Source organism: Nocardia sp. NPDC050718, assembly GCF_040654235.1.
Lineage (GTDB): Bacteria > Actinomycetota > Actinomycetes > Mycobacteriales > Mycobacteriaceae > Nocardia.
In genome coordinates this window covers 1-57,671 of sequence record NZ_JBFAHQ010000007.1, presented here as the reverse complement: position 1 = coordinate 57,671, position 57,671 = coordinate 1, and the positions used below count along the sequence as shown (strand labels likewise).

The 57,671-nt window shown below is 71.1% G+C and carries 47 protein-coding genes (1 of these 47 running past the window's edge); 24 read left to right on the top strand and 23 right to left on the bottom strand.

The window, feature by feature from the left end:
* Positions 1-516: the 5' portion of a UTP--glucose-1-phosphate uridylyltransferase gene (locus AB0H54_RS27570; protein ID WP_355284362.1), read on the bottom strand. Its footprint begins 360 nt before the window's first position; 516 of the gene's 876 nt are visible here — the first part of the coding sequence; its start codon is at positions 514-516; the stop codon falls past the left edge of the window.
* A 95-nt stretch (positions 517-611) separates the two neighbouring features.
* Between AB0H54_RS27570 and AB0H54_RS27565 the strand changes: the two genes are divergently transcribed.
* The 3 genes from AB0H54_RS27565 (at position 612) to AB0H54_RS27555 (ending at position 5,986) form a co-directional block, all read left to right on the top strand.
* Positions 612-2,006, top strand: a complete 1,395-nt coding sequence (locus AB0H54_RS27565) for a DNA polymerase IV (RefSeq protein ID WP_357349176.1) — start codon at positions 612-614, stop codon at positions 2,004-2,006.
* Between the two features lie 127 nt (positions 2,007-2,133).
* Positions 2,134-2,631: a hypothetical protein gene (locus tag AB0H54_RS27560; protein ID WP_357349174.1), complete on the top strand. Its 498-nt coding sequence runs from the start codon at positions 2,134-2,136 to the stop codon at positions 2,629-2,631.
* A 118-nt stretch (positions 2,632-2,749) separates the two neighbouring features.
* Positions 2,750-5,986, top strand: a complete 3,237-nt coding sequence (locus AB0H54_RS27555; RefSeq protein WP_357349172.1) for an arabinosyltransferase domain-containing protein — start codon at positions 2,750-2,752, stop codon at positions 5,984-5,986.
* Between the two features lie 135 nt (positions 5,987-6,121).
* Here the strand turns inward: AB0H54_RS27555 and AB0H54_RS27550 are convergent, their stop codons facing one another.
* A complete protein-coding gene (locus AB0H54_RS27550) occupies positions 6,122-7,051 on the bottom strand; it encodes an ADP-ribosylglycohydrolase family protein (RefSeq protein WP_357349170.1) in 930 nt (309 codons plus the stop codon).
* Positions 7,052-7,167: 116 nt separating this feature from the next.
* Positions 7,168-8,091, bottom strand: a complete 924-nt coding sequence (rarD, locus tag AB0H54_RS27545) for an EamA family transporter RarD (protein ID WP_357349168.1) — start codon at positions 8,089-8,091, stop codon at positions 7,168-7,170.
* 35 nt (positions 8,092-8,126) lie between these two features.
* Here rarD and AB0H54_RS27540 point away from each other — a divergent pair, with 35 nt between their 5' ends.
* Positions 8,127-10,550, top strand: a complete 2,424-nt coding sequence (locus AB0H54_RS27540) for an HAD-IC family P-type ATPase (protein ID WP_357349166.1) — start codon at positions 8,127-8,129, stop codon at positions 10,548-10,550.
* An 80-nt stretch (positions 10,551-10,630) separates the two neighbouring features.
* Positions 10,631-11,449 (top strand): PhzF family phenazine biosynthesis protein, encoded by an 819-nt coding sequence (locus tag AB0H54_RS27535; RefSeq protein WP_357349164.1) that lies wholly within the window; start codon positions 10,631-10,633, stop codon positions 11,447-11,449.
* 81 nt (positions 11,450-11,530) lie between these two features.
* On the opposite strand, the gene AB0H54_RS27530 is transcribed toward AB0H54_RS27535, so the two are convergent.
* Positions 11,531-13,615, bottom strand: coding sequence for an MMPL family transporter (locus tag AB0H54_RS27530; protein WP_357349162.1), 2,085 nt, complete (start codon positions 13,613-13,615; stop codon positions 11,531-11,533).
* A gap of 111 nt (positions 13,616-13,726) precedes the next feature.
* On the opposite strand from AB0H54_RS27530, the gene AB0H54_RS27525 reads away from it, so the two are divergent.
* The 3 genes from AB0H54_RS27525 (at position 13,727) to AB0H54_RS27515 (ending at position 16,350) form a co-directional block, all read left to right on the top strand.
* Positions 13,727-14,884 carry a histidine kinase gene (locus AB0H54_RS27525; protein WP_357349160.1) on the top strand — a complete coding sequence of 386 codons (1,158 nt, stop codon included), beginning with the start codon at positions 13,727-13,729 and terminating at the stop codon, positions 14,882-14,884.
* Complete coding sequence (locus AB0H54_RS27520) at positions 14,881-15,540, top strand: response regulator transcription factor (RefSeq protein WP_357349158.1); 660 nt, start codon at positions 14,881-14,883, stop codon at positions 15,538-15,540. The genes AB0H54_RS27525 and AB0H54_RS27520 overlap by 4 nt, the downstream gene beginning before the upstream one ends.
* A 168-nt stretch (positions 15,541-15,708) precedes the next feature.
* Positions 15,709-16,350, top strand: coding sequence for a hypothetical protein (locus tag AB0H54_RS27515; RefSeq protein WP_357349156.1), 642 nt, complete (start codon positions 15,709-15,711; stop codon positions 16,348-16,350).
* A gap of 54 nt (positions 16,351-16,404) precedes the next feature.
* On the opposite strand, the gene AB0H54_RS27510 is transcribed toward AB0H54_RS27515, so the two are convergent.
* The 3 genes from AB0H54_RS27510 to lspA are packed head-to-tail and all read right to left on the bottom strand — an operon-like array spanning position 16,405 to position 18,669.
* Entirely contained in the window at positions 16,405-17,136 is a 732-nt protein-coding gene (locus tag AB0H54_RS27510; RefSeq protein WP_357349154.1) for a hypothetical protein, read from the bottom strand.
* A complete protein-coding gene (locus tag AB0H54_RS27505; RefSeq protein ID WP_357349152.1) occupies positions 17,129-18,055 on the bottom strand; it encodes an RluA family pseudouridine synthase in 927 nt (308 codons plus the stop codon). The genes AB0H54_RS27510 and AB0H54_RS27505 overlap by 8 nt, the downstream gene beginning before the upstream one ends.
* A complete protein-coding gene (gene lspA / locus AB0H54_RS27500) occupies positions 18,052-18,669 on the bottom strand; it encodes a signal peptidase II (protein WP_357349150.1) in 618 nt (205 codons plus the stop codon). The genes AB0H54_RS27505 and lspA overlap by 4 nt, the downstream gene beginning before the upstream one ends.
* 148 nt (positions 18,670-18,817) lie before the next feature.
* On the opposite strand from lspA, the gene AB0H54_RS27495 reads away from it, so the two are divergent.
* Both AB0H54_RS27495 and AB0H54_RS27490 read left to right on the top strand, forming a co-directional pair.
* A complete protein-coding gene (locus AB0H54_RS27495; protein ID WP_355284324.1) occupies positions 18,818-19,708 on the top strand; it encodes a hypothetical protein in 891 nt (296 codons plus the stop codon).
* Positions 19,705-20,409 (top strand): hypothetical protein, encoded by a 705-nt coding sequence (locus tag AB0H54_RS27490; RefSeq protein WP_357349148.1) that lies wholly within the window; start codon positions 19,705-19,707, stop codon positions 20,407-20,409. The genes AB0H54_RS27495 and AB0H54_RS27490 overlap by 4 nt, the downstream gene beginning before the upstream one ends.
* Positions 20,410-20,415: 6 nt before the next feature.
* On the opposite strand, the gene AB0H54_RS27485 is transcribed toward AB0H54_RS27490, so the two are convergent.
* Entirely contained in the window at positions 20,416-21,276 is an 861-nt protein-coding gene (locus AB0H54_RS27485) for a TIGR03619 family F420-dependent LLM class oxidoreductase (protein ID WP_357349146.1), read from the bottom strand.
* A gap of 154 nt (positions 21,277-21,430) precedes the next feature.
* Here AB0H54_RS27485 and AB0H54_RS27480 point away from each other — a divergent pair, with 154 nt between their 5' ends.
* Positions 21,431-21,901: a VOC family protein gene (locus tag AB0H54_RS27480; protein WP_357349144.1), complete on the top strand. Its 471-nt coding sequence runs from the start codon at positions 21,431-21,433 to the stop codon at positions 21,899-21,901.
* Between the two features lie 8 nt (positions 21,902-21,909).
* On the opposite strand, the gene AB0H54_RS27475 is transcribed toward AB0H54_RS27480, so the two are convergent.
* A complete protein-coding gene (locus AB0H54_RS27475; RefSeq protein ID WP_355284308.1) occupies positions 21,910-22,329 on the bottom strand; it encodes a Rieske (2Fe-2S) protein in 420 nt (139 codons plus the stop codon).
* Positions 22,330-22,505: 176 nt separating this feature from the next.
* On the opposite strand from AB0H54_RS27475, the gene AB0H54_RS27470 reads away from it, so the two are divergent.
* Positions 22,506-23,480 carry an NAD(P)-dependent alcohol dehydrogenase gene (locus AB0H54_RS27470; protein WP_357349142.1) on the top strand — a complete coding sequence of 325 codons (975 nt, stop codon included), beginning with the start codon at positions 22,506-22,508 and terminating at the stop codon, positions 23,478-23,480.
* 6 nt (positions 23,481-23,486) lie between these two features.
* Here the strand turns inward: AB0H54_RS27470 and AB0H54_RS27465 are convergent, their stop codons facing one another.
* The 8 genes from AB0H54_RS27465 to AB0H54_RS27430 form a co-directional block, all read right to left on the bottom strand.
* Entirely contained in the window at positions 23,487-24,107 is a 621-nt protein-coding gene (locus AB0H54_RS27465) for an LON peptidase substrate-binding domain-containing protein (RefSeq protein WP_357349458.1), read from the bottom strand.
* Between the two features lie 79 nt (positions 24,108-24,186).
* Entirely contained in the window at positions 24,187-26,130 is a 1,944-nt protein-coding gene (gene acs, locus AB0H54_RS27460) for an acetate--CoA ligase (protein ID WP_357349140.1), read from the bottom strand.
* 76 nt (positions 26,131-26,206) lie between these two features.
* Entirely contained in the window at positions 26,207-27,841 is a 1,635-nt protein-coding gene (locus tag AB0H54_RS27455; protein WP_357349138.1) for a cation acetate symporter, read from the bottom strand.
* Entirely contained in the window at positions 27,838-28,194 is a 357-nt protein-coding gene (locus AB0H54_RS27450; protein WP_355284299.1) for a DUF485 domain-containing protein, read from the bottom strand. The genes AB0H54_RS27455 and AB0H54_RS27450 overlap by 4 nt, the downstream gene beginning before the upstream one ends.
* Positions 28,195-28,345: 151 nt before the next feature.
* Positions 28,346-30,100, bottom strand: a complete 1,755-nt coding sequence (locus AB0H54_RS27445; RefSeq protein ID WP_357349136.1) for a cation acetate symporter — start codon at positions 30,098-30,100, stop codon at positions 28,346-28,348.
* Between the two features lie 26 nt (positions 30,101-30,126).
* A complete protein-coding gene (locus AB0H54_RS27440; RefSeq protein ID WP_357349134.1) occupies positions 30,127-30,492 on the bottom strand; it encodes a hypothetical protein in 366 nt (121 codons plus the stop codon).
* Positions 30,489-31,286, bottom strand: coding sequence for a LytTR family DNA-binding domain-containing protein (locus AB0H54_RS27435; protein ID WP_357349132.1), 798 nt, complete (start codon positions 31,284-31,286; stop codon positions 30,489-30,491). Before AB0H54_RS27435 ends, AB0H54_RS27440 begins: the two co-directional genes overlap by 4 nt.
* Before the next feature lie 103 nt (positions 31,287-31,389).
* Positions 31,390-32,556: a histidine kinase gene (locus tag AB0H54_RS27430; protein ID WP_357349456.1), complete on the bottom strand. Its 1,167-nt coding sequence runs from the start codon at positions 32,554-32,556 to the stop codon at positions 31,390-31,392.
* A 316-nt stretch (positions 32,557-32,872) separates the two neighbouring features.
* Between AB0H54_RS27430 and dnaE the strand changes: the two genes are divergently transcribed.
* The 4 genes from dnaE to AB0H54_RS27410 all read left to right on the top strand — a co-directional run bounded on the left by dnaE (position 32,873) and on the right by AB0H54_RS27410 (position 41,705).
* Entirely contained in the window at positions 32,873-36,436 is a 3,564-nt protein-coding gene (dnaE, locus tag AB0H54_RS27425; protein WP_355284287.1) for a DNA polymerase III subunit alpha, read from the top strand.
* A gap of 150 nt (positions 36,437-36,586) precedes the next feature.
* Complete coding sequence (locus AB0H54_RS27420) at positions 36,587-38,440, top strand: hypothetical protein (protein ID WP_357349130.1); 1,854 nt, start codon at positions 36,587-36,589, stop codon at positions 38,438-38,440.
* Between the two features lie 186 nt (positions 38,441-38,626).
* The gene (gene treZ, locus AB0H54_RS27415) at positions 38,627-40,378 is read left to right on the top strand and encodes a malto-oligosyltrehalose trehalohydrolase (RefSeq protein WP_357349128.1); all 1,752 of its coding nucleotides are present in this window, start codon (positions 38,627-38,629) and stop codon (positions 40,376-40,378) included.
* A gap of 76 nt (positions 40,379-40,454) precedes the next feature.
* The gene (locus AB0H54_RS27410) at positions 40,455-41,705 is read left to right on the top strand and encodes a serine hydrolase domain-containing protein (RefSeq protein ID WP_357349126.1); all 1,251 of its coding nucleotides are present in this window, start codon (positions 40,455-40,457) and stop codon (positions 41,703-41,705) included.
* 22 nt (positions 41,706-41,727) lie between these two features.
* Here the strand turns inward: AB0H54_RS27410 and ilvA are convergent, their stop codons facing one another.
* Together ilvA and AB0H54_RS27400 are read right to left on the bottom strand one after the other, a co-directional pair.
* Positions 41,728-43,080, bottom strand: a complete 1,353-nt coding sequence (gene ilvA / locus AB0H54_RS27405; protein WP_355284277.1) for a threonine ammonia-lyase IlvA — start codon at positions 43,078-43,080, stop codon at positions 41,728-41,730.
* 90 nt (positions 43,081-43,170) lie between these two features.
* The gene (locus AB0H54_RS27400; protein WP_357349124.1) at positions 43,171-43,605 is read right to left on the bottom strand and encodes a nitroreductase family deazaflavin-dependent oxidoreductase; all 435 of its coding nucleotides are present in this window, start codon (positions 43,603-43,605) and stop codon (positions 43,171-43,173) included.
* Between the two features lie 96 nt (positions 43,606-43,701).
* Here AB0H54_RS27400 and AB0H54_RS27395 point away from each other — a divergent pair, with 96 nt between their 5' ends.
* Positions 43,702-43,917: a hypothetical protein gene (locus AB0H54_RS27395; protein WP_357349122.1), complete on the top strand. Its 216-nt coding sequence runs from the start codon at positions 43,702-43,704 to the stop codon at positions 43,915-43,917.
* Here AB0H54_RS27395 and AB0H54_RS27390 read toward each other — a convergent pair.
* Positions 43,906-46,575, bottom strand: coding sequence for an AAA family ATPase (locus tag AB0H54_RS27390; RefSeq protein WP_357349120.1), 2,670 nt, complete (start codon positions 46,573-46,575; stop codon positions 43,906-43,908). The two genes, AB0H54_RS27395 and AB0H54_RS27390, sit on opposite strands and share 12 nt — an antisense overlap.
* Positions 46,576-46,734: 159 nt before the next feature.
* Between AB0H54_RS27390 and AB0H54_RS27385 the strand changes: the two genes are divergently transcribed.
* From AB0H54_RS27385 to AB0H54_RS27375, 3 genes are all read left to right on the top strand, one after another.
* Positions 46,735-47,091: a nuclear transport factor 2 family protein gene (locus AB0H54_RS27385; RefSeq protein ID WP_355284269.1), complete on the top strand. Its 357-nt coding sequence runs from the start codon at positions 46,735-46,737 to the stop codon at positions 47,089-47,091.
* Between the two features lie 29 nt (positions 47,092-47,120).
* Positions 47,121-47,546, top strand: coding sequence for a hypothetical protein (locus tag AB0H54_RS27380; RefSeq protein ID WP_357349118.1), 426 nt, complete (start codon positions 47,121-47,123; stop codon positions 47,544-47,546).
* Positions 47,547-47,616: 70 nt separating this feature from the next.
* Positions 47,617-48,423 (top strand): methyltransferase domain-containing protein, encoded by an 807-nt coding sequence (locus tag AB0H54_RS27375; RefSeq protein ID WP_357349116.1) that lies wholly within the window; start codon positions 47,617-47,619, stop codon positions 48,421-48,423.
* Positions 48,424-48,429: 6 nt separating this feature from the next.
* Here the strand turns inward: AB0H54_RS27375 and treY are convergent, their stop codons facing one another.
* The 3 genes from treY to AB0H54_RS27360 are packed head-to-tail and all read right to left on the bottom strand — an operon-like array spanning position 48,430 to position 53,585.
* Complete coding sequence (treY, locus tag AB0H54_RS27370; RefSeq protein ID WP_355284929.1) at positions 48,430-50,850, bottom strand: malto-oligosyltrehalose synthase; 2,421 nt, start codon at positions 50,848-50,850, stop codon at positions 48,430-48,432.
* Between the two features lie 8 nt (positions 50,851-50,858).
* Complete coding sequence (glgX, locus tag AB0H54_RS27365) at positions 50,859-52,979, bottom strand: glycogen debranching protein GlgX (protein ID WP_357349114.1); 2,121 nt, start codon at positions 52,977-52,979, stop codon at positions 50,859-50,861.
* A gap of 57 nt (positions 52,980-53,036) precedes the next feature.
* Positions 53,037-53,585, bottom strand: a complete 549-nt coding sequence (locus AB0H54_RS27360) for a cupin domain-containing protein (RefSeq protein ID WP_357349112.1) — start codon at positions 53,583-53,585, stop codon at positions 53,037-53,039.
* Between the two features lie 29 nt (positions 53,586-53,614).
* On the opposite strand from AB0H54_RS27360, the gene AB0H54_RS27355 reads away from it, so the two are divergent.
* From AB0H54_RS27355 to bioD, 4 genes are all read left to right on the top strand, one after another.
* Positions 53,615-54,064: a MarR family winged helix-turn-helix transcriptional regulator gene (locus AB0H54_RS27355; RefSeq protein ID WP_357349110.1), complete on the top strand. Its 450-nt coding sequence runs from the start codon at positions 53,615-53,617 to the stop codon at positions 54,062-54,064.
* A 70-nt stretch (positions 54,065-54,134) separates the two neighbouring features.
* Positions 54,135-55,412 carry an adenosylmethionine--8-amino-7-oxononanoate transaminase gene (locus AB0H54_RS27350; protein WP_357349108.1) on the top strand — a complete coding sequence of 426 codons (1,278 nt, stop codon included), beginning with the start codon at positions 54,135-54,137 and terminating at the stop codon, positions 55,410-55,412.
* Positions 55,409-56,614 (top strand): 8-amino-7-oxononanoate synthase, encoded by a 1,206-nt coding sequence (locus tag AB0H54_RS27345; protein ID WP_357349106.1) that lies wholly within the window; start codon positions 55,409-55,411, stop codon positions 56,612-56,614. Before AB0H54_RS27350 ends, AB0H54_RS27345 begins: the two co-directional genes overlap by 4 nt.
* The gene (gene bioD / locus AB0H54_RS27340; protein ID WP_357349104.1) at positions 56,611-57,279 is read left to right on the top strand and encodes a dethiobiotin synthase; all 669 of its coding nucleotides are present in this window, start codon (positions 56,611-56,613) and stop codon (positions 57,277-57,279) included. The genes AB0H54_RS27345 and bioD overlap by 4 nt, the downstream gene beginning before the upstream one ends.
* Positions 57,280-57,671 lie beyond the last annotated feature (392 nt).

Below are 57,671 nucleotides of genomic sequence, written 5' to 3'. Positions count from 1 at the left end.
GTAGCGCTGCGACTCGCCTGGTGCCATCGGCAGCAGGGCCAGCACGGGGCAGCCGGTGGACTCGTAGGCGGTGATGAGCTGCTGGGCGCGCGGGACCTCGGCGACGAAGACGTCGTCGGGCCACAGCACCAGCATCGGCTCGTCGCCGAGGTGCCGGGCGGCGTTGAGCACCGGGGTGCCGTTGCCGTACGGGCCGTGCTGGTCGAGGTAGGTGATGTGACCGGCGCGCGAGAGCTCACCGACTTCCTCGACCGCGTCGGCGTAGGCGGACTTGCCGTCGGCGCGCAGCTGCGCGACCAGCGCCGGGTTGGGGCGGAAGTGGTCCTGGATCAGCGACTTGCCGCTGCTCACGACGATGGTGATATCGGTGATCCCGGAGGAGACCAGTTCACGGACGGTGTGCTCGATGACCGGCTTGTCGCCGACCGGCAGCATCTCCTTCGGCGTCGCCTTGGTCAGCGGAAGGAGCCGGGAGCCGATTCCCGCAGCCGGAATGACAGCCTTGCGGATCTTCATCCACCGATCATCACATATCCGACTGGGTGATCGCTGTGCCACGGCTGTCGACCTGCTGTCGGAAATATGTCGGCGGCGCCGCGTAGATTGCGGGCGTGCGCACCGATGCCGACACCGCCGGCGTCCCGGCCAGGGCAGATGCGGCGGTCACCGCCCGCCGCTGGGTGCTGCACATCGATATGGACGCGTTCTTCGCCTCGGTCGAACAGCTCACCCGCCCGACGCTGCGCGGCAGGCCGGTGCTCGTCGGCGGCGCGGGGCAGCGCGGGGTGGTCGCCGGGGCCAGCTACGAGGCGCGGGTCTTCGGCGCGCGCTCGGCGATGCCGATGCATCAGGCCCGGCGGTTGATCGGGGCGTCGGCCGTGGTGGTGCCGCCCCGCGGCGCGGTGTACTCGGTGCTCAGCGCCGCGGTGTTCGACACGCTGCGCGGCCGGATCCCGGTGCTGGAGACGCTGTCGTTCGACGAGGCGTTCGCCGAGCCCGCCGAACTGGCCGGCGCGAGCGTCACCGAGGTCGAGCAGTACTGCGCGATGCTGCGCGCCCTGGTCACCGCGCGGACCGGACTCACCGCCTCGATCGGCGCGGGCACCGGCAAGCAGCTGGCCAAGATCGGCTCCGGCCTGGCCAAACCCGACGGCATGCGGGTGATCTCGCCCGCCGAACAGGGCGGACTGTTGGCCGGGCTGCCGGTGCGCAAGCTGTGGGGGATCGGTCCGGTGGCCGAGGGCAGGTTGCGCAGTCTCGGCATCGAGACGGTCGGCGCCTTCGCCGCGCTGCCGGAATCGGAGGCCGCCTCGATCCTGGGCGGCAGTGTCGGCGCGGCCCTGCACCGGCTCGCCCGCGGCGTCGACGACCGCCCGGTCGCCGAGCGCGCCGAGGCCAAGCAGATCAGCGCCGAGAACACCTACGAGCGCGACATCGTCACCCTGCCCGATCTGCGCGCCGCCGTCACCGCCATGGCGGCGGCCGCGCACCGCAGGCTCGAGCGCGACGGCCGCGCCGCCCGGACCGTGGTGCTCAAGCTCAAGAAGTCCGATATGAGCATCGTGACCAGGTCGTTCACCCTGCCCTACGCCACCGCCGACCTGACCACCCTGGCCGCGGCCGCACAGCGCTCGGCGATCGACCCGGCCGAACTCGGCCCGATCCGGCTCGTCGGCGTCGGCTACGGCGGATTGTCGCTGGTGCGTCAGGAATCGCTGTTCCCGGAACTGGATCAGGCGGTGCCGGAGGATCTGGGCGCCGATCCGGTCACCGAGCCGTCACCGGTACCGGAGCCCGAGGAGGCGCGGAATCCGCCTGCGGGACAGTGGTTTCCGGGGATGGATGTGCGCCATCCCGACTTCGGGCACGGCTGGGTGCAGGGCGCGGGCTACGGCGTGGTGACGGTGCGGTTCGAGACCAGTTCGACCGGCCCCGGCCCGGCGCGGACCTTCGCCGCCGACGACGAGAACCTCGTCAGGGCCGACCCGCTCGACAGCCTCGCGTGAGCGCGCGGGCGGGGCCGAACTCCGGTCTGCGCCTGCGCAAGTTGCCCGTCGGTCCGCACGCCGAGCGATCTCCGGTAGCCTCGGCAACCGCGATGGAACCCTCCCACCGAACGCAAAGGACGAGCAGTTGAAGCTTCGTACGACCGGACGTGTCGCGATCGCCGGACTGGCCGTTGTCGCCGCACTTGGCCTGAGCGCGTGCAGCGACGACAAGGGTGACAAGCCCGCCGCCAAGACCACCACCAGCGTGAAGACCTCGGCCTCGGCCGCCGCGAACCTGCCCGCGGTGCCGACCGTGGAGCAGCTGAACGCGCAGCTGAACACCGCGCTCGACCCCTCGGTGCCCAACGAGGAGAAGCTGGACTTCGTGCAGGGCGGCTCGGCCGACCCGGAGCTGCCGAACCGCTTGGCCCAGGCGGCCAAGGACGCCAATGTGCAGGTGCAGGTCACCGAGGTGACCTCGTTCGGTGACAGCGTGAACGCGAAGGCGAACTTCACGGTCAACGGTCAGACCAATGTGGTCGATGTGCCGTTCGTCGCCGAGGACGGCAAGTGGAAGGTCCAGAAGGCCTGGGCGTGCACCATGCTGACCAACCTGGGTCAGCAGTCGGTCGCCTGCGTCTGACCGCCCGCCGCGAACCCCGGCCCCGACCTCGTCGCGGCCGGGGTTCGCGCGTTCGGCGATCGCGAGTGACCAGCACGTGTTTCGCGGGCCGTCGGCGGCGCAGCTACTATCGGGCCCCGTGGTAGAGACGATCGTGCGGCAGGGGCATCCGCCCGAGGATGTTTCGGACTCCGCGCGACGGGCCGGGCCCGACCGCTGGGTCCGCGTCGTCGCGATCGTGGCCGCGCTGGTCGGCGTCCTCAGCGCGATCGCCATCCCGTTCCTGCCGGTCCGCGTCGACACCGCCACGGTGTCCTGGCCGCAGCGCGGCGCGACCACCTCGATCGAATCCCCGCTGGTCGCCTACGCGCCCGCCGAGCTGACGGCGACCGTGCCGTGCGCGGCGTTGAGCTCGCTCGCCGAGACCGGCGGCGTCGCGGTGTCGACGATCCCGCACCAGTCGGCCGACATGGAGAAGTACGGCTTCGTCGTCAAGGTCGTCGCCGACACGCCCGAGCGCGCGGGTCGCGTCGACGTGGTGTCCCGCTCGACGCTGCTGTGGACGGTGCCGCTGGCCGAGGTCCTCGGTAGTGGCTGCGCGCTCTCGGTCGCCCTCACGCCGCAGGAAGCCGCCGTCACCACGACGGGTCTCGGGGCGTCCGGCGCGGTGGTGCCGAACGATCTGCGTCCCCAGGTGGTCGGCGTCTTCAGCGAGCTGACCGGCGCGCCGCCCGCCGGCCTGGATGTTCGGGTGGTGGCCGACTCGCGCTACACCACCTCGCCGACCTGGCTCAAGCTCGGTGTGATCGCGCTGTGCCTGCTCGCGACCGCGCTCTCGCTGTTCGCGCTGCACCGCCTGGACGCGCTCGACGGGCGCTCGGCCCGCCGATTCCTGCCGCAGCGCTGGTGGCGGCTGCGGCCGGTGGACTGGCTGGTGTTCGCGGTGCTGGTCGTCTGGCATTTCATCGGCGCCAACACCTCCGACGACGGCTACATCCTCGGCATGGCCAGGGGCGCTCGCTCCTCGGGCACCATGTCGAACTACTACCGCTGGTTCAGCGTCGACGAGGGGCCGTTCTACACGCCCTACACCGACATCATCGGCTGGATCACCCATATTTCGGCCGTCAGCCCGCTGGTGCGGCTGCCCGCGCTCGGCGCGGGCCTGCTGACCTGGTGGTTGATCAGCCGTGAGGTGCTGCCCCGGCTCGGGACGGCGGTGCGCCGTCAGCGGGTCGCGACCTGGACCGCGGCACTGGTGTTCCTGGCCTTCTGGCTGCCCTACAACAACGGCCTGCGCGCGGAGTTCGTCGTCGCGCTGGGTGTGCTGGTCACCTGGGTCTCGGTCGAGCGGGCCATCGCGACCCGGCGGCTGCTGCCGTTCGCGGTCGCGGTGATCGTCGCGGCGTTCACCCTCACCGGCGCGCCGTCGGGCCTGATCTGCCTGGGCGCGCTGGTGGCCGGTGCCCGCGTCGTCACCGCGGTGATCGTGCGGCGGGCGAAGACGGTGGGCTACCTGGCGCAGCTGCTGCCGATCCTGGCCGCGGGCACGCTGGTGCTGACCGTCGTGTTCGCCGACCGGACCCTGGCCGGTGTGCGCGAGATGTTCGAGGTGCACGGCAAGATCGGGCCGGGGGAGTCCTGGTTCTTCGAGTTCCTGCGCTACCAGTACCTGCTCCAGCTCAATGCCGACGGCTGGCTGACCCGCCGCTTCGGTGTCTTCGCCATGCTGCTCGGGCTGATCGTCTGCGCGGCCACCATGCTGCGCCGCGGCGGGCACATCCCCGGCACGGCGGTCGGCCCGACCCGCAGGCTGCTGGGCATCACCCTCGCCGCCATGGTGCTGATGATGTTCTCGCCGACCAAGTGGACCCACCAGTTCGGCGTGTTCGCCGGTCTGGCCACCTGCGTCGCCGCGGTGACCGCGGTGGCGGTGAGCCCGGCCGTGCTGCGGCCGCTGCGCAACCGCGCGCTGTTCGCCGCCGCGGTGTTCTTCGCGCTCTCGATGACCTTCGTCGGCGCCAACGGCTACTGGTACGTCTCGTCGTGGGGCATCCCGTGGTGGGACAAGCCGCCGAGTATCGCGGGCTACGGCATCTCGACCGCCTTCGTCGGCCTGACCGTGCTATGCCTGGCGATCGCGGCGTGGTTCCACATCCATCCGAGCCCGGCCACCCGGTCGGGGCGGCTGGCGCGGGTGCCGGTGCTGGCGGTGGTCGCCGCGATGATGGTGCTGTTCGAGGTGGCCTCGTTCGCGAAGGCGACCCTTGCGCAGTACCCGGCGTACTCGCTGGCCGGCTCGAATCTCGAGGCCGCCTTCGGCGGTGGCTGCGGCATGGCCGACGAGGTGCTCGTCGAGACCGACCCGAACGCGTCGATGCTGGCGCCGCTGACCGGCGACGTGGCGAGCGCCATGGCCGGTGACTCGACCGGGTTCCGCCCCGACGGCGTGGCGCCGGTCCTGACCTCCGACGAGGTGGAATCGACCACGGGTCAGGCGAATTCGGTCTCCGACGATCCCGACAAGCTGCGGGACGCGTCGACCTCGGCCGGTTCGGAGTCCCGGCAGGGTTCGCTGGCGCTGCCGTTCGGCCTCGACCCCGCGACCACGCCCGTGCTCGGCAGCTACCGCGCGGGCGCGCAGGAGCCCGCCGCGCTGACCACCGGCTGGTTCCGCCTGCCCGAGGGTCCGCGTGGCCCGATCCTCGCGGTGTCGGTGGCGGGCCGGATCCGCTCGGTGGACGCGGACGGCATCGTGCACCCCGGCCAGGAATTGGCCGTGGAGTACGGCACCGCGGCCGCCGACGGCACCGTCACGGTGACCGGGCAGGTGGCGCCCATCGACATCGGTCCCGCGCCCATGTGGCGTAACCTGCGTGTCCCGCTGGACCAGCTGCCCGCCGACACGAGCGTGGTGCGATTGGTCGCCCAGGACAAGGACCTGGGCCCGGACCAGTGGCTGGCGCTCACCCCGCCGCGTATGCCGCGCACCACCACGCTCAACGCCCTCGTCGGCAGCGAGACACCGGTGCTGCTGGATTGGGCGGTGGGCCTGCACTTCCCATGCCAGAACCACCTCCCGACCTACAACGGCATCGCCCAGCTGCCCACCTACCGCATCCTGCCCGACCGCAACGGCGCCACCATCACCAACCTGTGGCAGGGCCACGACGGTGGCGGTCCGCTCGGCTGGACCCAGCTGCTGTTCACCGCCCGCACCCTGCCGACCTACCTGAACAACGACTGGGATCGGGACTGGGGTTCGATCGAGCAGTACCTGCCCCTGGACACCACCGCGGTGCCCGCGCGCCCGCAGGTGGACTCCGAGAACCGCTGGGGGACCTGGACTCCCGGCCCGATCATCACCGCCTGGTAGTCGGGTAACCCGGCGCGGAGGTGTACCCGCGCCGGGAGATCGGCGGTGTCGGGGCGGGTGATCTGTCGTCCGCTCGGAGCGGCAGCGTCGATGTCGGCATGGCCGACCCGTGGGAGGTTGCGCCGTGCGGTCCCGTCAGCGGGAGTGAGCGGCGATGCGCTGTGCCAGGTCCGGGAGATCGGCGCCGGTCAGTCCGGGATAGCCGTGCAGTAGTGCCCGCCAGCGCGCGGGCACCGCGGACGCTCCCCAGCGGGCGCCGAGCAGCCCACCCGCGATGGCGGCGGTGGTGTCGGTGTCGTTGCCCGCGCGCACGCAGGCTTCCAGCGCGCGGGGCAGGTGCTCGGGCGTCGACCGGTCGGTGCTGGTGATCGCCCACCAGGCCGTCTGCAGGGCGTGCACCACCCAGCCGTTGTTCGGGAAGTCGGCGGGGGTGCCCTTCTCGGCTTCGTCGAGGCGTTCGTTCCAGTACGCGGCTTGTGGTGAGCCACAGACATATTCGCGCACACCGTCGAAATCGGCGTGCAGCACCGCGTGCCGCACGGCGTAGGTCCAGATCTTGCACGCCTCGATGGCGTGCTCGTCGAAGTGCGTCAGCATCCCGATCCGGCCCGCCGCCGCGACACAGGCTGCGGGATCGTCGAGATAGGCGAGCGCGACCGGCGCGGTCCGCATGAGCGAGCCGTTGCCGCCGGTGCGACCCGACAGCGACATCGCCACCGCCTGCATGCTCAGCGCCGACGAAGGCCGGGCCGACAACACATTCCGCGTCTGGTTCCCGATATCGGGCGGCACGCTGTCGTACCAGGCGACGAACCCCGCGGCGACCGCGTCCAGGTCGATCCCGGGCCCGTTCACCGCCGCCAGCACGATCGCCAGCGCCATCGAGGTGTCGTCGGTCCACTCACCCGGTGCCCAGTGGAACGGCCCGCCGCCGACCATGTCGATCACCGCCCCCGGACCCGGCACGGTGAACTCGTAGCCCGCGCCCAGCGCGTCCCCCGCGGCCCCGCCGACGAGCACCCCCGCGACCCGATCAGAGAACCCCGCATCATGCACCGAACCCACCCCTCTCGGGCGCCCGCTCGCCGTTTGTCCAGCTGTCGACCCTACCGGTCGGATTGTGAGACACACCAAGCTTTCGCCCCCCGGCGCGCCCGTGTCGCGCGGCGGATTCGGCCCGGTCAGGGCGTGGTGACCTCGTCGGCGGGCGCGGGGACCGCGCTCGCGCGGCGCGTCCGTCGCGCGCGGCGCAGGGCGTCGGTGGTGAAGACGGCCAGCGCGGCCCAGATGAGGGCGAATCCGGCCCACCGGGAGGCGGGCATCGGCTCGTGCATGACGGCCACGCCCCAGGCCATCTGGAGGGCCGGCGTGAGGTACTGGAGGATGCCCATGGTCGACAGCGGGACCCGCTGGGCGGCGACCGCGAACAGCAGCAGCGGGATCAGGGTGACCGGTCCGGTGGCCAGCATCAGACCGAAATGGGCGGGGGTGGAGGTGAATTCGGTGCGGCCGGTGGCCATCAGCGCGATCAGGAAAGCCACCGCGAACGGCACCGCGACGATGCCCTCGGCGGCGATGCCGCGCAGCGCGTCGAGCGGGATCACCTTCTTGACCAGACCGTAGGTGGCGAACGAACAGGCCAGCACCAGCGCGATCACCGGCGGCCTGCCGTAGTCGACGGTGAGCACCACCACGGCCAGCGCGCCGAGTCCCAGCGCCACCCATTGCGCGCGGGCCAGCCGCTCCCGGAACAGCACGACGCCGAACGCCACGGTGACGAGCGGATTGATGAAGTACCCCAGCGCGCACTCCACGACATGCCCGGAATTCACGCCGTACACATAGGTGCCCCAATTGATCGCGATGGCCGCCGAGGCCGCCGCCGCCAGCCGCCAGGTCCGCGCGTCGATCCCGCGCATCGCCCGCAGTCGCCCGGTCAGCGCCAGCACGATCAGCACAACGACCAGCGTCCAGATGATGCGCTGGGCCACCACCTCGGCCGCCGACGCGAACGCCAGCAACCCGAAGAACGCGGGGAACAGACCCCAGATCAGATAGGCGCCGGTACCGAAGACGACACCGGGCGGGGAGGGGCTGCGCTGCATTCATCCCATGTTACGGCTGACGTAGCCTGACGAGCATGTCCATTTCCGTGCAGGAGCCCGCGGCGACCGGGCTCACCGCAGCACAGGTCGAGGAACGACGCCGCGACGGGCGAACCAACGATGTCCCGGCCAGAGCGAGCCGGTCCGTGCGCGAGATCGTGCGCGCGAACGTCTTCACCCGGATCAATGCCATTCTCGGTGTGCTGTTCCTGCTGGTGCTGTCCACCGGCTCGATCATCGACGGCATGTTCGGCCTGCTCATCGTGGCCAACAGCGCGGTCGGCATCATCCAGGAGATCCGGGCCAAACGGACGCTGGATCAGCTGGCGATCGTCAGCCAGGCCAAGCCGACGGTGCGCCGCGACGGCGTCGCCGAGCAGGTCGCGCCGGGCGAGGTGGTGCTCGACGACCTGATCGAGCTGGGCCCGGGCGACCAGATCGTCGTCGACGGCGAGGTCGAGGAGGCCGCCGCGCTCGAGGTCGACGAATCGCTGCTCACCGGTGAGGCCGACCCGATCGACAAGGGCGTCGGCGCCCCGGTGATGTCGGGCAGCTTCGTGGTGTCGGGGTCGGGCGCCTACCGCGCGACCAAGGTCGGCAAGGACGCCTACGCGGCCAAGCTGGCCGAGGAGGCCAGCAAGTTCACCCTGGTGCACTCGGAGCTGCGCTCCGGCATCGACAAGATCCTCAAGTTCATCACCTACCTGCTGATCCCGGCCGGGGCGCTGAGCATCTACAACCAGCTGGTCTCGAGCAAGGAGTCCTGGCGGCCCGCCGTCACCGGCATGGTCGCGGCGCTGGTGCCGATGGTGCCCGAGGGTCTGGTCCTGATGACCTCCATCGCGTTCGCGGTGGGCGTGGTGCGTCTGGGCAAACGCAACTGCCTGGTGCAGGAACTGCCCGCGATCGAGGGCCTGGCCCGCGTCGACGTGGTGTGCGCCGACAAGACCGGCACCCTCACCGAGAACGGCATGCGGCTGTCGCAGATCGAACCGCTCGGCGCCTTCGACGAGGACCAGGTGCGGCAGGTGCTGGCTGCCCTCGCCGGCGACGACCCGCGCCCGAACGCGAGCGTGCAGGCCATCGCCGAAGCTTTCCCGGAGTCACCGGACTGGTCGCAGACCGCCATCGCCCCGTTCTCCTCGGCCAAGAAGTGGAGCGGCATCTCCTATGGCGCCCACGGTGATTGGCTGCTCGGCGCGCCCGACGTGCTGCTCGACCCCAGCTCCGCCGACGCCGAGCGGGCCGAACACCTCGGCTCCTCGGGCCTGCGCGTGCTGCTGCTGGCCCGCTCCGACCGCCCGGTCGACGCCGACGACGCGCCCGGCCGGGTCGAGCCCGCCGCGCTCGTCGTGCTCGAACAGCGGGTCCGCCCCGACGCCAAGGGCACGCTGGAATACTTCGCGAGCCAGCACGTCTCGATCAAGGTGATCTCCGGCGACAACGCCGTCTCGGTCGGCGCGGTGGCCTCCTCGCTGGACCTGCCCGGCGGCGATCACGCCGTCGACGCGCGGTCGCTGCCCGAGGACCGCGACGCGCTCGCCGACGTCCTCGAGCGCGACACCACCTTCGGCCGCGTGCGCCCGGATCAGAAGCGCGCCATGGTCGGCGCGCTGCAGTCGCGCGGGCACACCGTCGCCATGACCGGCGACGGCGTCAACGACGTGCTCGCGCTCAAGGACGCCGATATCGGCGTCGCGATGGGCGCGGGCAGCCCGGCGACGCGCGCGGTGGCCCAGATCGTGTTGCTGGACAACAAGTTCGCCACGCTGCCGTATGTGGTGGGCGAGGGCCGCCGGGTGATCGGCAATATCGAGCGGGTCTCGAATCTGTTCCTCACCAAGACTGTGTACTCGGTGCTGCTGGCGTTCCTGGTCGGCCTGGCCGGGGTCGGTTCGCAGATCTTCGGCTACGACCCGATCGGTTATCCGTTCCTGCCGCGCCACGTCACCATCGCGGCCTGGTTCACCATCGGCATCCCGGCGTTCATCCTGTCACTGGCGCCGAACAACGAGCGGGCCCGCACCGGGTTCGTCGGCCGGGTCATGCGCCTGGCGGTGCCCTCGGGTGTGGTGATCGGCGTGGCGACGTTCGTGGCCTACCTCATCGCCTACGCCGGGCCGGAAGCCACGGAGACGCAGAAGATCCAGGCGGGCACCACCGCGCTGATCACCCTGATCATGATCGCGGTGTGGGTGCTGGCGCTCGTCGCCCGGCCGTACACCTGGTGGAAGGTGGTGCTGATCGCGGTGTCGGTGCTCGCCTACATCGCGCTGTTCACGATTCCGTTCACCCGGGAGTTCTTCAAGCTCGACCCGTCGAACCCCCGGCTGACGCTGGCCGCGTTCGTCTGCGGCGCGGTGGGCATCGTGCTGGTGGAGCTGGCGTGGTGGGTGCAGGCGCGACTGTCCGGCAACGCGGGCAAGTTCGCGCCCGCGGTGGGTGCCCAGGGCGCCTGAGACCGCGCTGACCAGGCCGGGTTTGCCTCGAGAACCCTTGCGCCGGACGCACATTCGGTGTTGGAGTACCTTTGCGCACTATGGAGGTATTGCTGCACCAGATCGACGCGTTCACCGACGCACCGTTCTCGGGCAACCCGGCCGCGGTCATGCCGCTGCCCCGCTGGCTGCCGGACGCGCTGCTGCAACAGCTGGCCGAGGAGAACAACCTCGCCGAGACCGCGTTCTACACCTCCGAGTTACCCCCGGACGCCGGCGGCCCGCCCGGCGAATGGCCCGCGTTCCACCTGCGCTGGTTCACCCCGGCGGTCGAGGTGGACATGTGCGGGCACGCGACGTTGGCCTCGGCCACCCAGATCATCGAGGACCTGCACCCCGAGCACGATCGGGTCAGCTTCTACACCCGCTCGGGCTGGCTGCACGTCGACCGCACCGATGACGACGAGTACGTCCTGGATCTGCCCGCGCTCGCCTCGGTGCGGGTCGACCCCGACCCGGCCCTGGTCGCCGCGCTCGGCGTCACCCCGGTTCGCGCCTACACCGGCCAGGACGAGGTGATCGTCCTGGCCTCCGAGGACGAAGTCCGCTCCGCCGCACCGAATCTCGGCGCCTTTCCGGCCCTGGCCCGCGGCGCGATCATCACCGCGCCCGGCACCGCCACCGATGTCGTCTCGCGCCTGTTCGCCCCCGGTGTCGGCATCCCGGAGGACCCCGTCACCGGTTCGGCGCACGCCCAGCTGGTCCCGCTGTGGAGCCGCGAGCTCGGCCGCACGACGCTGACCGCCCGTCAGCTCTCCCGGCGCGGCGGCACGCTGCGCGCCGAACTCGCCGACGACCGGGTACTGCTGCTCGGACGCTGCCGCCGCTACCTCGACGGTGTGGTCACCCTGCCCGACTGAGCCGGGGCGCACGCCGCATCCCACGCACACGAGCGGCGCCCCTCCGGTCGGGACGGGCGCCGTCGTACCGCGCTGGTGGCGCTAGGTGACCCGGGACAGGCTGTCCGCCACCGACTCCCGGCGATCCTCCCGGACGACCGATCGGGTCGGCCTGCCCATCGGCCACCACACCCGATCACCCGCGAGGAAGGTCAGCGCCGGGACCAGCACCGTGCGCACGAGCAGCGTGTCGAGCAGGACGCCGAACGCGACCGTGAAGCCCAGCTGCGCCAGCGAGACCACCGGCAGCGTGGTGAGGACGGCGAAGGTGGCGGCCAGCACGATGCCCGCCGAGGTGATGACCCCGCCGGTGACGCTGAGGCTGCGCAGCATGCCCGCCTTGGTTCCCCCTTCCGCCGCTTCCTCGCGCGCCCGGCTGACCAGGAAGATGTTGTAGTCGACGCCGAGGGCGACCAGGAACAGGAACGCCATCAGCACCAATCCGGAATCCAGCCCCTGGAATCCGAAGACGTGCTCGAACACGAACACGCTCGCCCCCAGCGCCGCCGCGAAGGACGCCACCACGGTGAGCACCAACCCGATCGGCGCGACCAGCGCGCGCAGCAGCACCGCGAGCACCACCGTGACCACCAGCAGTACGAGCGGGATGACGACCCTGCGGTCGTGCGCCGAGGCCTCGGCGGTGTCCAGGTTCGCCGCGCTCGGCCCGCCGACGACGGTGCCGGGCGCGGTCGTGGCGAGGGCACCGCGCAGCCGGTCGATGGTCGCGGTCTCGGCCGGGGTGCCGGCGAGATCGCGCGGGAGCGCGGTGATTTCGCTGATCCCGGCGCCGCTGCGCCCGTCCTCGACCTCGGCGATGCCGGGATCGGCGCGGACCGCCGCCACGACCGCGTCCCGTGATCCGGTGGGGCTCACGATGGTCAGCGGGGTGCCCGCGCGGGCTGGGAAGTGGTCGGCGATCACCCGCAGACCGGTCACCGACTCGGGCGCGTTCACGAATTGGTCGGCGCGAGACAGCGAGTCGGTGTTGCCGAGCAGGCCCAGACTCAGCCCGCCCAGCACCGCCAGGGCGGCGAGCGCGCTGATCGCGGGCTTGTCGGCGATGACGGTCCCGATCCGGACCCACAGCCCCGAGGCGGTCGGCGCGGCGGTGCCCGGTCGCGGAATGCGCGGCCAGAAGATCCACCGCCCGCACACCACCAGGATGGCCGGGAACAGCGTCACCATCACCACGACCGTGCAGACGATGCCCGCCGCCCCGACCGGCCCCATGCCCGCCGCGCTGTTCATGTCCGCCGCCAGCAGGCACAGCAGGCCCAGGCTCACCGTGGCCGCCGACGCGGCGATCGCGGGGACGGTGCGCCGCAACGCCGCGACCATGGCCGCCCCGACCTCGGCCGTGGTGCGCAGCTCTTCGCGATACCGGGCGACGATCAGCAGCGCGTAATCGGTGCCGACGCCGAACACCAGGATGGTCAGCACCGCCGCGCTCTGGTCGTTGACGGTGATGCCGAACGCGCGCGTCAGCCCGTACACCGCCGCCATCGCGGCCACATTCGCCACCGCCACCGAGACCAGCGGGAGCAGCCACAGCAGCGGACTGCGGTAGGTCAGCAGCAGGATCACCGTGACGACGAGCACGGTGACGATCAGCAACCGCTCGTCGATCCCGTCGAACGCGCCCTCGAAATCGCCGTCGAGCGCACCGGGCCCGGTCACCGAAACCTCCAATCCCGCAGGATGTTCGGCAACCGCCGAGCGCAGATCGGCGAGGTACTCGGCGGGTTCGCCGTGGCTCGCCGCGACCAGGAGCGGATACATCACCGCCGCACCGTCCTCGGCGGCCACGGGCTGCTCGGGACCCGCGGTGCTGCCGTATTCCGCACGGAGCGCGGCGTAGTGGCCGGTCGCCGCCTGCCGGTCGGCCGCGGTGAGCCCGCCCGGCCGGTGGTACACCACCAGGAAGGTGTTCTCGGTGCCGCCGGGCAGCGCCGCCGAGAGTTCCTCGGCCAGGGTGGATTGCGCCGCCGCCGGGAGATAGTCGGTTTCTTTGTCGGACTTCGCCGCGTCGAGCGAACCGGCGAGCGGGAACAGGGCGAGTACCGCCGCGACCCACAGCCCGATCAGCAGCCACGCGCGTGCTTTCGAGGAGAACAGGAATCTCATGCGAGCAGCGTCGCGCCGGATCCGCGCCGAATCGTCCGCCCACGGGCCGGTCTCGCGGATACTCCGCGCGGAGTACGCACGGCGGTCGCGGCTGCCGGACAATGAACGGCGATGCACAGGCGATGGTGGACCGACGGCGCGCTCGCCGCGGCGGTGTTCGTCGGGGAGCTGGTCCTCGCGCGGGCGTTCGCCGAACAGCGCCCGCTCGACGCGGTCGGGGTGGCGCTGCTGGCCGGCACGACGGTGCCGCTGGTCGCCCGGCGCCGGGCGCCGATGATCGTGCTGGCCGTGCACGTGCTGTTCGCGCTCGGCTATCACACGCTCGAGTACCCGCACGAGGCCGCGTTCCCGTCGACGATGGTCGCGCTGTACACCGTGGCGGCCGACGGGAATCGCCGCCGCACGTTCGTGGTGATCACGGCGGTGGTCCTGCTCGGGGTCGGTGGCATGCTCGCCTCGCCCGAACTGGGCGAGAATCTGCCGCTGCAGGCCTTCGGCACGACCGGCTGGATCGTGGTGTCGTGCGTGGCGGGCGAGGCCGTCCGGCTGCATCGCGCCTACCTCGGTGAGGTGCTGGCCCGCGCCGAACGCGCCGAGCGGTCCCGCGACGAGGAGGCCGAGCGCCGGGTCGCCGAGGAACGGCTGCGCATCGCCCGTGACCTGCACGACCTGCTCGCCCACACGATCACCGTCATCCAGGTGCAGGCCGGGGTCGCCGGGCACCTGCTCGCCGAGGGGCACGACGACCCGGCCGTGCTCGGCGCCGCGCTCGACACGATCACCGACGCGTGCGTCGACGCCAGGGCCGAACTCCGGGCCACCGTGGGTGTCTTGCGCGCGCCCGGCGGCGATTCGCGCTCGCCGCTGCCGACGCTCGAGCACCTCCCGGTGCTCACCGACACGGTCGCGGCGGCGGGCGTCGTGGTGACCACGACCGGCACCGGCCGGGTCCGGGCCCTGTCGCCCACCGTGGAGCTGGTCGCCTACCGGATCATCGGTGAAGCGCTGACGAATGTCGTCAAACATTCGGGCGCGCGGGCTGTCCGGGTCGGCCTGGACTATCGCGACACCCGGCTGATCGTCACCGTCGCCGACAACGGCCGCGGAACACGATCGACGACCACCGGATTCGGGATCAGGGGGATGACCGAGCGCGCCGAGGCGATCGGTGGCACCCTGCGGGTGGACGGCACGCCCACCGGCTGCACGGTGACCGCGGACCTGCCGTTGTCCTCGGTGGCGGCCGAATCCGGCGGGGACGCACCATGATCCGGGTCGTTCTCGCCGACGATCAGGCGCTGGTCCGCGAAGCTTTCGCGCTGCTGGTCGACTCGGCACCGGACCTGACCGTCGTCGGGCAGGCCGCCACCGGCGCCGAGGCGATCGCGCTGGCCCGGTCCGAACGCGCCGATGTCGTCGTGATGGACATCCGGATGCCCGAACTCGACGGCATCGCTGCCACCGCCCGGATCGCCGCCGACGAGGACCTGGCCGGGGTGCGCGTGCTGGTGCTCACCACCTACGACACCGACGACAACGTCCTGGCCGCCCTGCGCGCGGGCGCCAGCGGATTCCTCATCAAGGACACCAGGCCCGCCGCCCTGCTCGCCGCGATCCGCACGGTCGCCGCCGGGGAGTCGCTGCTCTCGCCGAGCGCCACCGCCGCCGTCATCGCCCGGGTCAGGGCCGTGCCCGATCCCGCGCCGCGACCGTCGCTGGGCACTCTCACCGACCGCGAACTCGATGTGCTGATCCTCGTCGCCAAGGGGATGTCGAACGCCGAGGTCGCCGAGACCCTGGTGGTGAGCCCGCTGACGGTGAAGACCCATGTCAGCCGGATCCTGGCCAAACTGCTCGCCCGCGACCGGGTACAGCTCGTCATCGCCGCCTACGAAGCCGGATTGGTCATCCCGGGTCCGGGCTAGGCCGGTCAACGGGGTCGCGAAAAGGCTGCTTCATCTGCGAAAACGTGGTGGACGCCGATTCGGGCTTGTGTATACGTATACTTCTACATATAATTGGGGCATAGCCGGAGCGACACCACATCGAGTCAGCCCGGGACGTTCCTTCCACACCTTCCGAGGAGTATCGCCATGCCTACCTTCCAGACCCCGGACCCGATCACCGTCACCGTCGACGTGCCGTGTGGTGACGTGGTCGTCACCGCCGCCGACCGCGCCGACACCGTCGTCGAGATCCGCCCCACCGATCCGTCCAGCAAGAGCGACATCCGCGCCGCCGAGCAGATGACGGCCGAGTTCGTCGCGGGCGCGCTGACCGTGCGCTCGCCGAAGAGCAAGTGGTACTCCGGTGCGTTCAGCGGCAAGTCCTCGGTCCAGGTGCGCATCGAGGTTCCGGCCGGTTCCGAACTGAAGGCCTCGACCGCGCTCGGTCGCCTGGTCGGCGCGGGCGATCTCGGCGAGTGCGACCTGGAAGTGGCCGCCGGTGACATCACGGTCGAGCGCCCGCGCGGGTCGGTGACCGCGAAGACGGCCAAGGGCGACATCCGGATCGGCGAAGCCGCCCGCGGGGTATTCCAGCTGGAGACGTCGATGGGTGAGCTGGTGGTGGGTGTCCGGGCCGGTACCGCCGCGCACCTGGAGACGTTCGCCGCCTACGGTTCGATCACCAACGACGTCGCCGCGGCCGCCGCGGCGGGCGACGACACGGTGCGCGTCTTCGCCCGGAACATGTACGGCGACATCACCATCGGTCACGCCACCGTCGCGGCGTGACGCGCTGCCCGGTGGCGGCCGCTCCCGGTGCGGACGGCCGCCGACCGGGTCGGGCTACTCGGCGGGGACCGGGCCGTCGTCGGGCGTCGGCGCGATCACCCCGGTCGACTCCGGCAGCAGCGGAGCCACGGCGAAGCGGCCCGCGATCGCGTCGGCGGGCAGCGCCTGCACCGCGCGGACACCGGGTCGCGTTGCCAGCTCCCGCAATTGGGGGAGGGTGCCGCGCACGACCAGCCCGGCCGTGCACGCGCAGCCCGCGCGCAACCTGGCCTCGGTGACCCGGGCGATATCGGCACTGCGCTGATCCCGGAACCGCTGGGCGGCCACCAGTCCCGCCGCCGCGTCGGCGGAGCGCACGGCCGGTTCGTTACCGGCCGGGGTCGCGACGGTGATCACCGGAGTCTGGACCCGGTCGATCGGGACGTGCTGGATCACACCCGCGACCCGCAGGCCGTCGGCGGCGGCCGGGATCTGTTGCGCGGTCAGGTAGTCGGTGAACGACACCAGCGCCCAGTGCGGATCGGTGTCGGCGCCGTCGAGCGAGGCGCGCGCCTCGCGCAGATAGTCCTCGACCTGCTCGCCCTGGGCGGGACCGAGCCGATCGGTCGTCACGCCCATCGGCGGGCGGGGATTGAGGATGCCGAGCACGACGACGACCACGGCCAGCACCACGGCCGCGGCGACGAACAGCGCCGTCCGCCCCGATACGCGGCGATCCCCGGCGCTCCCGCGGTCGTCCGGTGCCGGGTCCGGCACCGGTTCGGACGACCGCGGGTCGTCAGGCATTGCGCAGTACGTCCAGTGCGCCCGCCAGGTCGTCGGGGTACTCGCTGGTGATCTCCAGCCAGCGACCGTCGGCGGGATGGTGGAAACCGAGCTGACGCGCGTGCAGCCACTGCCGTTCCAGCCCGAGGCGCTTGGCCAGGGTCGGGTCGGCGCCGTAGGTCAGGTCACCGGCGCAGGGGTGGCGGACGGCCGAGAAGTGCACCCGGATCTGGTGGGTGCGGCCGGTCTCCAGGTGGACATCGAGCAGGCTGGCCGACTGGAAGGCTTCGATCGTGTCGTAGTGGGTGACACTGGGCCTGCCGTCGCCGGTGACCGCGAACTTCCAGTCGTTGCCGCGCGCCCGCCCGATCGGCGCGTCGATGGTGCCGCTGCTCGGATCGGGATGTCCCTGCACCAGCGCATGGTATTGCTTGTCCACCGTGCGCTGCTTGAAGGCGCGCTTGAGCATCGTGTAGGCGTGTTCGGACTGGGCGACCACCATCACGCCCGAGGTGCCGACATCCAGGCGATGCACGATGCCCTGCCGCTCGTGCGCGCCCGAGGTGGAGATCCGGTAGCCCATCGCGGCCAGGCCGCCGACCACGGTCGGGCCGGTCCAGCCGACGCCGGTGTGCGCGGCGACGCCGATCGGCTTGTCCACCGCGACGATGTCGTCGTCGGCGTAGAGGATCTTCATCCCCTCCACCGGGGTGGCCTCCACCGTCAGCTCGCGCTTCGGTTCGGGGAACACCACTTCCAGCCACGCGCCCGCGGTCAGCCGGTCCGACTTGCCCGCGGCGACGCCGTCGAGCTGCACCGAGCCCTCCTCGGCCAGCGCGGCGACCGCGGTCCGCGACAACCCGAGCAGCCGGGACAGGCCCGCGTCGACCCGCATCCCGTCCAGCCCGTCGGGAACGGGCATCGTCCTGGTTTCCCTCACGCGGTCTCCTCCGGGTGTTTGCGACCGCTGCGGGTGCCGTCCGGCTCGAACCCGAACACGGTGAGTGCGACGAGCAGGATCGCGCCGCAGACGATGGCGGAGTCGGCGACGTTGAACACCGGCCACCAGCCGACGGCGACGAAGTCGACGACATGGCCCTGCAGCGGGCCGGGGTAGCGGAAGATCCGGTCGACCAGATTGCCCAGCGCGCCGCCGAGCACCATGCCCAGGCCGATCGCCCACCACAGCGAGCGCAGCGTGCGCCCGATCCGGATGACGCCGATCACCACGGCCGCGGCGATCAGGGTCAGCAGCCAGGTCATGCCGGTCGCCATCGAGAACGCCGCGCCCGGGTTGCGCACCAGGGTGAACCGCGCGAAATCGCCGATGATCGGCACCGATTCGCCGGGATCGATGAAGGCCACGGCGAGGCACTTGGTCAGCAGGTCGAGCCCGAACAGTACGACGGCGATGATCAGCAGCGTCGTCAACCGGCGGCGACCAGCGGGTTTGTCCGTTCCGGTGGGCTCGGGCGCGGCGTCGGGGGCCGGTGCCGCCGAGTCGTCGCCCGTCTCGGGAACGGCAGCGTTGTCGGATGGCCGGTCTTCACTCACGCGACCATCATTCCCTAGTGGCGATCCGCGCTGCGCCGCGGTGCCCGGGAGTCCCAGCTGTTACTCAGGAAGCGGTCGTACCCTGATGGCTGTGACGGTGTTGTCTAGTTCTCGCTTACCCCGCATCGCGCGTCCCGGGGTGTTACTCGTGGCGCTCGTGCTCGGGTTCGCGACCTTCGGCGCGGGGTGCGCCGACCGGTCGGCATCGCCCGCCGATGTCGAGGGCACCGAGCCGCTCGGCATCGGTAAGGAAGTGACGGTGCCGATCACGGCCGCCGTCACCACCCTGGTCTCGGCCGGCGACGAGCCGCGCGATCTGCTGCGTCCCCGCTACCCGGCGGGCACCACGCAGGAGGTGACGCTGTGCACCGACTACCGGATCCAGCAGCAGGTCAACGATCAGCCCGCCCGCGACTTCTCGCCCGCCGCGCTGACCATCCCGATGACCGCCCGCGCCGGCACCGACGGGGTCGATGTCACCGTCGGCACCGTCACCACGCCGGACCCGGTCCTGAACAAGGCGTTCACCACCGCCGACGGTTCGCACGCGGGCCTGGAGATGAGCGACCTCGGCGCGATCACCGAACTGCGCCTCGCGCCGTCGCCGGATACCCCCAACACGGCGCGCGCCGCCCTGGAACAGGCCTTCTACCAGGCCGTGTACCGCTCGATCGCGTTCCCCGACGCGCCGGTCGGCGTGGGTGCGGTGTGGACGGTGCACCAGGAGATCACCGGCGGCGTCACCCTCGACCAGATCACCACCGCCACCCTGACCAGCCGCGACGGCGACCGGCTCACCATCGACCTGCAGGTGACCCAGACCCCGACCGAGAAGGTGTGGATGCTGCCCAACAACGCGGGCTCGCTCGAGATCGAGGGCTACGTCATGGAGGGCACCGGCACGATCACCGTCGATCTCGGTCTCCCGCTGCCGGTCTCGGGGGCCATCGATGTCGGCGGTCAGCAGATCTACCGCGACGCGCGCAGCGTGAGCACCCTCGTGCAGACCCAGTCGACGCGCGTCTCCTGGACCGAATGATGCGGTCGGCCCTGCTGCGCGCGAGCGCGGCCGCGTCGGCCTGCGCCGCGCTCGCCGGTGTCGTCGGCTGTGGTTCCGACGACGAGCCCGCCGGTTCCTTCCCCGCGGCCGCCACGGCGGCGCCGGGCAGCGGCACGGTGGTGCGCGATCCCGCCCAGCTCGCGGCCGGGCTGCTGGCGGCACCGGATCTGCCCGGCGACTTCAGTGTGGTCCCGCCGCGCACCGGCGACGACGGCCCGGCCGTGCCGCCCGCGGCACCCACCGATCCGCCGGACTGCGGCCGGCTGCTCAGCCCGCTCGCCGAGCAGCGGCCGGGATCGTCGGCGGCCGCGTCGGTCCAGTTCGCCGGGCCGAGCTACGCCACGATCGATATCGATGCCGCGAGCTATCCCGATGCCGCGCTGGCGGCCGCCTTCGACGCGGTACAGGCGCAGCCGCGGCGCTGTGCCGCCTACACCGGCGACGACGCGGGCGTGCACATCGACTACCGCGCCACCGCCCTCGCCCAGCCGCCCGCGGGTGACGCGAGCTCGGCCTTCACCCTGACCGCCACCAGCGAAGGCTTGACGCTCACCTCCGCGACGGCCCTGGTGCAGGTCGGCAACACCCTGGTCCAGGTCGTGGTCACCGCGCCGGAGACCGTGGACCCGGGGGTGCTCGCCGACCTCACCGCCGCGCAGGTGCGCAAGCTGCGCGGCTGAGGCGCCTCAGCTGGCGGCGGGCACCGGCGGCGCGATCTTGCCGCCGAGATGGGCGATGTAGCCGCGCACCTCGTCGGCGGAGCGGTCCGGCATCCCGAAGACCACCTCGGTGACGCCGAGTTCTTCCCACTGCGCGAGCTGAGCGGCGTCGTAGCGGCCGGCCAGCGCGATCACGCGTGGCGTGCCCTCGCGGCCCGCCTCCCGCCAGACCCGGTGCAGCAGCGCGATCTTCTCACCGAGGTCGCCCTCGGTCGGGGTGGTGATCCAGCCGTCGGCGTGCTGGGCCAGCCAGCCGAAGGACTTCTCGGTGCCGCCGGCGCCGAGCAGGACCGGGATCGTCGGGCTGGTCGGCTTCGGCCACGACCAGCTCGGCCCGAACCGCACGAATTCGCCCTCGAACTCGGCTTCCTCCTGCGACCAGATCGTGCGCATCGCGTCGAGGTGCTCGCGCAGCACGGTGCGCCGCTTCTTGGGCGGGACGCCGTGGTGGGCGAGTTCGTCGGTGTTCCAGCCGAATCCGACGCCGAGCTCGACCCGGCCGCCGGCCAGATGATCGAGCGAGGCGATGGTCTTGGCGAGGGTGATCGGATGGTGCTCGGCGGGCAGCGCGACCGCCGTCGACAGGGTGATCCGCTCGGTCACCGCGGCCGCCGTCGCCAGCGCGACCCACGGATCGAGGGTGCGCAGGTAGCGGTCGTCGGGCAGTGAGGAGTCTCCGGTCTGCGGATGTGCCGCGGCCCGCACCACCGGGATATGGGTGTGCTCGGGGACGTAGAACGCGTCGAAGCCCGCGTTCTCGGCCGCCAGCGCGGCGTCGGCGGGCGTGATGCCCCGGTCACTGGTGAACAACACGAGCCCGTAGCGCATGTTCCGGCCCTCCGGATCAGACAACAAAACTGAAACAAGTTCTACCAGTCTTTCGGGCCTGCCGGAAGACCGTTCACCGGATGACCTTTCCCCGGCGAGTGGAGGGAATAGGCTCTGAACGGTCCGAGCATCAACCTCGACCCGGAGGTATCCGATGTCTGATGTTTCCCCGTTTCCCGCTGGTTATCCGCGTATCTGTCCTGGCATCTCGTGTGCGGGCGCCGGTGCCGCGATCGATTTCTACATCGCCGTGTTCGGCGCCACCGAGCGCATGCGCATGCCAGGTCCGGACGGCACCGTCGCGCACTGTGAACTCCTCGTCGGCGACTCTGTTCTCATGGTCGGCGACCCGGCGCCGGAGATCGGGTTCCCCGATCCGAAAGAGGTCGGTGGTTCGCCGGTCAACCTGATGGTCTACGTCCCCGATGCCGACGCCGCGTTCGCCGCCGCCCTCGGCGCGGGCGCCACCGAGATCAACCCCATGACCGACCAGTTCTACGGCGACCGCAGCGGCTCCTTCGAGGACCCGTGGGGCCACCGCTGGACGGTGGCGACCCACATCGAAGACGTCACACCGGAAGAGATGCAGCGCCGCATGGACGAGATGATGAACGCGGCGGGCTGATCGCGGCCTCAGGCGGGCACGATCGAATCACCCTCCACCCGTACCGGTTTCGCCGGCAGCGGCGCCGTGGCAGGACCCGCGGTGACGCTGCCGTCGAGCCCGAACCGGCTCCCGTGGCACGGGCAGTTGATCGAGCCGTCGGCGACCGAGCCGACCCGGCAGCCCGCGTGCGTGCACGTCGAGGACAACCCGACGAAGGTCCCCGCCGACGGCTGGGTGATCACCGTGTCCCCGACGATCACCCCGCCCCCCACCGGCACATCGGCGGTCTTCGCCAACGCCCCCGTCGGCCCGCCGACGGGGGCCTGCGCCGCCGCGGGCGCACTCTCGTCCTTGCCCGCGCAGGCGGCCACGGTCGCGGCCGCGGCGAGCACCCCCGCGCCGACGACTACGGTCCTGCGGTCGAGCTGTATCTCGTTACTGGTCATCGTGGAACTCCGATCGGAACTAGCGACGTAGGCGGTGGCCGGGCGGTCCGACCGCTCCTTATCGGTTCAACGGGATCGGCGGGTCCCCGGTTCGAACTCCCGGCGGATGATCCGGGACCATTTCTCGGGGACTTCCCCGATGTGGGTGGGACCGGCGCGGGCCTACTGTCACGCACGTGAAGGCGATCGTGCAGCAGGTATACGGATCTTCGGCGATGCTGGAGGTCGCGGAGGTCGAGCGGCCCGTGGCGGGGGACGGGCAGGTGCTGGTGCGGGTACGCGGGGCGTCGGTGAACGCGCGGGACTGGCACATCATGCGGGGCGATCCGAAGATCGTGCGGTGGGTGGACCGGTCGGTGTTCGGGCGGCGCGGTCCCGCGCAGCCGATCCACGGCGGCGACTTCGCGGGGACCGTCGAGTCGGTCGGCGCCGGGGTGACGGATCTACGGCCGGGTGACGAGGTGTACGGCGAGTCGACCAGCGGCGCGTTCGCCGAGTACCTGGCGGTGGACCGGTCGGTGGTGGGTCTCAAACCCGCGGGGCTGAGCTTCGCCGAGGCGGCGGCCGTCCCGCTGGCCGCCAACACCGCGCTGACCTGCCTGCGGCATGTGACAGCGGGGGAGCGGGTGCTGATCATCGGGGCGTCCGGTGGGGTCGGCACCTTCGCCGTGCAGCTCGCGCTCGCCGCGGGCGCCGAGGTCACCGGGGTGTGCAGCACCCGCAATGTCGAGCTGATCCGCGGGCTCGGCGCCGCCCGGGTCGTCGACTACACCCGCGACACGGTGACCGGTCGCTACGACACCGTCCTCGATCTGGCGGGCAGCCGGGGTCTGCGCGAGCTGCTTCGCCTAGTCGAGCCGACCGGGACCCTGGTGCTGTCCGGCGGCGGAAACTACACCGGCGGGAGCCTTTTCGGCCCGATCGGGCTCATGGCCCGCGCCCAGCTCAGCCGCCCGTTCGTGCGCCCCACCCTCCGGGTGCCGACGGCGAAGCAGAGCAGCGCGGCGCTCGACGAACTCCGTGCCCTGATCGACGCGGGCCGGGTACGGCCGATCATCGACCGGACGTACCCCCTCGACGAGGTCCCGGCCGCCATCCATTACCTGGAGACCGAGCACGCCAGGGCGAAGGTCGCGATCACCGTCGGCTGAGCGCCGTCACTGCAGGCGGAACTCCATCATCGCGATCGCGTCGTCGACCGCGACGATGAGATTCTCCAGCCGGGTGTACGGGTCGGGCGCCGACAGCGCCGCCTGCCGGTCGGTCGGCCCGATCGGCAGGCGCGCGGCCAGCTCGTAGGAGCGCACCGTCGGGTCGTCGGAGAGGTCCTCCAGCGACGCCGACGGCGGTGGCCGCCGGATCCCGGAGCGGCGCGCGAGCTGCGCGGTGAGCGTGTGCAGCCGATCGGCGCGTTTGCGCAGGTCGGCCAGCAGTTCGCTGTCGTCGGCGCCGATCTCGTCGGGCCACGCCGTCACCTCGGCGCGCGGGTAGGGCGCGTCGGGGAGCCATTCGTCGACCCGGATCCGCTCGGTGCCCGCGCAGCGCAACCGGAACCGTGAGCCCGACAGCTCGACGACATCGGTGATCCGGGCCAGGACGCCGAGATCGGTACGAACCTCACCGCCACCGACCTCGTGTCCCCGCGCGATCAGGACCACACCGAACTCCGGCTCCCGCCTGCCGTCGAGGCAGTCCTCGACCAGCGCGACATAGCGCGGCTCGAAGATCTGCAACGACAGCGGCTCGCCGGGCAGCAGGACCGCGCCCAGCGGGAACATAGGGATCTCCACCCTCACAGCATGCCCGCTGTCACGGACACCGTGCCCCTCCGACATGCGTGCGCGACGGATCGCCGGGTCATCCCTTCGCGATCGCTTCGAACACGGTCGGGTCGACCAGCGTGGACGTGTCACCGAGTTCGCGGCCCTCGGCCACGTCACGCAACAGCCGTCGCATGATCTTGCCGCTGCGGGTCTTGGGCAGCTCGGGGACGAGGTGGATCTCGCGCGGCCGGGCGATCGGGCTGATCTCCAGCGAGACGGCGGCCTTCAGCTCGGTGACCAGCGCGTCGGTGCGCTCGGCCGACCCGGTGAGGATGACGAAGGCGACGATCCCCTGCCCCGTGGTCGCGTCGCTGGCGCCGACGACGGCGGCCTCGGCCACGGCCGGGTGCCCGACGAGCGCGGACTCGACCTCGGCGGTGGAGATCCGGTGGCCGGACACGTTCATCACGTCGTCGACCCGGCCGAGGATCCACAGGTCGCCGTCGGTGTCGAGCTTGGCGCCGTCACCGGCGAAGTACCAGCCTTCGGAAGCGAAACGCTGCCAATAGGTTTCACGGAACCGATCCATGTCGTTCCAGATGCCGCGCAGCATCGACGGCCACGGCTGATCCAGCACGAGCAAGCCCGAGGCGTCGTTGCCCAGCGGGGTGCCGTCGTCGTCGACGACCTTCGCCGAGATACCGGGCAGCGGTGCGGTGGCCGCGCCGGGCTTGGTGTCGGTGACGCCGGGCAGTGGGGAGATCATGATGGCGCCGGTTTCGGTTTGCCACCAGGTGTCGACGATGGGGGTCTTGTTGGCGCCGATGACGTCGCGGTACCAGCGCCAGGCTTCGGGGTTGATCGGTTCACCGACGGAGCCGAGCAGGCGCAGGGTGGTCAGGTTGTGGGCGTCGGGGATCTCGCGTCCCCATTTCATGAAGGTTCGGATGAGGGTGGGGGCGGTGTAGTAGATGGTGACGCCGTACTTCTCGATGATGTCGAAGTGGCGGTGTTCGTTGGGGGAGTTGGGGGTGCCTTCGTAGACGACCTGGGTGGCGCGGTTGGCGAGGGGTCCGTAGACGATGTAGCTGTGTCCGGTGACCCAGCCGATGTCGGCGGTGCACCAGTAGACGTCCTGGCCTGCTTTGTGGTCGAAGACGTTGTGGTGGGTGTAGGCGGCTTGGGTGAGGTAGCCGCCGGTGGTGTGCAGGATGCCTTTGGGTTTTCCGGTGGTGCCGGAGGTGTAGAGGATGAAGAGGGGGTGTTCGGCGGGGAAGGGCTGGGCCTCATGGGAAGGCGAAGCGAGCGATACGGTTTCGTCCCACCACAGATCGCGCACCGGCGTCCACGGCACGTCCAGCCCGGTGCGCCGCACCACCAGCACGTGCTCGACCGAGGTCGGCTCGTCGCCGAGGGCCTCGTCCACCGCCGACTTCAGCGGGGCGGGCTTGCCGCGCCGCCACTGTCCGTCGGTCGTCACGATCAGGCGCGCCTGCGCGTCGTCGACGCGCTGCCGCAGGGCCGTCGGCGAGAACCCGGCGAACACCACCGAATGGGTGAGCCCCAGGCGCGCGCAGGCCAGCATCGAGACGATCGCCTCGGGAACCATCGGCATGTAGATCGCGACGCGATCGCCCGCCACCAGCCCGAGCGCGGTGAACGCGTTGGCGGCGCGCGAGACTTCCTCGAGCAGTTCGCGATAGGTGATGTCGCGTGAGTCGCCGGGTTCGCCTTCCCAGTGGATGGCGACCTGGTCGCCGTGTCCGTCGATGACGTGGCGGTCGACGCAGTTGTAGGCGACATTGAGCTCGCCGTCGGCGAACCAGCGCGCGACCGGGGCGTCGCTCCAGTCCAGTACCTGGGTGAAGGGTGTGTGCCAGTGCAGCCGGTTCGCCTGCTCGGCCCAGAAACCGGCACGATCGGTGGTGGCCCGCTCGGCGAGCGAGGCATCGGCATTCGCCCGCGCGACGAAGTCCGCGGCGGGCGGGTAGCTGGTCGCGTGGTCGGGCCGGGTGGGGTCGGTGACTGCACCGGTCACAAGAAATCTCCTTCGAACGAACAGGGGTGAAGCCCGTGCCGGTGGTGGGAGGGCACCGGCACGGGCTGGGGCAACGTCAGTGCGAGATCGCCTTCTCCGCACCGACGCCGGTCAGTGCCCGGACTTCCATCTCCGCGGCCTTGGCGGTGTCGACCTGCTCGCCGCGGCCACCGGCATAGGTGCCGACGATGCCGAGCGCGAAGGCCAGCGGGATGGACACGATGCCCGGGTTGGACAGCGGGAACCAGTGGAAATCGGTCCCGGTGATCATCGAGGTCTTGGTGCCCGACACCGCCGGGGAGAACACGATGAGCACGATGGTCGAGATCAGGCCGCCGTACATCGACCACAGCGCGCCGGTGGTGTTGAAGCGCTTCCAGAACAGCGAGTACAGGATCGTCGGAAGGTTCGCCGCCGCCGCCACCGCGAACGCCAGCGCCACCAGGAACGCGATGTTCTGGCCGTTGGCGAGGATGCCGAGCCCGATCGCGAGCACGCCGATCACCACGGCGGTGATCCGCGAGACCCGCACCTGCTTGCGCTCGTCGACATCGCCCTTCTTGATCACGCTGGCGTAGATGTCGTGGGCGAACGAGGCCGACGCGGTGATCGTCAGACCGGCGACCACCGCCAGGATCGTCGCGAACGCGACCGCCGAGATCACGCCGAGCAGGATGACACCGCCGAGCTCGAACGCCAGCAGCGGCGCCGCCGAGTTCTGGCCACCCGCCGCGGCGAGGATCTTGTCCGGGCCGACGATGGCCGCCGCGCCGTACCCGAGCACCAGAGTGAACAGGTAGAACGCGCCGATCAGGCTGATCGCCCAGACCACCGAGCGCCGCGCCTCTTTCGCGGTCGGGACCGTGTAGAAGCGCATCAGCACGTGCGGCAGACCCGCGGTGCCCAGCACCAGCGCCAGACCCAGCGACAGGAAGTTCAGCTTCGAGGTGTCGCTGCCGCCGTACTGGGCGCCGGGCGCGAGCACATCACGCGCGGCGACGGCCTTGTTGGTCGACTCGCTCACCGATTCCTGGGCGGCGCCGAGGATGTCGGAGAAGTTGAAGCCGAACTTGGCCAGCACCAGCACCGTCATCAGCGCGGCGCCCGCGATCAGCAGCACCGCCTTGATGATCTGCACCCAGGTGGTGCCCTTCATGCCACCGACCAGTACGTAGACGATCATCAGCACGCCGACGATCGCGATCACGACCGATTGGCCCGCGCGGCTGGAGATGTCGAGCAGCAGCGCGACCAGGCCACCCGCGCCCGCCATCTGCGCCAGCAGATAGAACAGCGACACGGTCAGCGTGGTCAGCGCGGCCGCGGTGCGCACCGGGCCCTCCTTCAACCGGAAGCTGAGCACGTCGGCCATGGTGAATTTGCCGGTGTTGCGCAGCATCTCGGCCACCAGCAGCAGCGCGACCAGCCAGGCGACGAGGAAGCCGATCGAGTACAGGAACCCGTCGTAGCCGTAGACGGCGATCGCGCCGGCGATGCCGAGGAAGCTGGCCGCCGACAGGTAGTCACCGGCGATGGCGATGCCGTTCTGTGGACCGGAGAAGCCACGGCCGCCGGTGAAATAGTCGGCGGCACTGGCGTTGTTGCGGCTGGCCCGGATCACCACGACCATGGTGACCGCGACGAACAGCGCGAAGATGGCGATATTGGCGACGGGGTTACCCACCGTCGTGTCCGCGGCAAGAATGGTCACGCGCGGCCTTCCTCGAGAGATTCGCGAATGGCCGCGGCGCGCGGATCCAGCTCACGATTGGCGAAACGGACGTAGAGCCCGGTGATGAGGAATGTGGACACGAACTGCCCGAGGCCGAGCAGCAGACCCACATTGATGTTGCCGAAGACCTTCGTGGCCATGAAGTCGTGCGCGTACGCGCCGAGCACCACATAGCTCAGGTACCACAGCAGGAACAGCGCGGTCATCGGGAAGACGAAGCGGCGCAGGCGATTGCGCAGATCCTGGAACTGCGGGCTCGCCTGCACGGCGAGCCATTCGTCGGCACTCGGCGTGCGCCGGTCGGGCGCTTCTTCGGTGTCGGTTTCGGTCATGCCTGATGGTCCTAGCGTGAGGAGTGTCGTGCGTGCGATGACCGTAAGACGCGGAGTATGAGCGTGTAATGATGTGGCGTGGGTCACTCGGTGAAGGTGGCCGCCGGTGCGGTGAACGGTCGCTGTGGCGCGACGAACGGTCGGGGCGAGATCAGCGGTCGACGGCGGTTTCCGGCTCGCGGTCGGCGCTCATGCCGAGGCGTTCGGGTGCGTGCAGGCGCAGGAAGATCCCCGCGACCGTGCGCTGATCCTGCCCCTTGGTCACCAGGCTGACCACGATCGTCACCGCGAACGCCAGCGGCACGCTCACCGCGCCCGGATAGTCCACGATCGCCGACGGCCAGCCACCGGCCAGCTCGGGCGAGACGCCGCCGAGAACCGCGAGCACCGTCGCGCCACCCGCGGTGATACCGCCGGTGAGCAGCCCGCTCGCCGCACCCGCCGCGGTCAGCCCGCGCCACCAGATGCCGAGTACCAGCAGCGGACACAGGGTCGAGGCGGCCACCGAGAAGGCGAGCGCGACCGTGCGGGACAGGTCGAGCGAGGCGACGGTGAGCGCCAGCGTCAGCGGGACGAGCCCGGCGACCAGCGCGGCGGCCCGGAAATCCCGGATCCGCCCGCGCAGCACATCGGTGCTGAGCACGCCGGCGAGACTGACCAGCAGCCCCGACGAGGTCGACAGGAACGCCGCGATCGCCCCCGCCGCCGCGAGCGCCGCCAGCAGCTGTCCGCCGAGTCCGCCGAGCACCGCGCCCGGCAACAGGACCACCGCGGCGTCGGAGGCGCCGGTGATCAGCAATTGCGGCACGTACAGGCGGGCGAAGACGCCGAGCAGGATCGGGAACAGGTAGAAGACCCCGACCAGCCCGATCACCGTCAGCGCCGTCCGGCGGGCCGACGGACCGTCCCGATTGGTGTAGAAGCGGACCAGCACATGCGGTAGGCCCATGGTGCCGAGGAAGGTCGCCACGATCAGCGAGAACACCTGGTACTGCGGATGTTCGCCACCGAACCCGCCGCCCGGCGCCACCCAGCTCGCGCCGTCGGCGGGCGCGCCGGCGACCACCGGCACCGCCGAGCCCGGCTCCAGGATCAGCTCGGAGCCCTCGGTCAGGGTGTGGTCGCCGGGGGTGAGCAGGACCGGCCCGTCCTCGGCCCGGCCGTCGAGGGTGCCGGTGACGCGCACCTGCTGCGACACGTCGAGGTGCACCACCACATCGGTCGAGATGTCGACGGTGGTGCGCTGGTCGACCGTCGGTGGCGCGGGGGTGCCGACCGGCCGCTCGTCGGCCAGGAAGTGCAGACCGAGCACCAGGGCGGGCACCGCCACCGCCGTCAGCTTCAGCCAGTACTGGAACGCCTGCACCAGGGTCACCGACCGCATACCGCCGCCGATCACATTCGCCAGCACGATCGCCCCGACCGCGACGGCCCCCACCCACGGCGGGGCCCCGAGCAGCAGGTGCAGGGTCAGCCCCGCGCCCTGGAACTGCGGGATGAGATACACCGCGCAGACCACGACCACCAGCCCGGCGGCCATGCGCCGCAACCGGATCGACCCGAGCCGGAACTCCGCGAAGTCGGGGACGGTGTAGGCGCCGGAGCGGCGCAGGGGAGCGGCGACGAACATCAGCAGGCCGAGATATCCCGCGGTGAAACCCACCGGATACCAGAGCGCGTCGGCGCCGTACTTGGCGATCAGGCCCGCGACGCCGAGAAACGAAGCGGCCGACAGGTATTCGCCCGAGATCGCGGCGGCATTCCACCGCGAACCCACCGTGCGCGAGGCCACCAGGAAGTCGGAGGTGGTGCGCGAGAGCCGGACTCCGTAGAAGCCGATCCCGATGGTGGCGAGCGCGGCCAGCAGCAGGGCCGCGATGGTGAGCGCCGGACTGTCCGGTGTCATCGGTGTCGCCTCGTGGTCCGCACGCGTCAGTCCCCGGCCAGTTCGAGGAAGTCGTCCTCGTTGCGCTGCGCCAGCCGCACGTAGAGGCGGCCCACCGCGTACAGGGCGGGGAACGCGAGGGCGCCGAGCACGATCCAGGGCAGCCGGATGCCGAGGACGGTCGTCGCGGCGATCGCGTCGATGCCGAACAGCACGGGCAGCGAGCCGAACACCGCGACCACGACCAGGCTCAGGCGCAGGGCCAACCCCAGTTGCGCCCGGATCAGGCCCCCGATCAGCGCCGCACCGAGATCGGTCTGCTCCACCACCTCGGTCCGGGTGCGGATCTGGCGGGCACCTCGCCGCTGCGCCAGCACCACCCGTTCCCTGGGCGGCCGCTGCGGACCCGTCACCGCTGGGACCAGTTCTGCCGCGGCCCGTGCACCAGCCGCTGCTTGAGTTCGCGCACCTGGCGCCTGCTCACCGGCAGTTCCACCGCGCCGCCCGCGCCCTCGGCCCGCAGACAGACCACGGTCCCCGTTCCGGTGCTGCGCATCCCGGTGACCAGCCGCAAGGCCACCAGGTACGACCGGTGTACGCGCAGGAATCCCGCGTCCTCCCACCGGGCTTCGAGCGCCGAGAGCGGAATCCGCACCAGATGCGAGCCCGTGCCGGTGTGCAGCCGCGCGTAGTCACCGTCGGCCTCGACCCACGCGACATCGGCCCGGTTCACCAGCGTGGTCACCCCGCCCAGCTCGACCGGGATCACCTCGCTCGGATGCGCGGGTTCCGGCGGCGCCGCCGTGGGCACCGGCACCCGGGCCGCCACGATCCGCCGCACCGCCTCGGCCAGCCGCGCCCCGCGCAGCGGCTTGAGCAGATAATCCACCGCCCCCAGATCGAACGCCGCCACCGCGTGATCGTCGTGCGCCGTCACGAACACCACCGCGGGCGGCTCGGCGAACTCCGACAGAATCCCCGCCAGCTCCATCCCCGTGAGCCCCGGCATATCGATATCCAGGAACACCGCGTCGATCGGATGCGCCCGCAACAACCGCAGCGCCCCGGTAGCCTCCCCCGCCCGATGAATCTCCCCGACCCCCACCTGCGTACTCAGCAGATACACCAACTCGTCGAGCGCCGGCTTCTCGTCATCGACAGCGAGCACCCGCAGTGCGGTCGAGTTCTCATCGGTGTTCCAGGTCACAACCTGTCCATGGTAACCGGGCGAGTCGCCGAACTCCGCCGGAACCCTCGGCGGCGCCGGGTAGGGGGAGCGTACGCCCGTGAGCGATGTCGTTCGGGGGCGGTCAGGCGTGGATGCCCGGGCGGAATTTCGGGACGCGCATGCTGACTTTGGTGCCCGCGCCGGGGGCGGTTTCCACGACCAGGCCGTAGTCGTTGCCGAAGGCGGCGCGGAGGCGGTCGTCGACGTTGGCGAGGCCGACGTGGGCGGCTTCGCCGGTGCGGGCGGGGCCGGTGTCGGTGTCGACGGCGTCCAAGGCGCCGGAGCGCAGGAGGTCGGGGTCCATGCCGATGCCGTCGTCCTCGACGCTGATCAGGCAGTCGGTGCCGGCGTCGGTGGCGACGATGCTGAGCTGGCCGCCGCGCCCGCCGCCGCCGAGCCCGTGCCGCACCGCGTTCTCCACCAGGGGTTGCAGCGCCAGGAACGGCAGCACCACGCCGAGCACCTCCGGCGCGATCCGCAGGCGGACCTCCAGGGCGTCGCCGAAGCGTGCCTGTTCGAGGGCCAGATAGCGCTCGATATTGCGCAGTTCGTCGGCGAGGACGGTGAATTCGCCCGCGGCACGGAAGGAGTAGCGGGTGAAGTCGGCGAATTCGAGAATGAGTTCCCGGGCCCGATCCGGATCGGTCCGCACGAACGACGCGATCGTATTGAGCGCGTTGTAGATGAAATGCGGACTGATCTGCGCCCGCAGCGCCCGCAATTCGGCTCGATCGACCCGGGCTCGCGAGGCGTCCAGCTCGGCCAGCTCGAGCTGCCCGCACGCGTACCGGGCCACCTCGCCCGCCGCCCCGAGCATCCCTGGCCCCGGCTTCCCGGTGGTCACCATCCCGAGCGCCCCCACCGCCGCCCCCGTGTCGATCAGCAGCGGCTGCGCGATGAGCGAATGCTCGTCCCCGCTGACCAGCACCGCCCGCTCCTCGGCGATCGCCCGCCGCGCCGCCTCGTCGAACACTGCGGCCATCCCCGCGTGCGGCCCGTCCCACGCCAGCAGCGTCGCGTCGGCGTCCATCACCCCCAGCGCCTCGGCCCCGGCCAGCGCCCGCAGATGCGGCGCCGCCTCCCTGGCCGCCTCCTCGGTCAACCCCCGCCGCAACGGCACCGCCGCCAGCGACGCGGTGTGCAGGGCCTGATGCACCGCCCGCTGCGCCGGCGTGGTCACCACCCGCTGCGTCCGCCGCCACACCAGCCACGCGACGACCACCACGATCGCGACACCCGCCAGCACCACCGCCGTGGTCGTCACCGGTCACTCCCGCCTACTCGCACCGCGAACCGGCCCGGTTCGACGACGGCCGCACCCCGTGTGCGGACATCCGCCGATTATCGCCGCCCGCGGTCTCGGTGGTCCGATGATCGCCGACGGGCACGCGTGCGTGGTTTCCGATCATGAACTAGCGGAAAACAGACGGTTGCTGCGGACTCGCCGGTGACGTTCGCCACGACACGCCGAACCAGGCCAGGGCGGGGGCGCGATGCCCGTGTGGCACGCGAAAAGTTGTCGGACCCACGTGCCTAGAATGCCTAGGCCAACCCCCGTCGACACCATGGGAGGAAGGACCGTCTTGGCTCCGTCCGGATCGTTCGTTCACCTGCACAACCACACCGAGTACTCCATGCTCGATGGTGCGGCGAAGATTTCGCCGCTGTTCGCGGAGGCGGAACGGCTGGGCATGACCGCCGTCGGCATGACCGACCACGGCAACATGTACGGCGCCTCGGAGTTCTACAACAGCGCCAAGAAGGCGGGCATCAAGCCGATCATCGGCATCGAGGCCTACATCGCACCGGGCTCGCGGTTCGACACCAAGCGGGTGCAGTGGGGTGATCCCGGCCAGAAGAGCGACGACGTCTCGGGTTCTGGTGCCTACACCCATATGACGATGGTCGCCGAGAACGCGACCGGTCTGCGCAACCTGTTCAAGCTGTCGAGCCTGGCCTCCATCGAGGGCCAGCTGGGCAAGTGGGCGCGCATGGACGAGGAGATCATCGCGCAGTACGCGGAGGGCATCATCGCCACGACGGGCTGCCCGTCGGGTGAGGTGCAGACCCGGCTGCGCCTCGGTCACGAACGCGAGGCGCTCGAGGCCGCCGCGAAGTGGCAGGAGATCTTCGGCAAGGACAACTTCTTCCTCGAGGTGATGGACCACGGTCTGTCGATCGAGCGCCGGGTCCGCGAGGGCCTGATCAATGTCAGCAAGCAGCTCGACATCCCGCCGATCGCCACCAACGACTGCCACTACGTCACCAAGGACCAGTCGACCAATCACGAAGCGCTGCTGTGCATCCAGACCGGCAAGACGCTCTCGGACCCGACCCGCTTCAAGTTCGACGGTGACGGCTACTACCTGAAGTCGGCCGCGGAGATGCGCGCCATCTGGGACGCGGAGGTCCCCGGCGCCTGCGACAACACCGAGCTCATCGGCGAGCGGGTGCAGTCCTACGACGACGTGTGGGCCCACCGCGACCGGATGCCGATCTTCCCGGTGCCCGAAGGCCACACCCAGGCCACCTGGCTGCGCAAGGAAGTCCTCGACGGCCTCGACCGCCGGTTCCCCGACGGCCCCCCGCAGGACTACCTCGCCCGCGCCGACTACGAACTCGGCGTCATCTGCGAGATGGGTTTCCCCGCCTACTTCCTCGTCGTCGGTGACCTGATCCGGCACGCCCTCGACGTCGGCATCCGCGTCGGCCCCGGCCGTGGTTCGGCCGCGGGCTCGCTGGTCGCCTACGCGATGGGCATCACCAATATCGACCCGATCCCGCATGGCCTGCTGTTCGAGCGGTTCCTCAACCCCGAGCGCGTGTCGATGCCCGATATCGATATCGACTTCGACGATCGCCGCCGCGGTGAGATGGTCCGCTACGCCACCGAGAAGTGGGGCAGCGACCGCGTCGCCCAGGTGATCACCTTCGGCACCATCAAGACCAAGGCCGCGATCAAGGACTCCGCGCGAGTCCTGTTCGGCCAGCCCGGTTTCGCCATCGCCGACCAGATCACCAAGGCGCTGCCGCCGCCGATCATGGCCAAGGACATCTCGGTCTCGGGCATCACCGACCCCGACCACGAGCGGTACAAGGAAGCCGCCGAGGTCCGCGAGCTCATCGGCTCCAACCCCGATGTCGCCAAGATCTACGAGACCGCCCGTGGCCTGGAGGGCCTGATCCGCAACGCGGGCGTGCACGCCTGCGCGGTCATCATGTCCTCCGAGCCGCTCACCGACGCGATCCCGGTGTGGAAGCGCGCGCAGGACGGCGCGATCATCACCGGCTGGGACTACCCGTCGTGCGAGGCCATCGGCCTGCTGAAGATGGACTTCCTCGGTCTGCGCAACCTCACCGTCATCGGTGACGCCCTGGAGAACATCCAGGCCAACCGCGGCGTCGATCTCGACATGGATCACCTGCCGCTCAACGACCCGGCCACCTACGAACTGCTCGCCCGCGGCGACACCCTCGGCGTGTTCCAGCTCGACGGCAGTGCCATGCGCGATCTGCTGCGCCGCATGCAGCCCACCGGCTTCGAGGACATCGTCGCCGTCCTCGCGCTGTACCGCCCCGGCCCGATGGGCATGAACGCCCACAACGACTACGCCGACCGTAAGAACGGCCGCCAAGAGGTCAAACCGATCCACCCCGAGCTCGAAGAGCCGCTGAAAGAGATCCTGGCCGACACCTTCGGCCTGATCGTCTATCAGGAACAGATCATGCAGATCGCGCAGAAGGTCGCCGGGTACTCGCTCGGCCAGGCCGACATCCTGCGCCGCGCCATGGGTAAGAAGAAGCTCTCGGTGCTGGAGGAAGCCTACGCGGGCTTCCGCGAGGGCATGCTCAAGAACGACTTCTCCGAGCCCGCGATCAAGGCGCTCTGGGACACCATCCTCCCGTTCGCCGGCTACGCGTTCAACAAATCGCACGCCGCGGGCTACGGCCTGGTCTCCTTCTGGACCGCCTACCTCAAGGCCAACTACCCGGCCGAGTACATGGCCGGTCTGCTCACCTCCGTCGGTGACGACAAGGACAAGGCCGCGATCTACCTGTCGGACTGCCGCAAGATGGGCATCACGGTGCTGCCGCCGGATGTCAACGAGTCCGAGCAGAACTTCGCCTCGGTCGGCAAGGACATCCGCTTCGGTCTCGGCGCGGTCCGCAATGTCGGCGCCAACGTGGTGTCCTCGATCATCGCCGCGCGCAAGGAGAAGTCGAAGTTCACCGACTTCTCCGACTACCTGAACAAGATCGACGCGATCGCCTGCTCCAAGAAGGTCACCGAATCGCTCATCAAGGCAGGTGGTTTCGACTCGCTAGGGCATCCCCGCAAGGGCCTGCTGCTGATCCACTCCGACGCGATCGACGCGGTGATGTCGACGAAGAAGGCCGAGGCGATCGGCCAGTTCGACCTCTTCGGCGGCCTGGACGACGGCGACGACTCGGTCGCCTCGGTGTTCAACGTGAAGGTCCCCGAGGACGAATGGGAGACCAAGCACAAGCTCGCCCTCGAACGAGAGATGCTGGGCCTCTACGTCTCCGGGCATCCGCTCAACGGCGTCGAGCACGTGTTGGCCGCCCAGGTCGACACCCCGATTCCGGCGATCCTGGAAGGCGACGTCAAGGACGGCGCGCAGGTGACCATCGGCGGCATCCTCGCCTCGGTCAACCGGCGGATCAACAAGAACGGCCTGGCCTGGGCCTCGGCCCAGCTCGAGGACCTCACCGGTGGCGTCGAGGTGCTGTTCTTCCCGCAGTCGTACTCGGTCTACGGCATGGACGTGGTCGAAGACGCGGTGGTGCTGGTCAAGGCGCGCGTGTCGGTGCGCGATGACCGCATCTCGCTGATCGCCAACGACCTCGTGGTGCCGGATCTCTCGGCGATCGGGGTGGCGAAGCCGGTGGCGGTGGTCATGACGACCCGGATGTGCACGCCGGACAAGATCGGTGAGCTCAAGAAGGTGCTCTCCCGCCATCCCGGCACCTCCGACGTGCATGTCCGCCATGTCGGCGCACGGGAGAAGACCACCCTGCTCAAGCTCGACGACAGCTGGCGGGTGAGCCCGTCCTCGGCGCTGATGGGTGACCTGAAGGCACTGCTCGGTCCCGGCTGCCTGGGCTGAGCCGGAGGCGATCGCGGTCGAGGATCTCGCAGTGCGGCCGCGTTCTCGGTGGTCGGGTAGCGCTGGGAGCGCGGTCGGGCCGGGTGTGCTCGCGGTGTCTCGGCGGGTGCTGATCGAAACCCGGCGGGCGACGGGCTAGCGTCGAGAGGCGTGACGTCAGCGACTCGGCTCGATTCGCCCCCACACCCCGTGCGACTCGCACACCCGCGCCCGCGCGTACCGCCGCGGGCCGTACTGCTCGTCGCGGCCGCGCTGATCGTGGCCCAGCTGGTCCTGCGCGGCTGGGTCGCGGCGTCGGGATTCTTCTACTGGGACGACTTCATCCTGATCGGTGAGGTGGGCCGGCATCCGCTGTGGTCGACCGAATTGCTGTTCACCAGCCACGACGGCCACGTGATGCCGTTGGCGTTCGCGCTGACCTGGGCGGTGACCGCGATCGCGCCGTTCGAGTGGAGCGTGGCGGCGGCCGTCCTGGTGCTGTTGCAGCTGCTCGCTTCGCTCGCGGTGCTGCGGCTGTCGGTCGTGCTGCTCGGGACCGGGCCGCGGCTGCTGGTCCCGTTGACCTGCTACCTGTTCGTTCCGCTGACGGTGCCCGCCTTCGCCTGGTGGTCGGCCGCGGTGAACGCGCTGCCATTGCAGATCGCGCTCGCCTGGGTGAGCGCGGACGCGGTCCAGCTCGTGCGGACCGGGCGCGGGCGGTACGCGGTCTCGGGCGCGGCGGTCTCCGCGGTGGCGCTGCTGTGCTTCGAGAAGGCGGTGGTGGTGCTGCCGGTCGCGGTCGCGGTGGTGGCGCTGTCGGCCTACGTCGCCGGAGAATCGGTGCGCGCTGCCGTCCGCCGCGGCGCCGCGCTGTGGACCGCGGCGGGTGCGGTGCTGCTGGCCTGGTCGGCGTTCTTCCTGCTGGTCATCCAGCGTCCGCGCGGACTGTCGCGCCCCGAACAACCCACCGCCCTGCTGAGCCGAGCCCTCTCGGACGGACTGGTCCCCGCCCTGTCCGGCGGACCCTGGCGATGGGAACGCTGGCAGCCCGCCACCCCGTGGGCCGACCCGCCCGGCGTGGCCGTCGCCCTGTGCTGGACGGCACTGATCCTGTTCGCGGCGTGGACGATCCGCACCCGCGCCAGGGTCGGCGTGATCTGGGTGTGCGCGGCCGCCTACGTCGTCGCGACCGTCGCGCCCGTCGTGGTCCTCCGCGACGGCCCCGGCACCGCGGCGCTGTTGCTCCAATCCATCCGCTACTTCGCGGACGTCGCCGTCATCGCCTGCCTCGGCCTCGTCCTGATCATGACCGCCCCACGCCGCGCGCCCCGCGACCTGCGAAGCGGTGCCACCGCACGTGGCCTGCTCCTGGCGCGGGGTCTTCCGGTGCGAGCTGTCGTGGCGGTGGTGGCGACCGTGATCTTCCTCGTGAGCAGCGTGTATTCGACCGTCACCTTCACCCGCTCGTGGGAGCCGAGTCCGGCGCGCGCCTACGTCACCGGGGTGCGCACCGCGCTGCCGGGTGCCGGCGCGCCGCTGCTGCCGCAGGAGGTTCCGTGGAATGTGCTGAATCCCTTGGCCTTTCCGCAGAACATGACCGACCAGGTGTTCGCCGCGCTCGCCGGGCCGGACACCTTCGCCCGGTCGACACCGCACCTGCGGATGTTCACCGACGAGGGGGAACTCGTCGACGCGCAGGTGTGGTGGAACCGCTCGATCGTGCCCGCCCCGGAACCCGGCTGCGGCTACCGGATGACGCCCGGCGAGGCGGTCCGGCTGCCCTTGGACGGGCCGATGCAGATCCGCGAGTGGACCGCCCAGCTGAACTACCTGGCCGACCGCGACGGCGCCATCGCCGTCTCGTTCGAGGGCGCCGCCGAGACCGTCGCCGAGGTCAGGTCCGGGCTGCACCCGGTCTACGTCCGCATGCTCGGCGGTGGCACGGCCTTGCGTGTCCGCGCGCTGACTCCCGGCCTCGAATTGTGCTTCGGCGCGGGGCCGGTCGGAGTCGTCGCCCACGACTGATCGCCGACTGCACGTGCGGGGCGGCGCCGAAGACGCACCGGCGGCCGGTTCGCACCGAGCGCCCGAGCAGACCACCGCGCTTCGGGTACTCGCGTCGACCGACCCGTGCCGGGCATGGCGGAAGCCGGGCAGCGCGGTGACACCGGTCGCCCTGCCCGATGCCCGCCCGCATGCGATGCTGGGGCCATGAGGCAGTTTCGGGTGTGGGCGCCGGAGGCGGGGGCGGTGCGGCTGCAACTGGACGGGGTGATCCATGCGATGCGGCGCAATGGGGGCGGGCGCTGGTCGGTCACCGTCGACGCAGGTCAGGGCGCCCGCTACGGGTTCCTGATCGACGACGACCCGACGGTACTGCCCGACCCGTGCTCCCCGCGCCAGCCCGACGGCGTCCACGCACTCTCCGCCGTGCACGACCTCGATCCGGCGGTCTGGACCGACCGGCGGTGGACCGGCAGGCAGCTGGCCGGTTCGGTGTTCTACGAACTGCACATCGGCACCTTCACGCCGGACGGCACCTTCGACGCGGCGATCGAACGGCTCGACCACCTGGTCGGCCTCGGCGTCACCACGGTCGAGTTGATGCCGGTCAACGCTTTCGACGGCACCCACAACTGGGGTTACGACGGCGTGCTCTGGTACGCGGTGCAGGAGAGCTACGGCGGACCCGACGGCCTGCAGCGCTTCGTCGACGCCTGCCACGCGCGCGGTCTGGCGGTCTGCCTGGACGTGGTCTACAACCACCTCGGCCCGTCCGGCAACTACCTGCCCCGCTTCGGCCCCTACCTCGCCGCGGGCCGCAACACGTGGGGGCAGAGCCTGAATCTCGACGGTCCCGGCTCCGACGCCGTCCGCCGCCACATCATCGACAACGCCCTGCGCTGGCTGCGCGACTTCCACATCGACGCGCTGCGCATCGACGCCGTGCACGCGCTGGTCGACCGCACCGCGACCCATCTGCTCGAGGAACTCGTCGTCGAGACCACCGCGCTGGCAGCGCATCTGGGCCGCCCGCTGAGCCTGATCGCCGAGAGCGACCTCAACGATCCCCGCCTGATCACGCCGCGCGCGGCGGGCGGCTTCGGCCTGACCGGCCAGTGGAACGACGACCTGCACCATGCCGTGCACACCGCCGTCTCCGGCGAACGGCAGGGCTACTACGCCGATTTCGGCTCCCTGGCCTGCCTGGCCCAGACCCTCACCCACGGCTTCTTCCACGCCGGAACCTATTCCAGCTTCCGCGGCCGCACCCACGGCACGCCGATCCCGCGCGACCTGATCCCCGGCAGCGCCCTGCTCGGCTACACCTGCACCCATGACCAGATCGGCAACCGGGCCGTCGGCGACCGCCCCAGCGCCTACCTCACCCCGGGACAGCTCGCGGTGAAGGCGGCGCTGGTGCTGCTCTCGGCGAGCACGCCGATGCTGTTCATGGGCGAGGAATGGGGCGCGCGCACCCCGTTCCAGTTCTTCACCTCGCACACCGACCCGGCCGTCGGCGCGGCCACCGCGACCGGACGCCGGGCCGAGTTCGCCGACCACGGCTGGGCCGCCGACGACGTCCCCGACCCGCAGGACCCGGACACCTTCACCCGCTCCAAGCTGGACTGGACCGAACCGACGCGCGAACCGCACGCCCGGCTGCTCGCCTGCTATCGCGCCCTGCTCGCGCTGCGCGCGGCCAGGTCCGAGTTCACCGACCCCTGGCTGGAACGGGTCTGGGCCGACTACGACGAGGCGAACCGCTGGTTCGTACTGCGGCGCGGCCGGATCTCGGTGGTCTGCAACCTGTCCGAGGACGAGGCCGTGATCCCGGTGCACGGAAGGGTATTGCTGGCCTGGGCGCCCGCCACCGAATCCGGTGCGGGAATACTCATCTCGGGCCACAGCTTCGCCGTGCTGGAGGAGGGTGACGGCGCGGGGGCCGTGGTCACCGCGTGATCCGGCCAGGGCACGGCTCGGCCACGGTCGGCGGCCGACCGTTGCCCAGGCGAACAGACGTCCGTACGGTTGAACGATGAGCAACGACGCTTACGGGCAGGACAGTGCTGCCCTTCCGGCCGGTGTCGGCGGTTTCGCCGCGGCCGGATTCGGTCCGCTGGTGCGCGCCTTCGCCACCTTGATCGGCCATCGCCGCGCCGCGGGTGGCGCCATCGCGATCTATCGGCACGGCGAACCCCTGGCCCATCTGTGGACCGGCAGCGCGGGCGACCGGCCGTGGACCGCGGACACCGCGCCCATCGTGTTCTCCGCGACCAAAGGCGTCACCGCCACCGTCATCCACCGGCTCGCCGATCGCGGCCTGATCGACTACCAGGCGCCGGTCGCCGAATACTGGCCCCGATTCGCGGCGCACGGCAAGGGCGCGATCACCGTCGCCGACGTGCTCACCCACCGCGCGGGCCTGTCTTCGCTGCCCGCGGTCGCCGCCACCGCCGCCGAATCCCTCGACCACGAACTCATGGAGGACCGGCTCGCGCTGGCCACCCCCGACCGGCTGCTCGGCACCCCGACCTACCACGCGCTGACCTACGGCTGGCTGCTGGCCGGGGTGGCCAGGGCCGTCACCGGGCAGAGCATGAGCGAGCTCATCCGCAGCGAGGTCACCGATCCGCTCGGCATCGACGGCATCCACCTTGGTCGTCCGGCCGCCGGTTCGCCGACGGAGTACGCGCGGCTGGCGGGCACGCACCTGAGCGTGGTGGGCAACCCGATCACCGCCGGATTCCTCGACCGGATCGGCCAGCGGATCCCCGGCCCGCTCGGCGCGGCGGCCCGCTGCCTGTTCGTGCCGGGCCTGGACAGCATTCTCGACGGCGACGACCCGGCGATCCTCGACTCCGAGATGCCCGCGGGCAACGGCGTGTGCACCGCGCCGGGGCTGGCCAGGATGTACGCGGCGCTGGCCGACGGGCTCACCGTCGACGGCAGGCCGTTCCTGACGCCGGGGACCCACCGGTCGATCCGGCGCGTGCAGACCTACCGCCTCGACCACGCCCTGTTCTACTTCCCGATGATGTGGCACCTCGGCTATCACTCGATGCCGGTGCCCGGCGCGCGCAACGCCTTCGGCCACATCGGGCTCGGCGGATCCTTCGGCTGGGTCGACCCGCAGTCGGGACTCTCGATCGCCTTCGTGCACAACCGGCTCGACCAGGGCCTGCTGCCCTACGACCAGCTGGCGATGAGCTGGCTGCTGCCGCTGGCCGTGGCGGGCGCCCGCGCGTCCCGCTCCGGCACGCAGCGCCCGGACCGCGTCGCGGCGTAGTCCGGGCCTGGGCGAGCCCCGCCTAGGTGAGGTAGCGATACGCGGGAGAACCCGGTTCCAGGCGTTCGGCCTGGATCGGGGACTCCTCGATGCGATGCAGCAGCGACGCCAGATCGTCGGTGGCGCCGAGTTCGATGCCGACCAGCGCCGCCCCGGTCTCCCGGTTGTTGCGCTTGACGTACTCGAACATGGTGATGTCGTCGTCGGGGCCGAGCACGTCGTCGAGGAAGCGGCGCAGCGCGCCGGGTTCCTGCGGGAAGTCGACGAGGAAGTAGTGCTTGAGGCCCCGGTGTACCAGCGAGCGCTCGATGATCTCGCCGTAGCGGGAGACATCGTTGTTGCCGCCGGAGACCAGCACGACCACGGTCGAACCGGGCTCGATCTCGATCTCGGCCAGTGCCGCGGTGGCCAGCGCGCCCGCGGGCTCGGCGATGATGCCCTCGCTCTGGTACAGGTCGAGCATCGCGGTGCAGATCGCACCCTCGTCGACCTGCATCATCCGGAAAGAGGCTGTGCCGGTGGGGGATTCGGTGGTGGTGAGCAGCGGCAGCGAGGCGTGCGAGACCACCCGGCCGCCGAACGAGGACGCCGCCTGGTACGGCAGGTCGCCGATGCGGCGCACCGCGGCGCCGTCGACGAACGGGTCGATCTCGGGCAGCGTCACCGGGCCGCCCGCCACCAGCGCGGCGGTCATCGAGGCCGCGCCCGCGGGCTCGACGCCGAGCAGGCCGGCCTGCGGCGCGCGTTCGCGCAGGTAGGTGCCGATGCCGGCCAGGCACCCGCCGCCACCGACCGGGACGATGACCAGATCGGGCGCGGCACCCAGCTGCTCGAGGAACTCGGCGGCGATGGTGCCCTGGCCCGCGGCGGTGCGCGGATCGTCGAACGGCGGCACCATGGTCGCGCCGGTGCGGGCGACGTCGTCGGCGGCGGCCGCGGCGGCCGCGTCGTAGGTCTCGCCGACGGCGATCAGCTCGACGAACTCGCCGCCGTGCACGCGGATGCGATCGCGCTTCTGCTTCGGGGTGGTGGTCGGCACGTAGATGCGCCCGCGCACGCCCATGGCCCGGCAGGCGAAGGCCACGCCCTGGGCGTGGTTGCCCGCGCTGGCCGCCACCACACCGGCCGCGCGTTCGGCGGCGGTGAGCTGGACCATCAGGTTGTAGGCGCCGCGCAGCTTGTACGAGCGCACCGCGGTGAGGTCTTCGCGCTTGAGGTAGACCTGCGCACCGGTGCTCGCCGACAGCCGCGCGGAGTACTGCAGCGGTGTCGGCTCGATGATGTCGGAAATTCGCTTGGCGGCGGCGTCGATCTCGTCCGCGGTCAGCGGCGGACGGGTTACGGACACTTCAGCGACGTCAGCGATGGGGGACACCCGCTAAATGCTACCGAGGGGGTCGGGCGTGCCGAGAGCGCGCCTCCCGTCGCCGGATCCGCCGCGACGACGGGCCCGGCGACCGGGGCGTCAGCGCGGGGTGAGGACGAAGACGGGGATCTGGCGATCGGTCTTCTTCTGGTACTCGGCGTAGTCGGGCCACACCGCGACCGCCCGCTCCCACCACAGCGCCTTCTCGTCGCCGGTGACCTCGCGGGCGGTGTAGTCCTTGCTGACGGTGCCGTCGCGCAGTTCGACGTGCGGCTCGGCCTTGATGTTGAAGTACCAGACCGGGTGCTTGGGCGCGCCGCCCAGCGAGGCGACGACGGCGTACTCGCCGTCGTGCTCGACGCGCATCAGCGGGGTCTTGCGGAGCTTGCCGGTCTTGGCGCCCTTGGTGGTCAGCAGGATGACCGGCTTGCCCTGTAGCGAGGTGCCCTCGGCTCCGCCGGAGTTCTCGTAGGTCTCGGCCTGGGTGCGAGCCCAGTCCGAAGTGCTCGGTGCGTACTCTCCAGTCAGTGGCATGACCTGCACAACGATCCGTCGTGGTGTGATGTTCCCGATAGGCCCGGACGGGAAAGTTCGGTAGCCCGAACTTCGATGTCCGTCTATCCTGTGTGCATGGCAGTGGTCACCCCATCGGCAGCAATCGCGACGGTCGACATCGCGGGCAGTGCCTGGCCGGTCTACAAGCTCGAGGCGCTGGTCGCCGGGCTCGTCGTCGGCGCCCTGCTGCTGTTGATCCTCGGCTCGGTCCAGTCGGCCGTGCTCGCCGCGGCCGCCGTGGCCGCGCTGCGCTGGTCGGTCGGTGCCGCCAGGGCGCACTCACTCCGCTAGGTCGAGCTCGCGCAGCTCCCCGCGGGAGAGCACCCCCAATTTCGGATACGCCTTGTACAGGTGGTGCCCGACCGTGCGGTGACTCAGGAACAACCGCGCCGCGATCTCCCTGTTCGACAGGCCCTGCGCCGCCAGCCGCACGATCTGCGATTCCTGCGGGGTGAGCACGCTGAGCGGGCCGCCCGCCGGGCGGGCGGCGGCGCCGACGCCGAGCGCGGCGAGTTCGGTGCGGGTGCGTTCCCGCCACGGCGCGGCGTCGAGCCGGTCGAACAGCTCCAGTGCCTGTTCGAGCTGGGTCCGCGCGTCGACCTTGCGTTTGTCCCGGCGCAGCCACTCGCCGTAGAGCAGCCGGGTGCGGGCCTCGTCGAACGGGCGCTGGGCCGGGAGCGCGGCGAGGTAGTGCCGCTCGGCGTCGGCGCCCTCGGCGAGGATCGCCGCGGCCCTGGCGGCCAGGGCCGCGATCCACTCCTGACCGGCGCGCGCCGACCACGCGTCGAGCTGTTCGCGCGCCGCGACGGCCCGGTCGGTGTCGCCGAGCCGCGCGGCCACCTCGACCTGGTCGGCCAGGGTGCGCAGCCCGCTGACGTGATGCCGGGCCGGTTCGACGGTCATGTGGTCCAGCTCGGCCTGCGCCTGATCCAGCCTGCCCTGCCCGAGCGCGAGCAGCGCCAGCGCCGCGTGCGCCCACGGCGCGCCCACCGCCTGGGCCCCGCCGAAGGCCTCGGCGACCGCGCGATCGGCGTAGTCACGGCAGGACTGTTCGTCGCCACGCAGCGCGGCCGCGTAGGCCAGGAACGCGGTGAGCTGACTGATCCACTGCGGCTGGCCGATGTCCTCGGCGATCCGCAGCCCCTCCTCGGCGGCGATCCGGCTCTCGCCGGGGCGGCCACCGAACAGTTCGGCTTCGGCGCGGAAGAACAGCAGCGGTGCGAGCAGCGCGATCCGGCCCTGCTCCCTGGCTTCGCCGATGAGCACGTCGGCCAGCTCGCCGACCTGGTCGTCCTGACCGACGACGAGTCCGCTGCCGCACAGCTGGACCAGGTCGGCGGGACTGTCGGCGCCGTTCGCGCGGGCCGCGTCCGCCGCTGTCCGCAGGTCGACCGTGCGCAGCCCGGCCACCGAGCCGGTCAGGTAGCGCACGATCGGCGTGACCGGATCGTCCGCGTCGAGCCGCAGCGTGGCGAGCAAGGCCGCCACCTCGTCGAGCTCGGCGGGACCGAGGTACCAGGCGGTGTGCACCGCCCGGGTGACGATGCGCGCCGCGGCCCGCGGATCGGTCTCCCGCGCCGCCACCGCCATCAGCCGCCGATGCGCGGAACCCGGCTTGCCCGCGGCGAATTCGGCCTGCGCGCGCACCAGTTCGAGGCGCGATTCGAGCGCCGCGTCGGTCGACATCGACGCGGCGCGCTCGGCCAGCCGCGCGGCCTGGTCGGTGAGCCCGGCCTCGGTGGCGGTCTCGGCGGCCAGGACGAGCCTGCGCAACCGGGCGTCGGCGTCGGCACTGAGTGCCGCGGCGCGGTCGTAGGCGGCGACCGCGCCGTGGAATCCGGTGCGCCGCCTGGCCCGATCGGCGGTGCGCTCCAGCGCGGTGGCCGCGGCTTCGTCGGGTCCGGTCGCGGCGCAGGCGAGATGCCAGGCCCGTAGGTCGGCGGAGTCGGCGTCGTCGAGCGCGGCGGCGAGGGCGCGGTGCGCGGCCAGCCGCGCGGTGAGCGCCGAACCCTGGTAGACGGCGGCCCGGGAGAGCGGATGACGCCAGGTCAGCACCTGCCCGTCGGTGCGCACCAGATCGGCGTCCTGGGCCCGCTGCAGGTCGTCGAGTCCCGCGCCGAGGGTCGCGGCGGCGCGCAGTACCGGCGCCAGATCCTCGGCGCCCGCGGCCGCGGCGATCAGCAGGATCGTCCGGGTCGGCGCGGGCAGCCGGGCGACCCGGCCGTGGAAGGCCAGCTGGAGTCGCTGGGTCAGCGGCAGCGGATTCGGATCCTCCGCGTTGCCCGCTGCGGCCGGAAGTTCCAGCAGGGCAAGGGGATTGCCCCCCGATTCGGCGAGCAGGCGATAGCGCGTCGTGGGCGAGAGCCGGGTCGGGCCCGCGTCGAGCAGCGCGGCGGCGGCCTCGGCCCGCAGCCCCGACAGGGCCAGTTCGGGCAGTCCCGGCGCCGGGAAGTCGTCGGGGCCGGACCGGGTGGCGAACAGGATCACCACCCCCTCGGCGTCGAGCCGGCGCGCGGCGAACAGCAGGGTTTGCGCCGTCGCCCGATCCAGCCAGTGCGCGTCGTCGATCAGGACCAGCAGCGGGCCGTCGGCCGCTTCCTCGGCCAGCAGCGTCAGCACGGCCAGGCCGATCAGCATCAGGTCCGCGGGCGTGCTGTCGCCCAGGCCGAACGCGGCGTCCATCGCGTCGCGCTGCCGTGGCGGCAGCCGCCGGACCAACTCCATCGCCGGGCGCACCAGCAGATGCAGTGCCGCGAAAGGCAATTCGGCCTCGGACTCGATCCCGGCACTGCGAATCGCCGGAATGCCCTGCGCCGCCGCGTACTCCAGCAGGGCGGACTTGCCGATCCCGGCCTCGCCGCGCAGCACCAGCGCCCCGCTGCGCCCGGCGCGCGCGCCCGTGAGCAGGTCGTCGATCGTGGCCTGTTCGGGTTCGCGTCCGTGCAGCATGCGCACCACGGTAGCGCCGTACCGGTACCGGCGGTTCGCGTGTCGCGAGAAGTACCTATAGACGACTGATTCGACCTACCCCCGTCGCGCCATAACGTAGGTGTCATCGCAGGAACAACCCGCGAAACACCAGCTCACAGCACATTTTCGGAGGTCGAGATGAACACCGTCGTCGCGCAGTACCTGGAGGCATGGAACACCCGCGAGCCCGGTGCCCGCCGCGCCGCGGTCACCCGCCTGTTCACCCCCGAGGCGCGCTACGTCGACCCGCTGGTCGCCGTCACCGGCCACGCCGAACTCGAGGCCGCCATCGCCGGCGTGCAGACCCAGTTCCCCGACTGGACCTTCCGCCTGGCAGGCCCGGTCGACGCCCACCACGACCAGGTGCGCTTCACCTGGGGACTCGGCCCCGCCGACGGTGACGCCGTGGTGATCGGCTTCGACGTCGCCGTCCTCGCCGACGGTCGCATCGACAGCGTCTACGGCTTCCTCGACCAGGTCCCCGCGTCCGCCTGATACTTCCGACACCGCCAAGGAGATCCGCCATGACCACCGCCACCGCCCCGTCCCGCCTGTCCACCCTGCTCACCCCGGGCGAGCCGCTGCTGCTGCTCTCGCTGCGCCTCGACGCCGTCGTCACCACCGTCAACGGCGTCGCCTACCTCGCCCTGGCACCGCTGCTGGAGCGGCTGCTCGGTCTCGACACCCGGGCCGGCCTCGCGATCGGCGCCTTCCTCACCGCCTACGGCCTCGCGGTCGCGGTGGTCGGCCGGAAGTCGCCGGTGGTCCGGTACCAGGCGGCGGCGGTCGCGATCGGCAACGCGACCTGGGTGGTCGCGAGCCTGGTCGCCGTGGTCACCGGAGTCCTCGGACTGACCGTGGCCGGGTCGGTGTGGGGAGTGCTGCAAGCCGTCACCGTCGGCGCCTTCGCCGCCCTGCAGTACCGCGGTCTGCGCGGCACCGGCCACTGAGCAGCGAATCTCGAAACGCGGGGCCACGACCATCGTGGCCTCGCGTTTCGCGCGGCGTAGCGTCGGAGGTATGGCCGTTCCCGACGATCAGCTACCGTCCTTCCACGTCGACGCCGCCGGTGCGGCCGACGACCTGCTGATCACCCTGCTGGACCGGCAGGCCGAGCTGTCCGGCGTCGTCCGGATGCGGCGCTGGGTGCTCGACGTCCTGGCACCGCGACCCGGCGACACCGCCCTCGACATCGGCTCCGGGACCGGCTCGGAGGTCCTCGCCTTCGCCGCCCGGGTGGGCCCGCACGGCCGGGCCGTCGGCGTCGACGCGAACCCGGCCATGCTCACGATCGCCCGCGAGCGGGCGCGCGGCACCGCCGCCGAATTCGCCGAGGGCACCGCCGCCGCGCTCCCGCTGCCGGACGATTCCGTCGATCTGGTCCGCTGCGAGCGGGTCTTCCAGCACCTCGACGACCCCGCCGCCGCCACCGCCGAGATCGCCCGCGTCCTGCGTCCTGGCGGCCGGGTCTGCCTCGTCGACAGCGACTGGTACACCGCGATCCTGCACCCCGGTGACCCGGCCGTGGTCGCCGCGCTGTCGGAACGGATGCGGGCCGACACCGCCAACCCGGGCTCCGGCCGCCGCCTGCGCGGGCTGCTGGTCCGGGCCGGATTCGTCATCGACGACCAGGCCTCCCAGGCGGTGATCTGGGACGCGGACACCGCGATACCGCTGGTCGGGCAGATGGTCGCCACCGGCCGCGCCACGGGCGTGATCACCGCCGCGCAGGCCGACGAGCTGACCGCCGCGATCGCGCACGGCGTCGCCACCGGCGACTACCACATGTCGGTCACCATGTTCGCGGTGCTCGCGCACCGGCCGTGACGCCGCTCAGCGCACCAGCAGGGCCACCGGCAGCCGGGTGAACAGCTTGTCCAGCCGGACACTGCCCGCGAACGTGGAGCCGGTGAGCCGGTCGACCCACGTGCCTTCCGGCAGGTGCAGGGTGGTGTCGAGCCAGCCGGTCGCGGCCAGCCCGACCGAGTGTCTGGTCGCCGCGACGATCACCTCGGGCGCCTCACCCGCCGGTCCGCGCCCGAAGGCGACCAGCCGCTGCGCGTGCTCCCCGGCGCCGTAGAGCGGCCGGTACATCCCGCCGACGAAGCACTCCGGCCGTTCCCGGCGCAACCACAGCGCGTAGGCGACCACCCACATCTTCGCCGCCCCTGTGGTGTCCAATGTCGGTGGCTCGGTGAGGGATTGGAGCAGCCCGGCGCGCACGGCGAAGTTCACCGGGCGGCGGTTGTCCGGGTCGACGAGGGAGTCCTCCCACAGTTCGGTGCCCTGATAGATGTCCGGGATACCGGGCCCGCACAGCTGCAACAGCTTCTGCGACACCGCGTCCGACCAGGCGTGCGGGGCCAGCTCGTGCGCCAGGTCGCCGATGCCGGTGCCGACCGGGCCGTCGATCACCGCGTCCAGCCAGCCGTGCACCGACGATTCGAACTCAGCGTCCGGTTCCTCCCAGGACGTCTTGGTCCCGGCCTCGCGAATCGACTTCTCCGCGAACAGATGCAGCCGATCCCGCAAGCCCGGCACCGAGGACGCGGGCCGCCCGTCGGCGGGCCAGACCCCGAACATGTTCTGCAACAAGAACAGTGCCGTCGCGCCGTCGGGCGCGGGCGTCGTCTCCAGCCAGCCGCGCACCCGCTGCGACCAGATCTCGGCGACCTGCGACAGCACCCCGATCCGGGCGCGCACATCCTCGCCGCGCTTGGTGTCGTGGGTCGACAGGGTCGTCATGGTGGCGGGCCAGCGCTGCGAGCGCTCGCTGTTGGACAGGTGGAAGTCGTTGACGGTGTGGCCGAAGCGCGCCGGATTGCCGCCCACCTCCTGCAGCGACACCAGCCGCGCGCCCTGATAGAACATGGTGTCCTCGACCGACTTCGCGGTGATCGCGCCGCACACCTGGGAGAACCGGATCGCCGCCTCCCCACCCACCGACAGTGCGGTCACCAGCACCGACAGCGGCGCCGTCAGCTCGGCGTTGCGCTTCTCCACCTCCGCGACGACGGCCGCGGTGATCCCGGCCAGCGGCGCGTAGTCCACCCGGTACACCGGCATGAACGCCAGCACCTCGATGGTCGCGTTGCTTACCGCGAGGGTGTCGAAGCTGCCCGCGTTGCCGTCGCGTTTGATCGCGGCGACCAGCCGCCGGATCTCCGGCGCCAGAATGGTTTCCGCGACGGCGCGCTTGATCCGGTGCTCGGTCTCACCGAACCAGGCGCGGTCGCTGCCGTGCCCGGCGACGTGCTGGGACAGCTCGGTCATCGCGGCCTCGCCGGCCGGATCGATCAGGACACCGCCGAGATCGGCGAGCGCGTCGTAGCCGGTGGTGCCGTCGACCGGCAGCGTCGCGTCGAGCGGCTCCCGGTTGGCGAGGATCTTCTCCACCAGCAGCAGCCGCTGCGGGCCGATCAGCCTGCGCAGCCGGGTCAGGTAGGCGCTCGGGTGCGACAACCCGTCGGGGTGATCCACCCGCACACCGTCGATGAGATCGTGTTCGCACCAGGCGGCCAGCTCGCGGTGGGTCGCCTCGAAGACCTCGGGATCCTCCTGCCGGACCGCGGCCAGGCTGCTCACCGCGAAGAATCGCCGGTAGGTGCACACGCCGGCCTTCCAGCTCACCAGCCGGTAGTGCTGGCGATCGTGGATGCGCAACGCGTTGTCGCCGTCGGTGCCCGGTGCGATCGGGAAGCGCAGATCGTGCAGCGCCAGCATCGGTTCGTGACCGGACCGGTCGACCGACAGCGCGGCCGGATCGTTCTCGCTCTGCAACACCGGCAGCGCGAGCCGTCCACCCGCGCCGTTGCCCGGACTCCAGTCGATGTCGAAGTACTTGGCGTACTTGGACTGCTGACCGTTGCGCAGCACATCCCACCACCACGGGTTCTGCCGCGGATCGGCCACGCCGACGTGATTGGGCACCAGATCGACGATCAAGCCCATCCCGCGACTGCGCACCTCGTCCGAGAGTGCCTTGAGCCCCGTCGGCCCGCCCAGCGCGGCCGAGACCGTGGTGGGATCGGTGACGTCGTAGCCGTGCGTCGAGCCGTGCGCCGCGGTCAGGATCGGCGACAGATACAGATGCGAGATCCCCAGCTGCTGCAGGTATTCGGCGATGGCGCGGGCATCGGCGAAGGTGAGCGCGTCCGGGCGCAGTTGCAGCCGGTAGGTGCTGCGCACCGTGCTCGGCCGGATGGGCGCGCGGTGCAGCAGGGTCAGCGGATCGGTCACGTAGGTCTCGGTCATCGTTTCGGCTAGGCGGTTCGGCGCAGGACGAGCAGGCAGCGGCTGGGGACGGGGAGGGTCGCGGCCGCGGGAAAGACCCCGTCGGCCGTTCCGGTGGGGGTCGAGCAATCCAGGGCCGGTGTCCATTCGGCACCGAACTCCGGTCCTGGCAGCACGAAATCGAGTGCTTCGTCGTGCGCATTGAAGCACAGCAGGAACGAGTCGTCGCTGATCCGTTCGCCGCGCGGTCCCGGCTCGGGAATGCCGTCGCCGTCGAGCAGCACGGCCAGGGACTTTCCGAAGCCGCTGTGCCAGTCGTCGGTGGTCATCTCGGCCCCGGCCGGGGTGAACCAGGCGATCTCGCGATTGCGGCCCTCGCCGTCACCCGGCCCGGCGGCGAGGAAGCGGCGGCGCCGGAAGATCGGATGCGCGGTGCGCAGCGCGATCGCCGAGCGGGTGAACTCGAGCAGATCGGCGTTGGTCTGCGCCAGCGACCAGTCCATCCACGACAGCGGCGAATCCTGGCAGTACACATTGTTGTTGCCGAGCTGGGTGCGCCCGATCTCGTCGCCGTGCGCCAGCATCGGCGTGCCCTGGCTCAGGATCAGCGTGGCCAGCAGATTGCGCTGCTGGCGCGCCCGCAGTTCCAGGATCGCCGGATCATCGGTCGGCCCTTCGACGCCGCAGTTCCACGACCGGTTGTGGCTCTCGCCGTCGCGGTTGCCCTCGCCGTTGGCGTCGTTGTGTTTCTCGTTGTAGGACACCAGGTCCCGCAGGGTGAAGCCGTCGTGCGCGGTGACGAAGTTGATGCTGGCGCTCGGGCGGCGTCCGGTCGACTCGTACAGGTCCGAGGATCCGGTGAGCCGATACGCGAACTCGCCCAGCGTCGCGGGCTCACCACGCCAGTAGTCGCGCACGGTGTCGCGGTATTTGCCGTTCCACTCCGTCCACAGACTCGGGAAGTTGCCGACCTGGTAGCCGCCCTCGCCGACGTCCCACGGTTCGGCGATGAGCTTGACCTGGCTCACCACCGGGTCCTGGTGCACCAGGTCGAAGAACGCGGAAAGCCGGTCCACATCGTGCAATTCGCGGGCCAGCGTGGCGGCGAGGTCGAACCGGAAGCCGTCGACGTGCATGTCCAGGATCCAGTAGCGCAGGGAGTCCATGATCAGCTGCAGGGTGTGCGGATGCCGCACGTTGAGGCTGTTGCCGGTGCCGGTGTAGTCCTTGTAGTGCGCGGGCTCGGTCTCGTCGAGGCGGTAGTAGGCGGCGTTGTCGATGCCGCGCAGGCTCAGCGTCGGCCCGAGGTGGTTGCCCTCGCCGGTGTGGTTGTAGACCACGTCGAGGATCACCTCGATGCCCTCGGCGTGCATCGCGCGCACCAGCGCCTTGAATTCGGCGACCGCGGCGTCGCCGCGCGGGCGGGCCGAGTACTGGTTGTGCGGGGCCAGGTAGCCGATGCTGTTGTAGCCCCAGTAGTTGCGCAGTCCCTGATCGGTCAGCACGTGGTCGTGGAAGAACTGGTGCACCGGCATGAGCTCGATCGCGGTGACGCCCAGGCTCTTCAGATGCCCGATGATCGCCGGATGCGCGAGACCCGCGTATGTGCCGCGCAGTTCCTCCGGCACGTCGGGATGGGTCATCGTCATGCCCTTGACGTGCGCCTCGTAGATCACCGTCTCGTGGTAGGGCCGGTTCGGCGGCCGGTCGGCGCCCCAGTCGAAGAACGGGTTGATCACCACGCCGGTCATGGTGTGGCCCAGCGAATCCAGGCCGTAGGTGTACAGCGACGGATCGTTGACGAACTGCCCGTCGAAGGCCTTCCCGTACGGATCGAGCAGCAGCTTGCTGGGATCGCAGCGCAGTCCGAGCTCGGGCTCGTACGGGCCGTGGACGCGGAAACCGTAGCGCTGGCCCGGCGTGATCGCGGGGAGGTAGGCGTGCCAGACGTACCCGTCGACCTCGTCGAGCTCGACCCGGGTCTCGGCGCCGTCCTTGGCGATCAGGCTCAGTTCCACCCTCGTGGCGACCTCGGAGAACACCGAGAAATTCGTGCCCGCGCCGTCGTAGGTGGCGCCCAGCGGATACGCGGTGCCCGGCCACACGCCCAGTGGGGTCACCTCACCGGATCGGTCGTACGGGCTCGACATGCTACGACAGTAGAGGAATCCGGTCCCCGCCCGCGCGCGGTGCGCGTGGGTGCTTCGTCACCCCTGGTCAGCGGCCGCGAGCAGGCGCCGGGCATAGCCGGTGCGCCGGGCCAGCGCGGCCAGGCCGCCGAAGATCAGCCGCTGCAGCGGAACGGGCGGCCCGGCCAGGTAGCCGTCCTGGTACTCCCAGAGCAGGCCGAGGGCGAGCGGATTGCGCGGCAGTCTGCTCGCGGTGGTCCGGCCGCTGTTGTCCAGGCCGCTCCAGAACTCGAACATCGCCCAGTGCCGCAGCGGCGGGCGGATGACATGGTCCATGACGGTGTTCTCGGCCTCGTTCCAGAACTCGTGCACGGCGCGCGGCGGTGCCGTCACCGTGTCGCCCGGTCCGGCGACGATCTCGGTGCCGTCGACGCGGAACCGGATGCGGCCTGCCCGCACGGTCCAGGTCTCGGCGATCTCGGGATGCCAGTGCGGGCCCGCCTGCCTGCCGGGGCGGGGGAGCACGTGCTCGAGCCGGAGGTAGGCGCCCTCGGCGTCGGCGCCGCGGTCGACGAGCGTCACGCGGTGCCCGTTGCGAAAGGTGAGGACGGTGCCGATGTCAGCCATCCTCCAGGTATAAAGGTAACCTTCCTATTATGTCAACGGACAGTACGCCCACGCTGCTGAAACTGCTGGTCCAGGCGGCCGACGCCTACGAGCGTGAGCTGGACCGGGAGCTGCGCGCCGAACTCGGCCCCGAGCTGCGGCCCGCGCACTACGCGGTCTTCCGGTACCTGGAACCGGCCGGCTCCCGGGTGACCGCCCTCGCCGAGGCGGCGGGGATGACCCAGCAGTCGATGGGCGAGCTGGTCACCCACCTCGAGCGGTGCGGCTATGTGGAACGCCGCCCCGATCCCGCCGACCGCAGGGCGCGCCTGATCGTGACCACCGCGGCGGGCGGTGCGGCGCTCGCGCTGGCGGGCAAGCACATCCGCCGGATCGAGGCGGCCGTCGCGGCGGCGCTCGGCGGTCCCGAGCTCGCCGCGGTGCGGGCGGCGCTGGCGCGCATTCCCGCGGCGATTGCCGATCGGCCGCTCGATCCCTGAGCGCGGGTGCTAACTTGAACGGTGTTCAAGGCCGTCGGAGACGGCAACCGGGCGACGACGAGGAAACCCTGTGGACCTGACCCCCGAGCAGATCAGTGCCCTCGATGCCGAGCACGTCTGGCATCCCTACGGCGGCTTCCCGGCGACCACCGAACCGCTGGTCGTCGCGAGCGCGGCGGGCACCAGACTGACGCTGGCCGACGGCCGCGAGCTGGTCGACGGGATGAGTTCGTGGTGGGCGGCGGTGCACGGCTACCGGCACCCGGTCCTCGACGCGGCGCTGCTCGCGCAGTCGCAGCGGATGAGCCACGTCATGTTCGGCGGCCTCACCCACGCCCCGGCCACCCGGCTCACCCAGCTGCTCGTCGAGCTCACGCCGACCGGTCTGGACAAGGTCTTCCTCTGCGATTCCGGCTCGGTCTCGGTCGAGGTCGCCGCGAAGATGTGCCTGCAGTACTGGCGCGGGGTCGGCAAGCCGGGCAAGCACCGGCTGCTCACCTGGCGCGGCGGCTACCACGGCGACACCTTCACCCCGATGAGCGTGTGCGACCCCGACGGCGGCATGCACGCGCTGTGGACCGACGTCCTCACCGAGCAGGTCTTCGTCCCCGCGCCGCCCGTCGGCTTCGACGCCGACTATGTCGCCGAGCTCGACCGGGCGGTCGCGAGTCATCGGGACGAGCTGGCCGCGGTGATCGTCGAACCGGTGGTCCAGGGCGCGGGCGGGATGCGCTGGCACGACCCGCGCTATCTCACCGAACTGCGCCGGATCTGCGACGAGAACGACGTGCTGCTCGTCTTCGACGAGATCGCCACCGGCTTCGGCCGCACCGGCGAGCTGTTCGCCGCCGACCACGTCGGCGTCGCCCCCGACGTGATGTGCGTCGGCAAGGCGCTGACCGGCGGTTATCTCACCCTGGCCGCCACCCTGTGCACCGCGCGGATCGCCGAGACGATCAGCGCCGCGCACGGCGGGCTCATGCACGGGCCGACCTTCATGGGCAATCCGCTGGCCTGCGCCGTGGCGATCGCCTCGATCGAGCTGCTGCGCTCGCGGGACTGGCGGGGCGAGGTCGCCCGGATCGAGTCCGAGCTGCGGGTGGGTCTGGAGCCGCTGGCCGCGCTGCCCGGTGTCGCCGACGTGCGGGCGCTTGGCGCGATCGGGGTCGTCGAGCTCGACGCACCCGTCGACATGCGGGCCGCCACCGACGCGGCCGTCGACGCGGGCGCGTGGCTGCGCCCGTTCCGCACCCTCGTCTACACGATGCCGCCGTTCATCAGCACCACCGAGGACATCGCCACCATCACCGGCGCCGTGCGCGCCGCGGTGAAGGCGAGCCTCGGATGACGCCGCGACCGCATCCCCTGAACGGCGTTCAAGTAAGCTCCCCAGCTGTGAGTACGGATCCGTTGAGCTGGTTGGACGAGCGCGCTGCCGAGCGGGTCGACGCCGGGCTGCGCCGACACCTGCGCCCGCGCGCCGCCGAGTCGTCCGCGATCGACCTCGCGTCCAACGACTACCTGGGCCTGGTCCGCCATCCCGAGGTCGTCGAGGGCGCCATCGCGGCCGTGCGCCGCTGGGGCGCCGGGTCCACCGGTTCGCGCCTCGTCACCGGGACCACCGCCGAGCACGCCCAGCTCGAGGCCGAACTGGCCGAATTCGTCGGCGCCGAAAGCGGATTGGTGTTCGCCTCCGGCTACGCCGCCAATCTCGGCGCGGTGACCGCGCTGGCCGGTCGCGGCACCCTCGTCGTCTCCGACGCGGGCAGTCACGCGTCCCTGGTCGACGCGTGCCGGCTGTCCCGGGCCAGGGTGGAGATCGCCCCGCACCGGGATGTCGCCGCGGTCGAACGCCTGCTCGCCGAACGCGCCGAGGAGCGCGCGCTGGTCCTCACCGACTCCGTCTTCAGCGCCGACGGCGACCTCGCCCCGCTCGCCGACCTGCACCGGGTGTGCCGGGCGCACGGCGCGGTGCTGATCGTCGACGAGGCGCACGGGCTCGGCGTCCGCGGCACGGGCGGTCGCGGACTGGTGCACGAGATGGGCCTGGCCGGTGAACCCGACCTGGTCATCACCGCCACCCTGTCCAAGGCCTTCGCCGCGCAGGGTGGTGTCGTCCTGGCCGACGCGCGCATCCGCGCCCACCTCATCGACGCCGCCCGCACCTTCATCTTCGACACCGGCCTTGCGCCCGCCGCGGTCGGCGCGGCCCGCGCGGCCCTCGCTCTGCTGCGCCGCGATCCCGCGATGGCGTCGCGGGTGCTCGACCGCGCTGCCGATATCGCCCGCATCGCCGGGGTGCCCGAGCCGGACTCCGCCGTCGTCTCGGTGGTCCTCGGCGAAGCGCAGCTCGCCTTCGACGCCGCGCAGGCCTGCCGCGCCCGCGGCCTCGACGTCGGCTGCTTCCGCCCGCCGTCGGTCCCCGAGGGCACCTCGCGCCTGCGGCTGACCGCGCGCGCCAACCTCACCCCCGCCGAACTCGACACCATCGCCGAGGTCCTCGGCGACGTGCTCGCCGCGGCCCGTGGCAAGGAACCGGTGACGGCATGAGCCTCCTGCTGATCAGCGGCACCTCGACCGACGTCGGCAAGACCGTCGTCACCGCGGCCGTGGCCGCCGCCGCGCACGCCGCGGGCCGCTCGGTCGCGGTGTGCAAACCCGCGCAGACCGGCATCGCCCCCGGCGCCCCGGGTGACCTCGCCGAGGTCACCCGCCTCACCGGGCTGACCCGCACCGTCGAGCTGGCCCGCTACCCGGAACCGCTCGCCCCCGACACCGCAGCCCGACGCGCCGGTATGCCGCTGCTGTCCCTGGACGAGACCGTCGCCGCGATCGACGCGCAGCGCGATGCCGACCTGGTCCTCATCGAAGGCGCCGGCGGCCTGCTCGTGCGGATGGGGGAGTTCACCCTCCTCGACCTGGCGCAGAAACTCGGCGCCCCCGTCCTCGTCGTGGCGGCCGCCGGACTCGGCACCCTCAACCACAGTGAACTCACCACCCGCGCCCTGGCCGCCGCCGGTGTGCCCTGCGCCGGACTGGTCATCGGTTCCTGGCCGTTCGAGCCCGACCTCGCCTCGCAGTGCAATCGCGACGATCTGCCGCGCGTCACCGAGACCCCGTTGCTCGGCGCGATCCCCGCCGGCGCCGGGGGATGGGACCGCGAGCGGTTCACCGCGACCGCCCCGAGCTGGTTCCCCGCCGGCTGGCGGCCCTGAGTGGCGCCCCGATGATCACCGATCGTCGACGAAACGCCCGCTGACCAGCCGATTTGACTTCATGATCGGCGATGCGTAACTTAATTCGAGTCAGAGCGACACGGACACCGACCCGGTGCCGAACCGCCGAGCCTCTCGAGGCTAGCGGATCGCACAGGGAAACGAGGTAGGACGATGAGCGCCTGACTGATCATGTGTGCGGGCTCACTGTCTTCCGGACTTGCTTCGGTAGATCGCCCGCGCTAAAGTTTGAACCCTTGCCCTGCTGAAGCCCCTACGAAATGTTGTGGGTGGATGCTTGTGCGTGTGTTCTTTGAGAACTCAATAGTGTGTCGATGAATGTCAGTGCCAATATTATTATTGGTTCCGGCCTCTCATACCCCCCGGTTGAC

Bases quoted from the DNA above. Each gene is read 5' to 3' on its own strand.
- rarD (WP_357349168.1), bottom strand. From the start codon at position 8,091: ATGCAGCGCAGCCCCTCCCCGCCCGGTGTCGTCTTCGGTACCGGCGCC.
- AB0H54_RS27540 (WP_357349166.1), top strand. From the start codon at position 8,127: ATGTCCATTTCCGTGCAGGAGCCCGCGGCGACCGGGCTCACCGCAGCA.
- AB0H54_RS27535 (WP_357349164.1), top strand. From the start codon at position 10,631: ATGGAGGTATTGCTGCACCAGATCGACGCGTTCACCGACGCACCGTTC.
- AB0H54_RS27530 (WP_357349162.1), bottom strand. From the start codon at position 13,615: ATGAGATTCCTGTTCTCCTCGAAAGCACGCGCGTGGCTGCTGATCGGG.
- AB0H54_RS27525 (WP_357349160.1), top strand. From the start codon at position 13,727: ATGCACAGGCGATGGTGGACCGACGGCGCGCTCGCCGCGGCGGTGTTC.
- AB0H54_RS27520 (WP_357349158.1), top strand. From the start codon at position 14,881: ATGATCCGGGTCGTTCTCGCCGACGATCAGGCGCTGGTCCGCGAAGCT.
- AB0H54_RS27515 (WP_357349156.1), top strand. From the start codon at position 15,709: ATGCCTACCTTCCAGACCCCGGACCCGATCACCGTCACCGTCGACGTG.
- AB0H54_RS27510 (WP_357349154.1), bottom strand. From the start codon at position 17,136: ATGCCTGACGACCCGCGGTCGTCCGAACCGGTGCCGGACCCGGCACCG.
- AB0H54_RS27490 (WP_357349148.1), top strand. From the start codon at position 19,705: ATGATGCGGTCGGCCCTGCTGCGCGCGAGCGCGGCCGCGTCGGCCTGC.
- AB0H54_RS27485 (WP_357349146.1), bottom strand. From the start codon at position 21,276: ATGCGCTACGGGCTCGTGTTGTTCACCAGTGACCGGGGCATCACGCCC.
- AB0H54_RS27480 (WP_357349144.1), top strand. From the start codon at position 21,431: ATGTCTGATGTTTCCCCGTTTCCCGCTGGTTATCCGCGTATCTGTCCT.
- AB0H54_RS27475 (WP_355284308.1), bottom strand. From the start codon at position 22,329: ATGACCAGTAACGAGATACAGCTCGACCGCAGGACCGTAGTCGTCGGC.
- AB0H54_RS27465 (WP_357349458.1), bottom strand. From the start codon at position 24,107: ATGTTCCCGCTGGGCGCGGTCCTGCTGCCCGGCGAGCCGCTGTCGTTG.
- AB0H54_RS27450 (WP_355284299.1), bottom strand. From the start codon at position 28,194: ATGACCGAAACCGACACCGAAGAAGCGCCCGACCGGCGCACGCCGAGT.
- AB0H54_RS27445 (WP_357349136.1), bottom strand. From the start codon at position 30,100: ATGACACCGGACAGTCCGGCGCTCACCATCGCGGCCCTGCTGCTGGCC.
- dnaE (WP_355284287.1), top strand. From the start codon at position 32,873: ATGGGAGGAAGGACCGTCTTGGCTCCGTCCGGATCGTTCGTTCACCTG.
- treZ (WP_357349128.1), top strand. From the start codon at position 38,627: ATGAGGCAGTTTCGGGTGTGGGCGCCGGAGGCGGGGGCGGTGCGGCTG.
- AB0H54_RS27410 (WP_357349126.1), top strand. From the start codon at position 40,455: ATGAGCAACGACGCTTACGGGCAGGACAGTGCTGCCCTTCCGGCCGGT.
- AB0H54_RS27400 (WP_357349124.1), bottom strand. From the start codon at position 43,605: ATGCCACTGACTGGAGAGTACGCACCGAGCACTTCGGACTGGGCTCGC.
- AB0H54_RS27395 (WP_357349122.1), top strand. From the start codon at position 43,702: ATGGCAGTGGTCACCCCATCGGCAGCAATCGCGACGGTCGACATCGCG.
- AB0H54_RS27390 (WP_357349120.1), bottom strand. From the start codon at position 46,575: ATGCTGCACGGACGCGAACCCGAACAGGCCACGATCGACGACCTGCTC.
- AB0H54_RS27385 (WP_355284269.1), top strand. From the start codon at position 46,735: ATGAACACCGTCGTCGCGCAGTACCTGGAGGCATGGAACACCCGCGAG.
- AB0H54_RS27380 (WP_357349118.1), top strand. From the start codon at position 47,121: ATGACCACCGCCACCGCCCCGTCCCGCCTGTCCACCCTGCTCACCCCG.
- AB0H54_RS27375 (WP_357349116.1), top strand. From the start codon at position 47,617: ATGGCCGTTCCCGACGATCAGCTACCGTCCTTCCACGTCGACGCCGCC.
- treY (WP_355284929.1), bottom strand. From the start codon at position 50,850: ATGACCGAGACCTACGTGACCGATCCGCTGACCCTGCTGCACCGCGCG.
- glgX (WP_357349114.1), bottom strand. From the start codon at position 52,979: ATGTCGAGCCCGTACGACCGATCCGGTGAGGTGACCCCACTGGGCGTG.
- AB0H54_RS27360 (WP_357349112.1), bottom strand. From the start codon at position 53,585: ATGGCTGACATCGGCACCGTCCTCACCTTTCGCAACGGGCACCGCGTG.
- AB0H54_RS27355 (WP_357349110.1), top strand. From the start codon at position 53,615: ATGTCAACGGACAGTACGCCCACGCTGCTGAAACTGCTGGTCCAGGCG.
- AB0H54_RS27345 (WP_357349106.1), top strand. From the start codon at position 55,409: ATGACGCCGCGACCGCATCCCCTGAACGGCGTTCAAGTAAGCTCCCCA.
- bioD (WP_357349104.1), top strand. From the start codon at position 56,611: ATGAGCCTCCTGCTGATCAGCGGCACCTCGACCGACGTCGGCAAGACC.